The following is a 57671-nucleotide window of genomic DNA, read 5'->3' as shown; positions in this document are numbered from 1 at the left end:
CTGACGTTACGAATACAGTCCCTACTGATAATAAACCGTAACTTTTACTTTCGTAAATCCATACGTACGGGATAAAATGAACACCTATTAACATCGCTACTACAAAAGGTAACCATTCTGGAAATTGAAAATAGGCAAGTAATACAAGTGGAATATTCAATACATTTATCCCACCAATTAATCCTGCCAAAACCCCTAACGGATTTCCTTTCGCAAACATATCAATTTTCAATATAGCAGCTATCATTAATCCAAAAGGAAACACACATCCCATACCGATTAAATATACCCACACCACTTGTTTTTCAAAAAGAACAAAGCCCGCTATACTCATAACTATCCAAAATAAAACACCAGCTAATATAATTGGCAAGCCTCTCTTCGTTTTTATTGCTAAATCCTTTTTCGCTTCTGAAACATTCATTTCACAATCTCCCCCAAAATATTTGTACTATAAAGTCACCTCAACCTCGCCCATCCAATAACGCCAAGCTACTAAATAATCTTCTAAATCTTTCGGGTGATGTCTTAAACACGTATCTATACGCAAATATAAGCCTATGACTATTTCTTCATATAAATTACGGTCTTTTTTATGAAACACACACTGTTTCATCGCATAATCAATCGTTTCTTTCGTTAAATCTTCCGGGGTTGAACAGAACGCATAAATTAAATCGTATATAGGATCTCCTAACACTGGTAAAGGATCAATTACACCATGTAGCATATTTCCTTGAAATATAAAATTATGAAACCCAAGATCACCATGCAGTAAAAATGGATGATTTATTCCAGTCCCTCTATTTGCTAACTTAAGAACTGTTCTATACTCTTCCTCACTTATGTAACGTCTTACATTTTCATAAGCTTCCATCACATTTTTCGTTAAAAATGCACTCCAAGATTGAACCGGACTTTCTTTCCATCCCCAGCCATCTATACGTGAAACTATTTCATACTTATTAATAACTTCTTTTACAAGAGTACTAAGCGTAATTCGTTTATGTCCTCGTCCGCACGAAGTACTACCTTCAAGGAAAGAATACACAATATATGTATGTAAAGGCTCTTTATACAAAAGCTTTGCAAACAAAGTATTTGCTTCATAAAAAGAAAGAAAATAAGCTTCTTCACGTATTACTTCCGCTTCATTCAGCTTTACAACGTATTTTTCGTCCAACAAATACACAGTACTTGTCGTTCCTCCGTTTAATACTTTTATGCTATTTGGATAATATGAAATAACTTTCTCCTTAACTAGTTGTGCAGCGATTACTGAAATGTCCATTCCCTCACCCTTTAATCCCGAAGATTCCCTCAATTCAAAAGACAACTTTACTATTATTTGACAAACAAATAGGAAACCCCTTCAAAAATCATAATATAACAAAAATTCATTCACTTTTACATTTCAAAAATAAGGAAATACTAACAACAACGTTACATACATATAGGAGGACAATATGAAACCTGAATTTTTAAAAGCTGTACATGATGCAATCGGAAATGTCGAACACATTCATATAGAAGAAAGCGGTGCCGACAGCTTACTTATCCATCATGATGATGCACAGCAGTTACAACAAGTCGCTAAAACGCTAGAAAATAAAAATTTCCGCTCTGCTTTAAGAACAACTGGAGATGCTTCGTATATTGAAGTATTGAACAGATAGTGAAAGTCCGGATGTATGCCGGGCTTTCTTTTTTATCCCGCATTAACGGGCAGTAAGACCCTCACCTCAAAATTCAACGGAAGCAAAGAAGTTAGGTGGGGGATCAACTGCCCGTAAAAGCCCGATTGGTTCAACTAATAATCAGTGGGGATGCCCCACCCACTGATTAAAGTTTCACTTTATATTGAAACTTCAAATTCTTTCACATACACCGCTGTTCCAGCAATATCAATTTGTAAATTCGCATTCCCTTCAACTTTCGTTACATACACCGTTACACGACCATCTTTATGTATTTCCTGTCCTTGTTCAACAATTAACTCCATTTCATGGTCAAAATCTTTTTCCAAATACATCGCATAATACGCCCCCATTACACCTGAAGCTGTTCCTGTCACTGGATCTTCTATCGTTCCAGCATAAGCTGATGAGAAATGACGTCCATGCATTTGTGCTAGTTCATCATAAGTTTCTAGGCAAACTGGGTGAATAGAAGCGTTAGGTATTTCTTTTAATACCGATGGAAACATCTCATTGTTAGGCTTCATTCTCTCACACGCATCTAGATTTTTAATCGGTACAATTACAGTCCAGTTCCCCGTACTTCCATATACAATTGGTAAACTTACATCTAAATCATTTACTTCTAAACCAATACTACGAGCTAATTCTTCTTTTGAACCTGCAAAATCTTTAAAATGAGGCGCTGCCTGCCTCATTTTAATAAAAGTTTCTCCATTTTCATTTACACCTATTTGTATCGGTAAAATCCCAGCCTTCGTTTCAATCGTAAGGTTACTTTTCTCTCCTAATAAACCTCTTTCACGCAAGGCAAATATTGTCCCAACTGTCCCATGACCACATAAATCCATTTCAAAACCAGGTGTAAAGTAGCGCATTCTTATATCTCCTACTTCTGAGGAAAGAACAAAAGTTGTTTCGTTATATCCAACTTTTTCAGCAATAATTTGCATTTCCTCTTCTGTTAATCCATCTGCATCTAATACAATACCCGCTGGATTCCCCATATTCGGTTTATTCGTAAATGCGTCATAATGAAATACATTTATAGTCTTCATTTTCTTTTCCCCTAACCCTCATTAAAAATTTTATAATAAAGCTCTATCTCCGTTTTCAGCGAACAATTATTTCTCCAAAATATCCTCTGCATCTTTTCATTTGATGTATGTGTGCTCCCAATATAATACGTAGCCCCCATTTCTTTTAACATATGTAAACATTGATGATGTAGTTGGGAAGCTACTCCTTTCCCGCGATAATAAGGCATTACTCCAAAATAAAATAACCGTCCTTCACTTACTGTTCCAGGTTCTATATGCGGTATGGACATACCAATTGGCTCATTTTTATCATAAAAAACAATGCATGACTTCTCCCAACCCTTACCTAACTCTGTTTGCACTGAATAAAAATGCTCATCAATCGTTAAAATTGAAGTTTGATTCCCTGAACCCGACATACATTGTTCCCAAATATATTTAAAATCTTTTTCCGATAACTTTCCTTCTGCTATTGATCGATATGTATATTGTCTTTCAAGTTCTCCTACATTGTTCAATTCTCTACATACTTCTATCTTTGCTGCGTGCAAAGAAAAACCTGCATCAAGTAACACTCTCACACTTGAGTTATAACTACTAAACCTTTTGTTTAATACAATACTCGCTCTTTTTAACTCCCAGTTAAAACAAATTTCTTCAAAGCTACTTATCTTTTCTTTATATGTTTGTACGTTATACAAAACGTCTTCTTCTATTTCTTCAATTGTCACTGCATTTGGTAAGCCATTTATTACTTTTTTAGAAGGGCCAAACAAATTCTGAATGATTGCAAGATCGTATATCACCACTTTAATTCACCTACACCTGGCTCAATAAACTTCCCTGAAACATCCTCATTTGAATCGATTACCCAATCATATATATTTTGTGCTCCTTCAGCCGGAGTCATATTCGCGTCAAAGGCACCAATATCAGTCTTTAATTTTCCAGGATGAATTGCCGTTACACCAATTCCTTTATCCTCAAACTCTTGTTGTAAGCAGAGCGTTAGCATATTTTGTGCAGCTTTAGCAATTCGATATGAATATGAGAAATGGCCTTGCGGAAACTCTTTGTTCGCCATTTTATGCAATGAACCTAACCGAGAGGACACATTTATTATTCTCGGATGATCCGATTTAGCTAAAGCCACATATGTACCTTTTACAGCTCGAATTACACCTAAGCAATGAATATTAAATAAGTCCGTTAACTCTTCTGAATTCGTATGTAAAACCTCAGTCTCCTTTCCAGTAATTCCTGCGTTATTTATAACTAGATCAATATACTCTGTATATTCCTCAAGCTGTTTCTTAATTTGTTCTGTACTCTCATCAGCCGATAAGTCTGCTAATATAGGAAAACATCTACAACTAAACATTTGCTTCAATTGCGTTACCGCAACCTCAGTTTTAACTAATGGATAAACAATATGTCCATTTTCATGAAACACTTTTACTAACTGTAACCCTAATCCACGATTTCCACCTGTAATTAGAACTCTCATATATTCATCTCCTTATTTTTAAAATAAATAAGAAAATCCATCCACTTACCATTCTCTAATGAAAACGCCTCTCTCTTGCATTCAAATGAAAAGCCTGTTCTTTCCGCAAGACGTACTGATGGCTCATTATCAACACGTATATGTAATTCGATTCTATGAAAATGAAGATGATTAAAAAATAACGATACTGCAGCTTTCACACTTTCCATGCCATATCCATTTTTCCAGTATTGATTATGTATGGAATATCCCATCATCGCCCATTGATAGTCCATACGTAAAATTTTAATCAGCTCTAGCTTACCAATATTAGCTCCGTCTTCTTTACGAAAAATACCTAATACGTACATCTCATCTCGATGTGCTGCTTCATCAAAGCCTCTTATCCATTCCGTGAACCATTCTTTTGTTGAGGATGCCATAACTTGATAGCCATCGTCATATTTATACTGCGATAGTAACCTCTTATTAAATCCATCTAACCAACTTTCATAATCATCATTTTGGAACGGACGGATCATCAGTCTCTCTGTCTCTACCTGTAATAGCGGTAGCTTCATTTACATCTCTTCCCTTAATTAATATTTAAATATTCTTTATTATCTTACACAAAATACAAAATCTAGTAAATTATTATGTTTTGATAGACAAAAACCCAGTCATGCTTTATACATAACTGGGTTCTCCATCGTTTCATAATTTTCTATTTCACAAGAACTGCATCTCGTAATTCCCTCTTCAACACTTTCCCTAAAGCGTTTTTCGGTAATTCTTCTACGAATACCACTTCTGGAATTTTGTAACTTGCTAATTTCTCCTTACAATACTGAAGAATACTTTCTTCTGTTACTGTTGTTTCGCCATCCTTCACAATGTAAGCTCTTGGAACCTCTCCCCAAAATTCATCTGGAACTCCAACTACTGCAACTTCTAAAACACCATGTATTTCATGAATAACATCTTCTACTTGGTCTGGATATACATTGTCACCACCGCGTATAATAACGTCTTTATATCTTCCCATAATATGCAGGAATCCGTCGTCATCGATCATGCCAGCATCGCCCATGTTAAACCAGTTATCTTTTACTACCTTCTTTGTCGCCTTTTCATTATTCCAATATCCTTTAAACATGTATGGACTTCTTACATGAATCTCTCCAACTTCATTTGTTGTTAGTTCATGTCCTGTTTCGGGATGAACAATTTTCACCTCTACATTTTTCAAGGTCTTTCCTACAGAAGACATCTTTTCTTTTCCCATCATTGGATGCCATGATGTTACAACCCAACCTTCTGTACTACCATATCCTTGCACCATATAGATTCCTTTTTCCATATATTTTTGGATGAGTGTTTCTGGCACTTTTGTACCACCGCTTTGTGCTACTTTAAAGGTTGAAATGTTACGTTCTTTTTTATTTAGTTCATCAAGCATGTAACTATAAACGGCTGGGAAAGCAAGCATCGTAGTAATTTTCTCTTCTTCAATCTTATCCCAAATAAGAGCAGGATTCGAATTAGCTAAGAAGATCATCGTAACGCCATGATAAATACAATTTAAAATAGAAAGCACGCCACTCATATGAAACAATGGATGCACAGATAAAAAGCGTTCACCTGCTAGGATTTCTCTTTGTCCCGCAATTTCAGCAAAATAATGATGTAAGTTTTTATGTCCAATTACACATGCTTTTGCCTGTCCAGTCGTTCCTGATGTAAACAAGTAAATGGCATCGTCTTCTTCATGAACTTCTACGTTCGGTTCTGTCGTTGGCTGTTTTTGCAACTCTAATTCAAATGAACCAAAGTCTTCTTTTGTCGTTTGAATTACATAAGGAATTTCTTTCACAGCATCAACCTTTAATAACACTTCATTAAATTCTTCATCAATAACTAACACTTTTAATTTCGCTTCTTTTACAATCGTTTCTAATTCATAAACAGTCAGCTGATGATTTAGCGGAATACATACCGCTCCAATTTTTAAACTTGCCATCATAACGCTTGGAAATGGGTGATTATTTTTGCATAGTATTCCTATACGATCTCCTCTTTGCACACCATTATGTAACAAATAATGTGCAAGCTGATTTACTCGTTCATTATACTGCTGAAACGAATATCTTTTCCCTCCGCCTACAAGCGCTTCCAAATTTGGTGATTGCATTGCTCTTTTTTGTAATAATTTTTGCATCGTTCTCAAGTAAAACTCCCCTTTATATATGTTAAGTTTTTATTTTACCAGATTAACTATTAATTTACTAAAGATTACACTTAGTGAATATAATAAGAATATAAAATAGCCATTTACTTCATAAGTAAATGGCTATTTTTCATTATATATTAGAATACTTCTTGTTCATCACATATTGCACATACTCAGGTGCACTTTTATTAATCTCTTCATCACTTAGTTTATATTCGGCACCATATAAATAAAATGAAGGTATAAATTCCATACCTGTATATAGACATGTAGCTTGGAATGGTTTCGTCAACTCATCCATCGTAATTCCGCTATTTTCATAATCTTTTTCTAATCCACCTATAGAAATAGCTACACCAAACTCTTTTCCCTTCACTTTATCCCCTTTTGATCCGTACGCAAATCCATATGTCAATACATCATCAAACCATTTTTTTAATAATGGCGGTGAACTGTACCAGTAAAGCGGAAATTGAAATATATATCTATCATGTTCTACTAATAACTTTTGCTCTTCTTCAATATTAAACTCCCAATTCGGTGCCACTTTATACAATTCATGCACCGTAATTTCATCCGAATATTTCTCAAGTTCTTCAATCCATCTTTTATTAATTTTTGATTTTTCAATATCAGGATGTGCTACAATTACAAGTGTTTTCATCTTTTTTCATCCCCTTTATAAATTATTCAACCCTTTACGTATTAGTATGAATGAGTCACATATAATTGAAAAGTACGTACTTTAAAGTGCTATAGGAACCTTAAAGTACCTGTGGAGGTGTTATATGAATCAAAATGATAATTGCCCAATTGCAACAACACTCGATGTAATCGGCGGAAAATGGAAAGTTTATATTTTATGTGTTTTGATGGATGGAAAAATGCGAACAAATGAAATTAAACGAGAAATTCCAAACCTTACACAAAAAGTTCTGACTCAACAACTTCGGCAACTTGAAGCTGATGGGATTATCCATCGTACCGTATATCAAGAAGTACCACCAAAGGTTGAGTACACAATAAGCGAGTACGGGGAATCTTTAATGCAAATAATGAATGAACTATTTGAGTGGGGAAAAGATCATCAGCTCAAAAGATTACATGACTAAAAGTACATTTTGAACTTTTTTAAATCTTCCATATCAAGAATTCTTCTAAAACCTTATAATAGTGTATCGTCACATTTCATTAATTTAAGGTTGTAAAGTCCCCCAAAATGATATTTTTATATTCTAGAGGTAATACCATATCACTATCAAACTAATAAAAAAGATACTCTTTAAAAGTTAAAAACGCTATTCTCTCTATAAAAACATAGGAAAGAATAGCGTTTCTTATTTTGAAATAGAAGTCAGCATTTAAACTAAACATGCTAATATTGATTTTGTGCGATTGTCAGTTACCTCATAATAAATTTCTAATCCTTTTCGAGTACCTGTAACCATTTTAGCAGCTTTTAATTTAGATAAATGTTGACTAATTGTACTTTGAGGCATTTGTAAATCCCCGTACATTGTTGTTACATTAGTTGGACCTTTTGCAAGCATTATTTTTACTAAGGATAAACGAACAGGATGCGCCAATACCTTTAGTACTTCAGAGATTTCTTCAAACATTTCTTTTTGTTCTTTCATCTTATTGCTCCCCTTTTATTTATATATTTATGTTATCCATATATATAATTCGAAGGTATATACGATTTTATGTCCGTCATTTTAAAAAAATATAAAAAAACTTTTTCTCGAAACTAAAGGAGCATCTTTACATAATGTCTCACTATCAGAACTCTTATAGATACAGACGTATCTACTCTACACTCCGCTCACTAAAATCAATGAAAAAGAGAGCAGATAACCTGCTCTCTTAAGATGCCTCCTTATGTTCCGTAGAATGTTCTACACTTCCCACTCTCTTTAGCTTATTCCAACCTACCGCTATTCCTCGAATCGATGAGAATATAGATTTAACGACAACATAAGTCATAAATTGACGATAAATAAAGCGTTGTAAAATTAACCATACTAATGGTTTCGGATTCTCTTCCTCTAATTTAAATGCAAATAGAGATGCGAGAAGATCCATTAAAAAGAATACAAAATAAAATCCTAAAACTTTTAGCGGATCACTACTAAATAACCCCATAATCATTAATATATCTGCAAAAGGAGCAATGAATTGCAGAACATATTGGAATAACCACATGTTAGGCAATGCAATAAACCCTAACGTTTTATGCTTTGAATTACATAAAGCTTTTCGATGTTTCCAAAGACATTGAAGTGTACCATATGACCAACGATATCGCTGTTTAATGAGACTTTTCACATCTTCAGGTGACTCCGTAAAAGCATACGCTTTTTCTTCATATACAATTCTATGTCCTTGACGCAAAAATGTAATAGTAAGATCTGTATCTTCTGCTAATGTATCTTCGCTTAAATATCCAGATTCAACTACATTCTTCTTACGCCACGCCCCAATAGCCCCTGGAACTACTGTAATACAATTTAATTCATCAAAAGCTCTACGTTCTAAATTAAATCCTGTTATATATTCAACATGTTGCCAAGTAGTTAACAAGTTTCGTCTATTCCCCACTTTAACATTACCTGAAACTGCTGCTACATTTTGATCTTCAAAGTGTCTAACCATGAGAGAAATGGCGTCTTGCGCAATAATAGTATCCGCATCTAAAGTGACAATGATCTCTCCTCGCGATTGTTGAAACCCTAAGTTCATTGCCGATGATTTCCCGCCGTTTTCTTTCTGAATGAAACGAACTTTAGGGTGTTTATAAAATGTTTCTTGCATTACTTTTGACGTACCATCTGTCGATCCGTCATCCACAACAATAACTTCAAATTCTCCATACTTACTATCCAAAATTGAGCGAATTGTCTTAGCTATCACCTTTTCTTCATTATATGCTGCTATGACAACACTAACAAAAGGTTGATAGGACGAATGAATAGAGCAAGATAGCGTTTTTCTTTTCTGCTTCCATGCAAAATAAATTAAGAATACGAATCGAAAAATCCCTAATCCAATAGCGATATAAAAAATAGTTGTTAATATATGTTTAAAGTATCCAGCCCCTGAAAAAACAGCTTTATTGTAAAGTAAATATTGCTCACCCTCAGAAGAAACTGGGGGCATAATTTCATCTCGTTCTTTATTCATTAAATCTGAAATTGTTACAAAACTATATCCATGCTTTTTAAGCTCTTTAATAATGATCGGCAGCGCCTCTACCGTATGGGTACGATTCCCTCCCGCATCGTGGAGAAGAATAATATTTCCCTCTCCCTTATAAACGGGATTAAGAGCACGCTTTACTAATTCATTTGTTGATGGTGTTGCCCAGTCCTCAGGATCCACTTTTTCTGCTACCATTGTATAGTTCATATTTTGTGCCCGTAAAATAGGCAATATTTCATTTGAGGAATCCGGGTTAGCATCCGCTTCGTATGGTGGCCTAAACAAAACTGTAGAATGCCCAGTTATTTCCTGGATCAGACGTTGCGTCGTATTAAGTTCTACTTTTGTTCGTAGTAAAGACGTATCAGCTACGTTAGGATGCTTGAAAGTATGATTGCCAATTTCATGCCCTTCATCGTATATTCTTTTCACAATACTAGTATTTAGTTGTGCGTTTTCACCAAGTACAAAAAAAGCAGCTTTGATCTTATTCTCTTTTAATATATCTAAGATTTCCGGCGTATATTTCGGGTCTGGTCCATCATCAAATGTTAGTACTACTTGTTTCCCTTTCGGTTTTCCATATCGTTGCACTTCGTATGCAGATGGTAAGGATTGATATACTTCATCTGTAAGATAACCATCTTTACCTACTTTAAAATCTCTCAATCCATTTTGCTTTTCATTCTCAATCTGTAAAATTTCACCTTGTCCAGAATAATTCACTTCATCTAAACTAGTGATTTTATGTAATACATCAGGATTTTTTTGTGCCTCAATCGGATTTTTTAAAACTTTCCATATTGTAGGATCTTCTGCACCTAATCTCCATAACGCAAACCCCTTTGCATTGTTTTCCATTGCGATTTTCACTTGATTATAGAGAGTAACGCCGTCTAAGAACCAAGCAGTATGTTCTTTATCTCCTGTTTTATATCTAAAATAAGGATTTCCACTCATCTTATCCCATTGAATATTTATATCTGAATTATGAGCCATTGCCATAACTTCTGAAAAAGTTAAAGATTTCGCCGGTTCCTTACTATTTACTTTCCAATCATATCCATAGTTACCGAAAGCAACTACGAGCTTATTAGACGGAATATTCAGTTCTTTTAATGTGTGTTGAAACCATTTATTTGAAGCAATTGGTCCTGGCTCTCCTGCTCCATAGTGCTCATCGTACATCATTACAATCATTCGATCTATTATTTTTGCTAACGCACTATAATCAAAAGCCTTATCATTAGCTGGAACATCTTGTGTAACGAGCAAATCATGTTTATGAAAGACCGTAGTAAGTTCTTTCATAAAATTTGTTAAGTTTTCTCTATCACTTTCAGGTACGGCCTCAAAGTCAATATTAATACCCGCAAATCGATTCTTTTCAACTTGCTTTACTAAATCATTTATAAACTTTGTCTTTACATCATTTGAGGAATTCAGCAACTTATGAATTAGCCCACTATCCGGACCAGAAGCTTCCTCAGTATAGTTAGTTAGTAAAGGCATAATTTTCACTTCATTTTTTTCTGCTAACTTTACTATCTCAGGTTTTATCTCACTTCTAATCGTTAAATCTACTTTTAAATGATACCATTCTGGTACTAGTGTGGTTAATGAATCGATATTTTCTTTTAAAGAAGCGTTACTATTTTCATCCCAGTTTACATAAAAACCATACACTTCTTTACGTTGTTTACTATCCTTCGGCGAATTCACCAAATTTTTATTATCCTTCGTTTCGGTATTTGGTTTAAACTCTTCCTTCTTTAACTGCTGATCACTAAGTTTTTGATTAATTGGTACAAGTTTATTATCTTGTTGTACAGCGGTATTCATATTTGGAATTTCTGGTGTTGAAAAAATACTTTGAAAGAAAAAATAAAATACAATACTTACGCTAACTATTGAAATACATAGAAACGAAATAAAAGCTATATTTCTTCTTCCTTTCGGATCATAAAAAACAGGTTTTACTTTATCTTTCTCTTGTTGAATGTTTTTCTCCATTATATTTTTCACATACTCCTTCTTAATAGAACTATAGAATAATAAAGTGCAACTTTAAGCAGCCCAACTCCCACCTAACTTCTTTGCCCTAGCCAAATTTTGAGATGGGAGTTTTACTGCCCACAATAGTGAGATAACTCCTTTTCACTTTAAAATGAATCTCCCACTCCTATATTTCTATTGATTCTTCTTTTCATTCCCTTGCTGGTGGCCTCTATTCTCTTGTTGAGATCCCCTACCATTGTTTCCTTGCTCGTTTCCAACATTTTCTTTTTGGGATCCTCTTCCATTGTCACCTTGCTGATTCCCATTATTTCCTTGTTGAGATTCCCTACCATTGTCACCTTGTTGATTCCCATTATTTCCTTGGGGTACTCTTCCGTTGTTTCCTTGCTGATTTCCATTATTCCCTTGTTGGGATTCTCGACCGTTGTTTCCTTGTTGATTCCCATTATTTCCTTGGGACCCTCTTCCGTTATTTCCTTGCTGGTGCCCATTATTCCCTTGCGATCCTCTTCCATTGTTCTCTTGCTGGTGCCCATTATTCCCTTGCGATCCTCTTCCATTGTTCTCTTGCTGGTGCCCATTATTCCCTTGCGATCCTCTTCCGTTGTTTCCTTGCTGATTTCCATTATTTCCTTGATGGGATCCCCTACCGTTATTCTCCTGCTGATTCCCTCTATTTTGTTGCTGAGATCCTCTACCATTGTTTTCTTTTATGTGCTTCGTTGGCTGTTCCTCTATTTTCTTTTGTTCTTTATGCTCTGGCTTCTCATGTTTTTTGTCTTTTACAGAAGACAAATCTGGCGCTACATCAGGAGATGAATCCGGCTGCGATTGCACCTCTTCTTCGTTTTCTACCGGATTAGACGGCGTGGCGGGCGGCGTAACCGATTTGTTCTTCTCATTCTCTTGCTTTATATAGACACCTGTGCCCATTCCAGCTTTTCTAGCATTCTCTCGTACTTGCATCGTGCTATTTTGATATTCGACTGTAATATGTTTTAGCTCATATTCTTTCTTTAATTCTTTCATTGCCTTTTCCAACTGTGGTTCTAACGACTTGTCCTTTGCAACAGCTGTTAGCATAACTTGCTTATCATTCGTTAAATACTTATCCTCTTGACTCTGCTTTATAATTGTACGTATTACTTCTTGCAATTGTTCATTTTCCCATTGCTTCAATTCTTTTAAAATACGTCTTCCATCATCATTACAAGCTTGTAAATCTATAACGCGAAGATCCTTCGTTACGCTCACCTCTAAACTTGGATTTATATCAACTGAGACGTAAGCAAATACTTTTTCTTCCGGTTGGTTGTAGAAAAATAACAGCGCACATAGAAAACAAGCAACAAGTAATGATGCCGGCTTTAAGAAATAAGGGATTGAAAAACGCGATGCTTTTTGTTCTTGCTCATCAAATGAAATTTCCTCTCCAATCATGCAAGAATCCCCTTTTCTTTTACACGTAATAAACTCTCCATTTGGCGTTAAAACAACTACGCTATGTTTTTTTATATCCATCACAATTCCTTTATTCATCATGCTTCCCTCCCCTTATATAATCAAGAATGTATGTATAGTTGTTTGCGAAGATAATACACATTGCAATGATATATTTTCTATGCCGCTCCAACGTTTTACGACTTACCCTAACACGCGGTTCAATATGTTTAAGCGGTAACTTTTTCTTCCGGAACAGCTCCTCCATCATTTCCTCTTCTTTTATAATCATCTTTACAATTTCTATTAAGTGTTCACGCGTATCACGATGCTTAGGAGATTCTTTAGCAAGCTCTGAAAATGTGATTTTAAACTCAGCTAACACACTTTGAAAATGGAGAATTTCTTCCTTACGGTTACCATTTTCTATTTCCTTCATATACTCCGTAAGCGATACTTGCATTTCTAACATTTCCTCTTGCTCATCTTCTTTTAAAAAGACAAGGTTATGCTTAGACTCCTTGCGTATATAGTCAATTACATCTCTTTTTATAAGAAGATCAGCAAACGCTAGAAAAGATTTCCCTTTTTTATATGAATACTGTTCAATTGCTTCGTTAAACGCAAACAATCCAATACTATATTCATCATCCTGTTCTGTAATATATCGGCGGCAGACAGACGAGATCGATTTTCTAATAAACGGCTGATACTGTACGATAAAAGCTTCTTTATCTTCTTCATTATTTTGTATGCTACATACGATATCTTCTATTTTCGGTTTTCTTAAGATCTTCATTACTAAACTCAACACGGGTAATCTCTCTCCCTCCTTCTGCTTGAAATAGAAAAATGGTCACTAAACAAGTGACCATTCAACCACATTTTCTTTAGGCTTGTCTTCTTGTTGTTCATATTTTTCAAAGCCAACTTTTCTATCGTTCTTACAGTTAGGCTTACATTCTACTCTACTTTCTTATTTTCTTCCGCTTGTTTTGCTTGCTCTGTTTCTATTTTATCTGCAATCCTTGAATAACTCTTCTCTATATCATTGGTAATTTCACCCTTTTATTTCGGATGCCCCACTTAATCTAGTAATTTTATTAACACGTCAGTATTCTTTCATAATCAGTTTTCTTCTATTTATTTTCTTCACTATACATATTCGGAGGAATATAAAGTTTTATGGGGGTCAAAAAATATTTTTATAAAAAAATAGATATTTATTTCAAAAATAAAAACCATTGATTTGAAAAAGGACTAATCAAATTGATGGTTTTCTTATCATATCTATTAAATTAAGTTAGGCTCTCATTATGTATAAGAAAATCTGCTGTTCTCACTATTTCCTGCCGCTTTTCTCCATCGTTATCTTTCTTGATTATCATAATATGTCTTATCTGCATACTTTTGATCATTTCCTTTTAGATAAGCTAATATTACTTTTGGATTTTTAAGTAAGGCCCAGTCTCCATATGTATCAAATCTTCTGCATGAAGTTATCATTCCATTTTTAATGGTACCGAATTTCTTATTATTTCGTTTTCCCCATTCTTTTAACCGTTTCGCGAAATCTGCATCTTCTGCCATAAGCATGTTTTCATTAAATCCGTTAATTGCCATAAAATCTTTTCTATAACACCAAAAAATCCCCACAGATATAGCTCCGTACTTAAAAAGTAAGGGAATTATAATTAGAATTGCAGAAAAGAATATTCCAAAAGACATTCTTTCGAACTTCCCATTCACCCCACCACCAATATATTTACCTGAAGATAAATATTTATCTACATTAGATAACAAAGACTCTGTCATTATCGTATCAGCATCTATAGTAACGATTATTTCTCCACTAGCTATTTCTGCCCCTGCATTTCGGATTTTAGATAAGTTTTTATCTTCATTTTTTAATGTAATACAATTATAAGATTTTGCTATTTCCTCTGTTTGATCTGTGCAACGATTTAAAACAACTATAACTTCCGTTTGTTCTTTATATGCCTCTGATGCTTTTGCAATTGAATCCAAACATTTTCTAATGTACTTTTCTTCATTATGTGCAGGGATTATAATAGAAAACTTCACATCTTTTTGTAAATCGCTTCCTGAAGATTCGTTTATTTCAGTCATGATATTCCCCCTTATTTTAGATAAATATCTGTTATACATAACATATATTAAAATTGATTAAGTTTTATTATAAAAAGAGTACTTAAAACAATATAGACATATTATTTTAAGTATAATAGGGCTACTATTAAGCTAACAAAACAAAAATTGACGTTGTATGAGCTTAACTTGTTTGCGAAGTGTTAGTCCCCTATATAAAAAAACCACAGTTTACACCCAAACTGTGGTTTTTTGAAGTACAAGGAATTACATGAATCATAAGTCACCGTCTAAATTGTACTCCTCATTTATCAATCTCTGTATCTAGTTTTTTAACTCTGTAACAGATGCAAGGCTAACTTCTTACAATATGAAACCAAGGCAATTGTTTAACATATGTATCGCTATGACATATGCAAGGGATCTTTTAGAAATTAGATAAGCAATAGTAAGTATCACCGCGCCTGGTAAATAAAATGCATAATCAGAAAGCTGGTTCGTATGAAGGAATGTAAAGATTAGAATCGAAATGATAGATGCAATAGCAGTACCAATATAATGTGAAAAGCGATTTATTAAAATATGACGAAATATAATTTCTTCAAGTATTGGACCTAGAATACCAAATACAAGCAATGTAAATATAAGAGGTACCTCCGCACCTGCTTCAAGGAGCTGTTCTTGGTTCTCTGGCTGACCAGTTGCTAGAAAATGCATAATAGAACTCTCAATAATCACCATAAGTAAAACCACCATAGGAATACTTACTATTTTCAAAATTGTTTTCTCTTTAAAATAAGTAAAACTTTGAATGATTTCTTTCCTAAAGAAAATTATTCCTACAATAGCAGGTACAGTAAAACCGATGGCACTAAGAAGAAATTCTGATTCAACTAAATTGACATTAGTTAAAAGTGATATGCCAAATAATATGAACAAGCTAATTTGAAATGGTACAAACAGTGTAAAGATTACTAACATAATAAGTTCTTTTTTATTCATTTTTATAAAGTTCATTTTATTATCCTCCTAATTAAATTACCTACAATCTTTGATTTTTCTTTCTTCATAAAGTTCTCCTTCCAAATATATTCATATAAGTTAACAGACCGAACGGTCCGGTCTGGAATATAATGATACTATAAGTTTCTAGTTTTTTAAACCCTTTTTACAAATGATTAATAAAATAGAAAAAAGAAAATATATTTATAACTCGCTTTCTTATTTACAATCAAATTCCAGTACTCATTAATTATTTCTTTTATAGAATGCAGTGATCAGGCCTTTACCTACAAGAACTGCGAGGGATATTATTGTATAAGAAGTGAAAGTGGGAGTAGTTCAAACACCTTAGCTAAACATATTGATAAAGATTATATATAATACTCATATGTCTATGCACTAAAATTAACTATATATTTTTACATCCTCTACGATTTTAGGTAAAATTAGTTGTCTAACATGACTAAATTAAACAATTGATCATGTTATTTTTGACAGAAAGTTCATTTAAAAAATATAAATAATACAATTTGCTTAACCTCTGTCCAAACTGTATTGTTTGCGGTTTCCATAATATAGGGATTGATAATATATTTTGCTTCACACTTATTTATACTTACAAAAAATAGAGGGTAAACATTACCTGGGATATTAAGCTCGTTTTTATTAGGAGGACTACAAAGCATGACTAAAGTTGATACAGTAAAAGAAAAGATTATTGAAACATCTTTATATTTATTTAACACTAATGGGATAACTCGCACATCCATTCAGGATATAATGACAGCCACTGAACTACCGAAAGGATCTATTTATCGTAGATTCAAAAATAAAGAAGAAATTGTTCTTGCTGCCTACGACAAAAGTGGTGAGATTATGTGGAGCCATTTTCATAAAGCAATGGAAAATAAAAAGACAGCAATCGATAAAATCCTTGCAATTTTCCTTGTATATCAAGATGCAGCTCATAACCCCCCTATTGCTGGAGGCTGTCCATTGCTTAATAGCGCAATTGAAAGTACTGGCGTATTTCCAGAATTACAAAAAGCAGCAGCAAAAGGCTATGATGATACAGTAATGTTAATGGCTTCTCTCATAAAAGAAGGAATAGAGAAACAAGAACTTAAAGAAGAGATAGACATTATATCGCTCGCTTCTTTCCTTGCCTCTTCAATGGAGGGCGCTATTATGGCAAGTCGTGTATCTAACGATAATATACACCATCATTATTTTATTGAACAAATAAAACATCATCTTCTCTCTTATTCTAAATAAGTAAGAACTTGCATTGTTTTTATAGACTTAAATTAGATACCGCTCTCATAAACAGTATGTACTGTTTATGAGAGCGGTATTAGTTTTTAGCAAATATAGCTTTTTAACACTGTATATTGCCCATCTATTTTTCACTTTAAAAAATATCCACTTTGATGTCTTCATTTAAAGAATTATCTATCTCCTTTTTCCTACAGATGGATAAAATATTGGGCACTAAATGAACTTTCCCAGAAGTAAAGTTCTAAAAGTAACCTATCCATAGGGCTACTAAAACTACTACTAACAAAGCAAAACAAAATGTGATATTTCGAATCCACTTTTGTATATCATGAAAATACTTTTCTATAAATGCGGTATAAGTAGAAAGCATAAGAAGTAGCACAATGAAAGTAAAGGACCCCAATTTATCGTTAAATTTTTCATTAGTAAATGTGCTTACATGGAGGAAAAGAAAAACAAATGTTACTATGAATAGCTCAAATAATCTTTTTTTATTCACTCCGCCACCACCTTACAATAATTACCTTTCATTCCAGTTTATCAGAACATAATGTGTAGTAGTATATGAATAATATATTCATGTCAAAAAAGGCTAACAATTCAAGATTGTTAGCCTTTACATTCCTTAATGCGGCCTTTTAAAATTTAACAAGCGAATAGATTCTTACTCCCAGACCATATACTCCTTTTCAAATAACAAAAAGACCAATAAATAAGTGACCATTCCTAAATTGATTTTCATGTCTGGATACCTAACCATTTTCGTCATTACTTTTCCTCTTCAATTTAAGATGATTTTTTCCACTCTATTAAAAATTTCCCACCATGTTCTTCTGTTTTAATTTTCACTTTATATCTATCGTCCTTAGGCACTTTAAGGCTTTTATCCTCTTTACCATTATTAAATTCTAATATCGTATTATCATTTGAATCCACAATATAAGCAACTACAGTTCCTTTCTTTGTTGTTTCATCAAAAGAAAACAACCAATTCTCTCCTTTTTTGACTTCCATATCACGACTTGCGGAACCAGTAAACTCTCTATAATCTCCTAATATTCTATTTGAAGAACTTTTTACTTTTCCACCAACAACTTTTCCTTCTCTAGAAGAACATCCACTGACAATTAATAAACAACAAGCTAATAACATTATACCTTTTAATATTTTCAATATTAACTCTTCCTTTACTAAAAAAATAAATCATACTAAAATGGCTATACTTGACTGGAAATATATCGAAATCAATAAACAATTATAGTTATAATTTATCTTTTTAAATCTTCACTCAATTTGATTTCCTCATCATTAATATATCCAGTAAAAACAATTTCCGATACATGTTCATGATTAAAAAATAAATTATATTCAGTTGAAATATTACCAATTGGATAATAACAAGCTACATAATCCCACTCTTCTTTAGTTTTAGAATCCATTTGCTTTCTACCATATATCATTACAAGTTGTTCCCAACTTTTAAATCTTACAACTGAGCCAATAGGTAACAATGTTTCCTTCTCTACCTCTGTTTTCACCATATCTCAACACCTCATTATTTAATAAAAAATTTACCGATTTTATATAAAATAAAAAAACTAATAGGAATTGTAATTAAGTATATTAAAGAAAAAATAATTTTTTCTTTAATATTATAAGTAGCATCAAAAAATGTTAATATTATAGTTCCAAAAAAACAAATAATAAAAAGAACTGTTAAAATTTTCTTTAAACCTTCTACTGTCATTCAATACTCCCCTTTATTTTACTTCTACCTCAAGAGCTGTGCCAACAAGACTTGCTCCTGGCCCCCAAGGAAGACTAATCTTAAATCCACTTGATCCAGCTTTCACTGAACCACCAACTTGTCCAAGTGTAGCTGCCCCTCCAATATGTAAATCATGATCTGTAAACGGAATAGGAAAATCTATACCAGTTTCATATTTTGCTAAAGACGCTTCTGCACCAAATTCGATATTAGTTTTATCTAATTTAGCTGATAACTCTACATTCGCCATACTTAAATTTGATTCACTTTTTATTTTTTTACCATCACCAAGGTCTTTTGAAACTTCAAAACCTACTTTAACTGTGTTATATGTCGCACTCGCTCCGGCTATTGTCCCTGCCTTTAATTCTCCACCTAAAGCCTTAGCTGAAAAGGGGCCGCTTTCTTCCTCATACATATACTTCGAATTTTCCTTAGTACTTAATACATCAGTTATTTTTTGTAATATCCCATTATCACTTGCACCATTACCAGCCGACATATTCTTTGCATTCCCTAAATTAACACCTTGATTATCAACTGTTTCAAATTTAGTTGCTATACGAATTAATTCTTCTTCAATTTTCTTTAAATGAGTAATATAAGATTCACAAGCCTTATTTAAAGTTGGTAATTCATTAAAAAAACTCAAACTTGATGCCCCTATCCACCTAGTTTGCAAATTAAAAAGTTCATTAAGTATTTTATTATGCCTATCTTTAGCTTCCCCTTGAGCATAACTAAAAGTTTTCGCTCTATTTTTTAGCTCTTCTGGAGTAATTTTTATTTCTCCCATTTATATTCCTCCCCCAATATACTACTTTTATATAATTGGGGATTTTTCAAAAAAAATCAAGATGTAAATAGCAATATGTTAATCTATTTTTTATTTTCAATATAATCACACTATAAAACTGCACACATAAATCCTATTTTATTCTTTAACATTATAATACAATCTTTATATAGTAATTCCAAGAAAGAAATACACGCTCAATTCTTTTTCCAGAATTATGTCGATCGTTTCATAGCATAAAGGTATTATACCGACAATCGTTACATTAAGAGGACAATAAATAATTAAAACACGGAAAATCTTCCCGTTCTTTTCTAAATATATATTATTTCAAAAGATTTATTTGCCACTGAATACCAATCTAATGGTACATTTACCCTAACTGACGTTTAAATGCCCTACTAGCAAAGAAGTAACCGACGCACCAAGCAAGCTTGATCCAAATATCATTTCCAACAAACCTTTCATATAAGAGAGCACGAATCGCCTTCACGATTGAAGTTACAAGCTGGTTCTCGGCGAACGCACAAACAATTATTGGCATAGTTTCGGTAGGAACAAAGACTGAACTGATACAGACTAGAAAAGTTAGCGCGTACGAGTAGACTGTCGCTCCTCCCATAGAATTCGCTGTCAGTCCTGGAACGATAGTCCACCATGTTAGCGCTGGAACGGAAGCCCATTAAAAGTGCAACGGGGATAACCACCACGATAGTACGTACATTATCAACAAGTGAGGTTAATACGTTTGCTCATAATACTGCTGATATAAAACATAAGAAATAGCACAAAGAAAGTAAAGGATCCCAATTTATCGTTAAATTTTTCATTAGTAAATGTGCTTACATGGAGGAAAAGAAAAACAAATGTTACTATGAATAGCTCAAATAATCTTTTTTTATTCACTCCGCCACCACCTTACAATAATTACCTTTCATTCCAGTTTATCAGAACATAATGTGTAGTAGTATATGAATATTATACTCACGTCAAAAAGGCCAACAATTCAAGATTGTTAGCCTCTACATTCCATAATCATATCTTTTATCACTTTACTTCCTAACAACCGGAATCCACATTTCACCAAACACTAAACCGTTTCTTTTCCCCATCTCAACCGTCGTATTTGGTCCACCAACATAAGCAAACTCATTTGCATCTGGTAAAGCCTGACCGAAGGCGATGCCAGTAAGCTTATTACTTAGCTCTTCAGCTGTTTTGTCTTCCCCTTTTACTACTAAGTATTCTCCCTTCGGAAATTGGATTACTCTAGATTCTTCTTCTATTTGTGCTTCTGTCATGACACCCGCATAATACATCATCTTGTTATTCACCGCTTCGCTCACAGAAAAAATGTAATCATTTGTAGCTAGAGCTTTTAAAGTGTCCAACCTTCCATCTTCTTTAACAGCCGACCAAAAGTCTTCCTTTTCTTTTTTTATTCCAACAAAATCTGTATATTCACTCTTAATTTCAGTTCCAATACCTAACACAATAAAGCTATCTTTTTCTTCAATCGTATAATTTTTCATATTCAAAACCTTCCTTCTTTTAAAATAAATTAAATGATTTATCTTTTCATCTGATGAGTTTATAATAACTTTAAATCATGTCAAAAAATGATACTGTTTAGGAGAACCAAATGAAAAAAGTTGAACGGATTAATACAATTATGCGGTATATCAACAACCGCTCCCACTTTACAATTTCAGAAATCATACGAGAATTTAACATATCACGATCAACAGCTATTAGGGACATTAGAGAAATAGAAGCTATGGGCATGCCACTTGTTGCTGAAGTTGGGAGGACTGGGGGATATTTTGTTATGCATAACTCTATCCTGCCCGTTGTTCGCTTTACTGATAACGAAGTGAAAGCTCTTTTTATTGCCTTTATGGCTACAAGAAATCAACAACTTCCCTATTTAAAAAGTCGTCAATCTTTAGCCGAAAAACTGTTAGGACTCATCTCAGAAACCCAGCAAGATGATATCGTTCTTTTAAATCAACTCTTGCTTTTTGAAGGGACCAACCCTCATAATCCTGATTTACTTGAGCTTTCTGATCTCCCCCATCCGATGTTAGAAAAACTCATCCAAATCCTTCTTTTGGATAGACATTTATTGATTACTGTCAAAGAAGAAGAGGAAATCCAGTCTTATCCAATTTATCTATTACATATTTATAAAGAAAAAAGCCATTGGATCATTGAAGGGTTTGATTTAAAAGAAGAAAAGAAGCTGCTGTTTCCTGTCGATGACCTTATCAATATCGAACCGTACACGACGAAAAAGAGGTTAAATAAGAAAAAGATTTTAGAAAAACTAAGTAAGAAAGACAAAATTATCAATCTTGTACTTGAACTTGGCCCGAAAGCAATTGCCCAGTTCAAAAAATACCACCCTTTCAAAGTTTCAATATCTTACACAAACCCTTACCAATCCACAGCCATTTTAAAAACATTTATCAATGTTAACAATTCCGATGAAGTGACAGAGATAACAAATTGGCTGCTTTTCCTAGGACAAGATATTACAATAAAGGAAATGCCTAAAGAAGTATTAAACGACTTACAAAAGCGGTTATGTTTATACTCTCCATAAGCAGTAATCGGTTAAACCTCAAAATATTGAGTTTCATTCGTTACCAGGTGACCATATTTTTAAATACCTAAGGAAAACAGTGTATTTGCTATCAATGCTGAACGAACCTTCTAGGAATAATACAACAAAAAAGGTGTGAACTAATTTTTAGTCCACACCTTTTTATATTAGAGTTTACTATACATACATTAAATTGCTTGTTTAAGATTTGAATGTGGATTTGGTCCATACTTATTCTCACCTTCATCACTTTCAATGATACAAAACACAAGTAGAACCGCTCCTCCAAATGGCACCAAATTTAATAGCTGCCACCATCCTGTTTTTCCACTATCATGTAATCGGCGAGCCTCCACCGCCAAAGTAGGAACGATGAAAATTGCTATATATAACAAGGTAATGTTGGCTCTTAAGTAAAAAGCAGACGAAGAATAAGAGGCCAAATATATTAATGACCAAAACGTAATCTTATTAAATAAAGTAAAAATCCAGTATTCTTTTCTCGTAGCTCTCCCACTAAATTTCGCATAGTTTTTGAGAGTATATAAATACCATCTCATTTGAACCTCTCCCTTTTCCCTCCCCTAAACAATGAGGTTATACATTATATACCTTATAAGTATAAATATAACATATTTAACCTCTATTTTTGTATAGAATATTCTGTTTCTTTTTAAGTTATTTTTGTGAAGCGTTACATACCATACTTCAAAGCATGTGTATTCGATTTATTATTCTCCTATTTACTTTAAAACTACTACAATTAAGCGAAGTATAAATGTATGATTAAAGCATGGAAAATCTTCCCGTGCTTTTTCAAAAATATATATGATTTCGGACGATTTATTTCACTTACCCTAACTGACGTTTAAATGCTTTACTAGCGAAAAAGTAAGAAATGATCATGATACCTACGCACCAAGCGAGCGCAATCCAAATATCGTTACCAACAGTTCCTTCATATAATAAAGCACGAATCGCATTCACGATTGAGGTTACAGGCTGATTCTCAGCAAATGCACGAACAATTTTTGGCATCGTTTCAGTAGGTACGAAGGCTGAACTAATAAATGGAAGAAAAACGAGTGGGTACGAGTATGCTGTCGCTCCTTCCATAGACTTCGCTTTCAGCCCTGGAATGATAGCCAACCATGTTAGCGCCAATGTAAACACCCCTAGTATCCCAGCTACTGCAAACCAATCTAGCATATTCGCACTGGAACGAAAGCCCATTAAGAGTGCAACAAGAATAACCACCACGATAGTAAGTACATTAGCAACAAGAGAGGTTAATACGTGAGCCCACAATATCGATGAGCGCTTAATAGGCATCGTAATGAAACGTGCCATCAGCCCACTCTTTACATCCGTAAATAGTCGAACGGAAGTGTAAGCTACACCGGATGCGATAGCCATTAGCAAAATTCCCGGCAATAAATAATTTACGTAGTTTTCCGTTCCTGTTTGTATTGCGCCGCCAAACACGTAGACAAATAATAGCATCATCATAATCGGTGTAATCGCTACCGTAATAATTGTATCCGGACTACGCATAATGTTACGCATTAAACGACCTAGTAATACCCCTGTTTTGCTTTTCATTTACATCTCCTCCTTTTTACCGATAATAGCAAGAAAAATCTCTTCCAATGTCGGCTGCTTCTCGATATACTCCACTTTAGCTGGTGGGAACATCTCTTTCAGTTCAGTAAGAGTACCTGTCGTAATAATTTTTCCGCCATGTAAAATAGCGATACGGTCCGCCAGTTGTTCTGCTTCCTCCAAGTACTGAGTCGTAAGCAAAATCGTTGTGCCGCTACCAGCAAGTTCCTTCACCGTATCCCAAACTTCAATCCGCGCTTCAGGATCAAGCCCTGTCGTTGGTTCGTCAAGAAAGATAACTGCTGGCGCCCCAATTAAACTCATCGCGATATCAAGTCGGCGCTTCATCCCGCCCGAATACTGATCTGCTCTCTGATTAGCCGCATCAGTCAGGCTAAATCTTTCAAGTAAATTGTTAGCGACTTGAGCGGGATTGGAAACACCACGTAACTTGGCGATCATTATCAAGTTTTCTTTCCCCGTCAACATGCCATCTAAAGCTGCAAACTGTCCTGTCAAACTGATACTTTGACGAACATGATCTGGTTGGCGATTGACATCAAATCCGCAAATACTTACTTCACCGCTCTCTTGCTTCATTAGCGTCGAAAGGATATTGACCATCGTCGTCTTTCCCGCTCCATTTGAGCCAAGCAGCGCGAAAATTTCGCCACGCTGCACTTTAAAATCCACTCCCTTTAAGACTTCTTTATCTTTAAAAGATTTTTTTAATCCTTTTACAGAAACCACTGCATTACTCATACTTTTTCCCCCTTATAAAATTAAATTACCTGCACCCTCTATTTAGTACCACCGATAATCTGTAGTACTTAGTAGTGATTTAAAAATATAACTGAATAGCGATGGCGGCAATTCACATTTGTAACCAGCTAATCAGTCGGTATTACGTATTGCATTTATTTTTTTCTCAATTTCTTCATAATACTTTCATTCAAATCTTCACGATACTTAGAAACATACGTTTTAGCGTTTGCCACTAGTTCGTCAGCAAAAGATGCCACATCTTCCCCAGTAATATCTAGCACTTGTCTGCCTTCCGCTGCACCAGCTTCAAACAAATCAATTAATTCGTACTGAATGTGCAGCATATCCATCCCGTTTCCGGTCGAAAAATTCCACATGTAATTTTGAATTTTCTTAAACACAAACTGATAGTCTTCTGGCAGTGCTGCAACACGTGCCATCATCATTCTGTACTCTTTTTTATCACCGATTAATTTTTTGAATATTTCTAACATATTATTTTCCTCCTTTTTTATAAAGCAGAACAAGAAACTCTCCAAATATGAGCCGAAACATTTTATATTATGAGGCTAGTTTGACTTCAAGACGTTAATTTTTGAAGATACAAAATCCCATTTTCTCCAAAATAATTCAAGCTCCTGACGACCAGCTTCATTTAATGAATAAAACTTACGAGGAGGTCCCATATCTGATGGTTTCTTTTCAATATTCACAAGCTTTTTCTTCTCTAGTCGTACGAGGATGGTATAAACCGTTCCTTCCACGACTTCGGTAAACCCAAGATCATTCAGGTGGCGAGTAATCTCATAACCATACGTTTCACGGCGGCTAATGATTTCCAGCACACACCCTTCCAGTGAACCTTTCAACATTTCAGTTAAATTTTCCATGTTCTTATCCTCCTTTACCCCCCTATTCTGTCTGACTTATATTCAGTATTACAGAGTACTAAGGCAAATTTTCACTGAATAGTTTTTGAATAAATTCCCACTATTCAGTATTACTCATTACCACTACATTGTATGACTGATTAGTGGTGAATGTCAACTGATTTTCAACTTTCTTCTAAAATCCGCTATTACCTATTATTTAGTGAAAAGTTTTTTAAGAAAAAACACTACTCAGTATCACCTATTACAACTACATTATATGACTAAGTAGTTGTAAATGTCAACTCGATTTTTATATTTTTCTAAAATCAACTATTACCCACCCCGCTAAGAAAAGAAAATACCCCAAAACAATAATTCTATATTTTTGTTTTGGGGCGCTATAAGCTAGCTCTTCTTCTGAATAAGACCAATCATCCTCTTGTTACGATAACATCATATCCATATCTTCTGCTGCAGTTGTAATTAATTTTAAACCGAATGTTTCTTGTAATACATCGAGCACGCCAGGTGAAATAAATTCAGGCGCCTTTGGACCGATGCGAATATCTTGAATACCAAGACTAAATAGTCCAAGTAAAATGGCAACCGCTTTTTGTTCAAACCATGATAGGACAATACTAACTGGCAGTTCGTTCACTTCACATTGGAAAGCATCTGCTAAAGCAGCCGCTATTTTCACTGTAGAAATTGAATTATTGCATTGCCCTAAATCAATGTAACGCGGAATCTCTGTACCAGGTACAACACCATAACTCACATCATTAAAACGGAATTTCCCGCAAGAAGTTGTTAAAATAACCGTTTCTGGCGGAAGTGACGTTGCTAATTCACGATAATATTCTCCGCCTTTTCCTGGTGCATCACAACCTGCGATGACAAAGAAACGCTTAATCTTCCCTTCTTTTACTGCCTCAATAATTTCAGGAGCTAATGATAATACTGTATGATGATGAAACCCTGTTACTAACTGTTCATCCGAATCCATATGTACTTCTGGAAGTTCAAGTGCTTTTTGAATCAATGGTGTAAAATCATCATTTTCAATTTTTTGTACGCCCTCTAGTCCTGCAATATCATATGAAAAAAATCGATCAGAATACGATCCTTTAATTGGCATGACACAGTTCGTTGTCGCTAATATGGTACCTGTAAATTTTTCAAAAAGACGTCTTTGATCATACCATGCCTTACCGATGTTTCCTTTTAAATGTTTATATTTTTTCAGCTGCGGATACCCGTGTGCTGGTAACATTTCCGAATGCGTATAAATATTAATTTCTTTTCCTTCTGTTTGTTTTAATAATTCTTCTAACGCAAATAAATTATGGCCTGTAACTACAATAGCTTTACCTTCTACACGGTTTTGTGTAATTTGAACAGGCTCTGGAACACCAAAGTGATTCGTATGCGCCTCATCTAACAACTCCATTACTCGTAAAGCTGATTTCCCAACTTTCATAGCCATATCAACATGTTCTTGTTCATTAAAATTAGAATTGGTTAATGTCATATACAGTGCTTCTTGCGTCGTAGCATCTACAAAAGCATCCGTATACCCTAGCTGAGCAGCATGCGTACGATAAGCAGCAATTCCTTTTAATCCAAACACAATCGTATCTTGTAAACTTGCTATTGTTTCATTCTTACCGCAAACACCAATTACTTTACATCCGCCTGTTGGCGTTTGTTCACATTGATAACAAAACATGATCATCCCACCCTCTCCCAATCATTCCTTACAATCTAAGCATAATACCCATTGAGGAAAAGGGATGTGATATCAATCACAATAATATATAAAAATTTGTGACAGTTCACATTGTTGACATAATATTTTTACTGTATCCTGATATTTATACTTGCACTTGATTTATTCGCATCATATATCGGCACACTTTTGAAAATTTTTCCTTACTGATGGTACAATTAAAGTTATGGAGGGAGAATATGATATATATGATGTTTTATTACGGAACACTATTTCTTATACTCGGTATTGCAGTATTTCTGTTTATTATGGCTGGATCACGAAAAATTAGGAATAAAAATCTTTCATTCGTATTGATCGGATTAGGGATAAATATACTTGCAAGTCCAGTAGCATTTTTTATAGGGGTGATGGCGACAGATTCTCCGTATAGTACGAGACTAGATTTCTGGAAAGGATTTCTCTTTATTCAAGGAATACCTCTTTTCTTACTACTTATAGCTTTCATTTGGTGGCTTATTCGCCCGCCAAAAGTAACAGTTCAAACGAGTATTGAAAAAGAACTTGAACAAAATAGTAAAAGTACTAAGAAAAAAACGACAAGAGGACGTCTCATTACTGCCTTACGTATTGTAATTCCAATTATTTTAGTAGTAGGCTGTTTGTCTTACATTTTGTATTTACAGGACATTACACTTGAAAAGAGTCATTCTCCAAATAATAAAAATACGATTAAAGTAGTGAAACTAGATTCAGACTCTTCTCTTGGTCCCGCTCCCGTCAGAATTAAATACGGTTTATGGGAACATTTTGACACAAGTATTGCAAATGACGGGGAACGTCTCGACTCCTCAGATGTTTCCGTATATTGGAAAAACGATTATGAAGCAACGATAACACTACGAGGAAAAGAATCCGTACCTGAAGTTGTGGAATTTAACATATCAAATAAATCCAATGGTCCTGTTTTTAAAAAGGTACAAAAAGTGGTCAGTTCCTTTACCTTTCAAAAAAGTGAATCTCCAAATTTAATAAATATTATCGAGCTTAGAGAAACAATAAAATCAAAAGGACCAAGTACCACTTCAACTGTAAGAATCTATTATGGGAAAAGAGGTAGCATTTTAGAAAAATATAAAGAGGTCACCCTTAAGGAAATGTATACGACAGACAACTTCAAGATCAATTGGATAAACGATGAACAAGTACAGGTAGAAGTAATAGAGGAAAATGTAGTAACAACTAGCCTCGTGATTGATGTGTCAAAGTAAGTTTTTTTCACATGTTATAACTGTTTGCTACCTAGCACTTGAGAGATACATAGTATTTACAAACAATAAGATTTATTGACATGATGAGCCCCTTCTTTATTTACAATACATTTACATTATCTTAACATCGTTTTACATTATTTATATGATATATTTATATAGAATCTACTTAATAAATTTCATGTACATTGTTATCTTTATAATCTCTGATTTAATTAATAAGAGATTATGTTATATTTTCATATCAGGGGTGAATGAGGATGACTGAAACTTTAAAAACACTTATAATGCTTGATGCTACTTACGTTGTTATAGCAATTATGACAGTACTGGTATTTGTATACTTGGAATTAAAATCTCAATAACGTATGCAGGCTTCGCATTTAAATATAGTTAGAAGAAAGCGAGGAGAAAATTGTTTCTCCTCGCTTTTTTTATTTCAACAAATCCAATGTATGTAAAAGTAATCCTCTATCCCCTACTTCTCCATGACCAGGCACTACTAAATTTATATTTCCATATCGCTTCAGCACATTTTCAATCGATGTGGACCATTCATTTACATAAGCATCAGCAACGTTTCCTAAATCTTTCGAGGACGCAGATTTAACTAAACAGCCTCCAGCTAAAATTTGATATTGTGGCAACCAAACAACAATATTATCTTCTGTATGTCCCTTCTCTGGATAAAATGTTTCTACTTTCATATTTCCAAACTTCAACTTTGTAACGGTTTGTAAATCTCCAAGTGGTTCTTCATATCCATTTTTCTTTGCTAGTTCTGCAGTCAATGTCGTACTATGCGCTTTAATGCCTCTTTCTTTCAACGTTTTTATTCCGCCAATTCGATCAGCGTGCGCATGTGTAATAATGACATCTGTTACGCTCTTCTTAAATTTCTTTTCTACCATCTCTATTAATTCCTTCGTTAACTTATCATCCCAAGAAGAATCGACAAGTACTAACCCTTTAGAAGTGGTAAGAACTAGACCGTTCGAAGGAACTGCTTCTCCGTTAAAATAACCTAATTCCGTATGAATCCATACATTTTTGTTTAACTGAGAAATCGAAATAGTTCCTGTCTCATTTTTTATTACTTTTTGCTCTACCGTTCGTTCTGCTTGTACAGAAGAAATTGTACTAACAAATTGCGTTGTTCCTAGTAAACTAACACATACCCCTAATTTTAATAATGTATTTTTCATTTTCTCCACCCTTTCTTTCAAACGAAATATTTATTACCTATATTAGACAATTCAGCTCAAATGTTTGTTCCATCTTTACTTGCATATTTTTTATGTATTTAACAAAAAAAATGTACAACATGTTGTACACTTTAAAACTTAATCTTTCATTCCATAATTCTCAAACTCTTCCTCATTCCCATAAAATACATTTAAATCAATATACTTTTCTTTTCCATTATAACCATTTAATCTCCCGCGGTTCGTGTATTGCCAAAACGTCCATTTCCTCTCATCAGATAAACTCGGTTTTGTAAAGACACTGCGAATCCATATATCACATTGAAGATACGCATTCTTTATATACAAATCATATGCCTCTTGAGTTGCATACAATATTACTTTCTTACCGTAATGTTTTTCTAGCATTTCAATCATGACCGACAACTCTTTCGTAACATCTTCACGCTTAGGCGGATTATCTTTTTTGTTAGCGTAAAACTCAACATCAATTACGGGTGGCAGTGCTTGTTTATATTTTGGAACATTTCGTATAAATTGCTCTGCTTGTGTTTCACCCTTACTATCAAAACTAAAAAAATGATACGCTCCGACGCGCATACTTGTTTTATTCGCATTCGTCCAATTTTTAGAAAAGTACTTATCCACAAACGCGCTTCCTTCAGTAGCCTTTATAAACGCAAACTTCATATTTTGCTTTTCCAACTCTCTCCAATCTATATCCCCTTGATATGACGCAACATCTACACCTTTTATTTCATACTTATCCGCACTTATTTGATTCGGAATGAATATACCCTGAAAAACTAAGTAAGCGACAACACTCATTACACTAACTAAGATAAAGATTCCTCTTATAAAAAGCTTCTTTTTCACTAGTATCCCCCATCTTTACACATTAATACTCCACTTACCATTCACGTTTTTTATTTATCCTCATTTTTTCTTCAAATGCTTTCTCCAAATCAATTTCTAACTTATTTGCTAAATCACATACATTCCAAATGACATCAAACATTTCTAAACCAATCTCTCTTTTCGAATCTTGTATTTTATCACGCTTTAATATAACTTCCGCTAATTCACCTAATTCCGCCATTATATACATTGCACGTTCTTCAATTGTAGTATCTTGAAATCCTTTTTCTTTACTGAAATTTAATACATATCTCTGGAATTCCACAATATTCATACTTAATCTCCCTTCATGATACATACTCCGTTTTTCTATTACACTTAAAATGTATTTTGTTAAATTATAACATTCATACTATAATTTATTTATAACCCTTTAATGGAGGTGTTTTCAATGACTCTCTTCGCTTCCCCATCATTATTCATACTAGCAATTATTTCATTTGCACTAGCTTATTTCATCGGAGTAAAACAATACACTTGGCTCTTATCAGGATTCAATGAACGCCGCGTGCCAGATAAAGTGAAGTTATCAAAAATAGTTGGCCTTTATAATTTAACTGCCGGTGTTATCGCCACAATTGGTAGTGTCTTTTCTACTCCTAATGTCAAAATCTTAGTTCCTATCATTATAATTGGACACGTTATAATCGCTGCTTATGTAAACACACGTATGGTGCATTGAAAAAAGATCACCCAAATGGATGATCTTTTCTTATAATTTATCAACATATTGCTTTGCTTCTAGTAAAGAAAAGCCAAAAGCCTCTCTTACTCTCTTAACTGCTGTAACCGTTTTTCCTTCTTCCATAAGCTGGCGCAGCTCTTTATTAATCTCAGGTTCTCTATCTACAATTCCCATTTCTTTCGTAATTAGCTGTAATCTATCTTCCATCCTCTTTAAACGTGCATCCGTCTTCTTTTCAATTTTATTTAACTTTTCAACGATATAAATAAACCCAAAGATCGCTATCGGTATGATCATCCAAAATTCCATGACTATTCCTCCTCACTAGCTTTCATTTGTTTTATTTCACTAACTTATGTAAATTTTACCACGAAACACATTTAATGTATAATAGTAATATGCAACACTTTTGATAAACCTTTTATTTCAGGGGGACACTTAATGAAAAGATTTTTAAATACGCTACTACAATTTGTAGTTCTTTCAATTGCACTACATGTATTATTTGATATCGTTGGCTGGCTTGTTTTCAATGCGCCAATTCAAAACAAAGTAAGCATTATTTCCTTTATTACAGCCTCATGGCTTATGTACATGTACCGCGATAAATTTTTTAAAGCATTCACTTCGAATTAACTAAAAAACTTCATCTTTGATCGATGAAGTTTTTTCTTTTTCTCTCATTCTCTCTATTTACTACCGTATAATAGAACTAACATTCTGTCTTTTTTGAAGAAAGGAGTCACTATGAAATTAAAAAGTAACAATATATACGAAAAAATGCACCAATATTCCGTTGCAGGTTTAAGTCTTGCTATTATACGCGACGGCAAACTAGATGAAACAGCTGCTTTCGGAACGCTTGAATCCGGAACTAATAGAACTGTCACTATAAATTCCATATTCAATTCTTGTTCTATTAGTAAATTTATCACCACAATTCTCGTACTAACATTATCCGATCTCAAAATCGTACATTTAGACGAAGACGTTAATGATAGACTCACATCTTGGAACATCCCTACTAATCTATTTACTTCACAGAAAAAAGTCACATTGCGAAACTTGTTAAGTCACCAATCTGGAATCATTGATCCTCCTAATAGCTTTGAACATTATCTACTTGCACAAGGGCAACCAAACATGTCTGAACTCCTTGCCGGTAAAACATTATATTGCTCCGTACCTATTGAAGTAACTTATAAACCAGAAAGCGAATTTCACTACTCGGATGCAAACTTTTGTATAATCGAAATACTACTTGAAGATATAACTGGAAAGCCATTCAACCTATTACTAGAAGAATATATATTTCAACCACTGCAAATGAAGAATAGTACAATCTTCTCTCCTGAAGACATAGATAAAATCGATGCTTTTGCTTGCGGACATAATAAAGATGGCACCGTTACAAATGAGAAGTATCCATTTTATCCATTCGCAGCTGCTTCAGGCATTTGGACAACACCAACTGACTTATCAACTTTATTAATTGAAATTATTCATTCCTTACAAGGAAAGGGTAAACTAAAACTTTCTCAAAAAACAGTTCAAGATATGACTTCTCCTCAAGGTTGCTCAAAATGGACTGGACTAGGTGTTTTTCTAGATGATTCAAATGAAGACTTACAAATATATTCACTTGGATGGGGCGTTGGATTTCAATGTATGATGGTTTGTTATCCATACCGGGATAATGGTGCTGTTATAATGACGAACACTGATTTAGGTGTTCATCAAATGGAAGGGATTATTGGTGAAGTTTTAAAAACGTTGTCCTTATAATGAAAAGAAAGAAGCTGTTCCTTTCAGCTTCTTTCTTATATAACATTTTTCGCAACAATTTTTATATGTTCTGGTGCGATAATCTCCGTTATACTTTCTTGGAAATCTTCCTGCAACATTTCTTCAATATGTTCCAGCTGCACTTCAACATGTGTGCATTCTAAATTATGTATATTTAATAGTGCATAATGATCTTTTTTCTTGATTACTAAATATTGATTTTCCTCTGTTACTAGTACAGAACCTAATCGTACTCCTAGTAGGCGTTGATCATCAAACTTCACAACCATTCCCCCTTACTTTATATGTAATAAAATAACATTTTATGTAATCTACTCTTTATAAACTATATCATAATTTATTAAAATATAAATATCATATTTCTTTTTCCTAAAAACCCCTATTCTTTTATATATTTCGATACAAAAAACTTTCTCAACATAAAATTAGAATTTTCAGTTTTTATTCTTTTGAAAATCAATTATAATAAAGTTAATAAATGTTTGACCTCTCCTAATTCATGTACATATGGATGATCAGTAGTCGCTGCTACTGATCTATTTTTTTGATTTCAGAAAGTACATACGCCGCATCCTTTCCTACACCACAAATAAGTGCAGAACCTCTTTGAGACTGCCATGGCAAGCCGATATAATACAATCCTCCTACTGGACTTATCCCCTTTACATGATTGGGAAGTCCATTCTCATTCACTGCCTTTTCAATTTCAATCCATTTATAATTCTGAATAAAACCTGTTGACCATATAATACTTTCTGCACTATATGTTTCACCGTTCTGAAACATAATGTTATTTTCTGATGCACTTACTACTTTTTCCTGTAGTTGTATTGCTCCATTACGAATGAGTTCCTTACCTTCAAATCCAAAAATAGGATCTTTTCTTTTCTGAAACCATTTCCCCCTCTTGGTACTAACTTCAGCATACAATAAACCTAATTTTTCTAACCAATTGAAAATGCTTCTTCTAAAAAGATGTAACGGTAAAAACGTTAAAGGATGACTAATAGACATTGTAACTTCATGAGTTTTTGCAAGTTCTACTGCAATTTGCATTCCTGAATTCCCACCACCTACTACTAGTACTTTCCCCTTAGGAATTTGTGATGGTGATTTATATTGTGATGAATGTATTTGAAAAACATGCGATGAAAGATGTTGTGAAAATGAGGGGATGTACGGTCGCTGAAAGCCACCTGTTGCGATAATAACTTTTTTCGTTTGTAAAATTTCTGTAGGAGTATGTAATTCGAATATATCTCTTTCTTTTTTTATTTTAAAAACTTCAGTTTGCAATTGGATTGGTAATTTAAAACGCCTTGCATATTCTTCTAAATACGTTGCCATTTCATCTTTACATGGAAATCCCTTTCCTTCTCCTTTTACTACCATACCTGGTAAACTACTATATTCTCTCGGTGTGAAGAGCTGTAAAGAATCATATCTGTTTCTCCATGAATCACCCACTCTGTTCCCTGCCTCAAGTATTAAAAAATTATATCCTTCTTGCTTCAAGTAATATCCCATTGTTAATCCAGCTTGACCCGCTCCAACTATTAATACATCTAACAATGCTTCATTCTCCTTTCTAAAACAAACATATGAATATACACTCATGCATTTTTCTTCATCATACAATTTATTTTTCTGTAAATCTACTACTATACTTCTTGTTTATAACAAAAAACACGCCAGAATTTAATTACTAGCGTGTTTCTAAACTTTATATTATTCTACAGTCTTAGGTTTACGGAAAATCCCCATTAGACCAGCGATTAATAATAAAATACCTGGTAGTAAATATACAACCGAAATACAAATAAATCCACCGATTGCTGCGATTGTCATCATGATTCCCGCTGCTTTCGCTTTACTCTTTACCATAGCAGCTCCAACAATTCCTAGGATAGAAAGAAATACCGCTCCCCATCCTAGTCCAATAATTTCATTTGCTCCTTCTGCTTCAAGTGCAGCACCCATGCCACCAATTAATAGTGGAATAAATGAACAGAGCACTCCAAAAATACCACCAATAAGACCTAATACAAATTCAGTCGTTCTTTTCATCTTTCAAACTTCCTTATATACCAATTATTATTTTACTTGAAAATCAATTTTTACAGACTTTTCATCTAATGTGAAACTTGGCTTATATGTTCCAGTATATTTGTCTGCTTCTGCAACATCATAATACATTTTCCCAGTAATTTGGTTTCCTGCTGCAATATTTTCATTCATAAAGCTATTATCCATACCGAAGTATTCTTTAAACTGATTTCCCGCTCCATCAGCAAGCTTTAATTCTTCAGCTCCAAAGTACATTTCTTTTTTTCCGTTGTTTTTCGCTGAGAATTGAATCTCTAACACTTTTCCTTTTTCAGGAGCAGTATATTCATTTGGTTCAACAAAGTTGGCAGAAGTAAATGTAAGTTGTAGTCCATTTACTTCAAATGTATCCCCAATTGCAAATACTTTATTACTTTCTTCCTTCTTTTGCTCCTGTTTTGCAGAGCTATCCTTTTTAACTTCTTTTACTTCTGTATCTCCACATGCTGTTAATCCAGCTGTTAAAAGAATACCAGTAACAATTGCAACGAACTTTTTCATGCTTATTCCTCCTAAATATATGTAAAAGTAATCCATTCTAAAAAGATATTTTTAAGTTCTTATGACCTTATTAGAAGAACCTTAAACAATATTAAGGGAACTGGCAATCCATTTCAACGACAAATTTTTTCCAATTTCATTTCGTTTTTCCAAAACAAAAAGAGCTTATAAATTAGGAGGGCACTGAAAAACTCCACTTCATAAGAAAAAGGATCCCATCACCTACTATATAAAAGTGACGGGATCCTTTTTGATTTCAACATATTGATAAAACGCGTGTTGCTTTTTCAAAGTAATCACTTTTTCAGTGGCCTCTAAATTAGGAAGCTCTTTTTCAATACATCTCATTTATTTATAAACATCTGCCGCCAATTCCCTCAAAACATCCAAGTTTACAACTTCAAAGCATCCATTGTTTTTCTTTATAATCTCTTTATCACAAAAAATATTTAATGTACGTAATAGATGCCGATAACTCGTTCCTAACAATTCAGCTGTTTCCGTTAAATTCCCACTAAACACGATTCGATTTCCGTGCTGCACCGCTCGTTCCCCTGCTGCTAATATGTAACTCGCAAGTCTGTTTTCAAGTGGATATAGTAAATTAATGGTACTATTTTTTGAAAGTCGGTTTAATTTATGTGCTAACGATCCGCAAATACATCGTAAAAATTTCGCATCATGAAATAGTTGATTTCTCACTTTTCCTAAAGGTAAACCAACACAATATGAATCTGCCATTACTTGTACGTTTGAAGCAGTCTTTTGAGAATGAATTAACTCCACATCTCCTAACAGCTGCAAACTATCATAAAAGCATAATAATACAGATTTACCGTTACTTAATGTATTAAATGCCTTCGCTTTTCCTTCAACGAAAAAATATAAATAATCTATCTCTTCATTTTCTCTGCAAATAAACTCATTCTTTTTAAAAAATATAAGTTCCATATACGGATTCATATCATTACTAAAAAAGGAGTCAATATTATTTTGTTTCATATACTCTGTTAATTTAATAGAATTACATATTTTCTTCATAGTTCCCCCGCCTTTACAACTCATCCCCATTGTAATCAAAATTTTCTTCTTTCACTATGACATATGTCATAGTAATACACAATTTCAGCATGATACAGTCATTACAAATATGAAAATTAAAGGGGATATTACATTGTATAACTTTCTTTCTGTCTTTATTGGTGTGCTCATCGCCGTTATGCTTCCATTGAATGGGATTTTATCTGAATTAATTGGCAAGTACACAGCAAGCGTTGTCATTCACCTTGTCGGTTTAATTGCAGTTATTTTCGTTTTAATCATAAACAAAAATAAAATCCGTTTTGATAAGGGTATTCCACTTTTTCTATATAGTGCTGGAGCGATTGGAGTATTCACTGTTCTTTTTAATAATATAAGTTTCTCTGTCCTTGGTGCCTCTATTACGATCGCATTAAGTTTACTCGGTCAATCTATTGCTTCCATCGTTATTGATCATTTCGGCTTATTAGGAATGAAAGTTGCAAAGTTTGAAAAGAAAAAACTAATTGGATTATGTTTCATCTCTTCTGGAATTATAATCATGACAATTTATTAATGGAGGCAAAAAAATGTTATATATTACAATCGCTATTTTAGCTGGTGTTTCTATCGTTGTTGCTAGAATTATTAACGCAAATTTAGCAGCGAAAATCGGCAATTGGGAAGGTACGTTTTTTAATTATATTACTGGATTATTTTTCTCTATATTATTTTTAATTTTCAGTTCAGATTCAATGTACATTCCTAGTCATACGTTGCAATCTATACCTATCGCTGTGTATTTAGGCGGATTAGTAGGCGTTATTGTCATTTCATTATCCAACTATATTACCCCTAAAATATCAGCATTTTATTTAACGTTACTTATCTTTATCGGACAATTATTTGCAGGAACTATCATTGATTTCTTCCTAACAAATGAACTCTCAACTGGAAAGATTATCGGAGGTGTTTTCGTATTAATTGGGCTTACTTACAATTTACTCGTTGATCGTCCAATAAAAACAGTGAAACATAACCACGTTCAACTATAATACTTTATGCTTACCTATCATATATTAATAGAAAAGCTCTTCATACGAAGTAATAGAGAGGAGAATATTCTATTAAGAAAATTATTTTACTGCTTTGTAGCACATTGATTATTTGTGGGATCATATGGTTTGTAAACTCTGGAAAATCTATTCAAGATTTGTATACAGCAAATAAGCCAAAGAAAAAAGCTACTATTATTTCCACTCAAAGAGATCCAAATGAGCCCCCTGTCTTTTTAGGAAAACAGGAAATAAAAGATATACATGTCGAATCCATTAAAACAAAAAAGGATATCTTCCTCACAAAAACAGATGAATTAAAAACATTCATTAACAGTATGGATACCGCAAAAAAAGGAAAATTAACATTAGATGAAGAAGGGTCAGATTTAATAGATTGTGACATGTGGATTACATTTGAGGATGGAACTTATAAAAAATATTTCATATGGGTAGTTGACCATCACAGTAACGAAGTGATGATTGCTCAGCAAGATACTCCTGATGATGTAAACCTTACGTACTATCAATTAAATGAAGATAGTTCTAAAAAAGTATATAACTTATTTAAAGAAATTATTTAAACGAAAAAGTCATGAGTGAATAAGCTCATGACTTTTTGCACTATATATATTCAGGGAACACTTTACATCCCTTTTCCTGTTCTATATCATGTCCAAAGAAAACAATCGGTTTCTCTTTCATCACAACTTCTTTTAAACGTTTAATTGAAGATAAGGCTAATTCCGAATCAAATCCCGCAAACGGTACTTCATCTTCAAAATTCTCTTTCGTATAAGATGCATCAATCGTTAATAATACAGGACCGGATTTTTCCGTCTCAATTAATAATGACTGATGCCCTGGAGAATGTCCTGGTGTATACAATAACCGAACACCAGGTACCACTTCATAATCACCTTCAATAATTTTGTAGTTTAAATCTGGTAGTATGCACTCTTTCAAATATTCCTCTCTATGCTGCGCTGCCTCATATTCAGCACGTTGTATAATGATTGGCGTATTCAAAAAAGCACCATTTCCTCCTGCATGATCAAAATGCAAGTGCGAACTAATAATATATAGGAGATCATCTGGCTCATACCCTGCACGTTTTAAAATAGTTACAATTCTATCTTCTTCAGTCATTTTCGGTAAAATCTGTCCTTCTGCAAATGTACCGTTAAAAAGCCCTTCATTATTAACTGCACTTTCTGGCATACCTGTGTCTACTAAAATAGGACCTTCTTCCGTCTCCAAAAGATAACACCAAACCGGCAAGTTTAATAGTTTTCCCGGTGTTAACGCACTGTTAACAGACGAATGATCCAACATACAACGACCTGCTGGGATGAAATAAAGTTTCTTTACTGTCATTATGTATCCACCTTTACATTTAGTTTTGGATAAAGTTCACAGTAAAAAATTCCTCCTGTTAGAAATAAACTCCTTCTCTTCCTTCACTGTTTCAATTATTATTTTTGAGTCATTCACAAATTCTCCTTACACTTTTAATTACTATTCATTATTTCTCTAAGAATCCAGAGTAATAAATCAACTGTTTGTATTTTGTAATACGAAAAAGATACACACTTAAACGAATGTTACAAATAAAAGAACCGACTACCTATACGTCGAGAAAAGGAGTCGGTTCTTTTATTTATTATTGCTCTTTATGTGTGGGGAGCTGAGATGATAAAAGATAATATACTATTGTTTTTCCACTGTAATATTTCCGTTATGTGTATTTAATTTAATTACATTTTCTCCTTTTCCAATAACCGTATTTCCATTATATTTATCAAGTATATTCGCTCTGCCATTGTCAACAGAAACATTAAATTGAACATTAGTTGGTTCTTTTTCAGTTTCAATATTAATTTTTCCATTGTGAGTCGTAAAATTGAGATTTCGATCCAGTTCATTCGTTTTCAGAGTAAGACTTCCATTTTTAGTTTGCCCCTCTATTTCACCTTCAACATGGTCTAGCATTATTCGTCCGTTGTTCGATTTCACATGAATATTTTGTGCCAATACATCTTTGAAATCCATAATTCCATTGTTTGTTTCCGCGATAATTTTTGGCGAATTGATTTCTCTTAATTCAACACGTCCATTGCTTGTATTGATATTAAAATTTGTTGCGTTTAGTTTTTTAGCAGAAACATAGCCATTATTATTGGAAACTTTTAATGATTCATATTGTTTTTCAGGTAGATACACATTTAATGTTAATGGCGCCCACACTTCAGAAATATTAAAGTTGAACCAACTCTGTTGTTTTTCTTTATAAGAAATAAGAAGCGTTGAATCTTTCTCATCCGTAGCTAATTCCCTTTTTACATTAGGATTAACTTCGCCATCTAATTTTACTTTCACGTTACTACCTGTTGTAGGATTGATGTTAACACGAACGTTATTCGTGTCGATAATGACGCTTGACACATTATTATTGTTAATGACCTTTTCTTCTGAAATTGGTACTGCAGCAATTGAACGATAAGTAAATAAACTTCCGATAATACCAATAAGGAAAACAATACCTGCAATGATTGAGAAACTCTTCTTATTTATCATGCTTCAAACCACCTTTTACTAGTGCTATATTGAACTTTAAATAACGAACAAATCCTTTCGTTGCTAGCTTCGTTAAAAATAACATAGCAATAACAATGAAATATCCAATTCCACAAAGTGCTAAAGAAACAAAAAGATTAAATAGCAAGAATGAATTTGGATGTATAATAGCATCAACTAAAACAAGTAATGGTGCCCCTAAAAATGAGATACCGAGAACCCATCCTGAAAAAATCAATGCCGCTAATGTGATTGCAGGTGCAAGTACGATTAACAAATTGAAAAAACCTAATCCAATTACTGCCCAAATTGCACGGAAAACATTTCCTGTTGTTGCACTTGTTGTTACTTTCTCAATATGATAATCTGCTAATAGCTCTTTGGCGATTTGAGCTGGAGAACCTAATGAAGTTGCAATTTCTTCTTCGCTCTTCCCTTCCTCTAAGCCGAAAGTAAAATGTTCTTCATAATCTTTTAAAATATCTGCACGCTCTTTATCAGATAATCTTTTTAGAGATACATTTAATTGTTGCAAAAATTTATCTTTCGTCATTACGTACACCTTCTTTAATTAATTGATTGACACCTTGTGAGAACTCATTCCATTCCTCCAAGAGTTGATACAAATACGTTCTACCTTTATCCGTTAGTGTATAATACTTTCTTGAAGGACCCTCTGAAGACTCCTGTAAGTACGTGGTAAAATATTCTTCCTTAGTTAACCTTCGAAGAAGAGGATAAACAGACCCTTCTGATATTTCAATTCGATTAGAAATATTTCGAACTAATTCATATCCATAACGGTCTTGCTTATCCAGTAAGACAAGAACACAAAGTTCCAAAACTCCTTTTTTAAATTGTACATTCAATATTCATTCACCCTATTCTAATTAATATCCACTACTATTTATTATTTAGTACTGTTTTATAATAAGTAATCACAAGTATAACATACCACTTAGTATTATTCATTGCAAGGTACAGTAGAAAAATATATACCTTTCATCCAAATAAAATCAAAACGATGGCTGGCCCTCTGCAGTTACAAAGTTCTAAATGAGGCTAAAACAAGCCTTTTACAAAATGGAAAGGACTCAACTTTTTTACATAATGACACTCCACCTACTATAATAAAAGAGTAAATGACTCTTACTTTAATGGAGGGAATACAAATGAAAGCAATTGGTTTACATGAATACTTACCTATTGAAGAAGAAAACAGTTTAATTGATCTAGAAGTTGAAAAACCTGTTGCCACAGGAAGAGATATACTCGTTAAAATTAACGCTATTTCCGTTAATCCAGTTGATACAAAAGTTCGCTCTCCGAAAGATAAAAAAGAAGATGTAGCGAAAATACTTGGCTGGGATGCTAGTGGTGTTGTCGTGCAAACTGGCGAAAGCTGTACGTTATTTAAAGAAGGCGACGAAGTGTTTTACGCTGGAAGCATTACGAGACAAGGTACATATAGTGAATATCACCTCGTTGATGAAAGAATTGTTGGTAAAAAACCTAAAACGTTAAGTGATGCGGAATCTGCAGCACTTCCGTTAACAGCTATTACAGCTTGGGAAGGTTTATTTGAACGTTTAGGTATTGATTATAATAAGAAAGATACGAATTCCTTTAAAAACATTTTAATTATAGGCGGTGCTGGTGGTGTAGGTTCAATTGCCATTCAACTTGCAAAATGGGCCGGACTAAATGTTATCACAACTGCATCCCGCACTGAAACGATACACTGGGTTGAAAAATTCGGTGCCGATTATATCATTAACCATCACCAACCTTTACAAGAACAAATATTAGAGTTTGGGCTAAAAGATGTAGATTATATTTTCTGCCTAAACAATACAGATCAACATTGGCAAGCAATATGTGAACTTATTAAACCACAAGGAAAAATTTGCTCTATCGTAGAAAATGAACACCCTCTTAAGATGGGCATTTTAAAAAGTAAAAGTGCTACACTCGTTTGGGAGTTTATGTTTACAAAAGCGATGTATGAAACTGGAGACATGATCACGCAGCACGAACTATTAAATAAAGTAAGCGAACTACTAGATGAAGGCATTTTAAAGACTACTTTAAATGAAACATTCACACCAATTAACGCTGAAAACGTAAAGAAAGCACATGCCCTGCTTGAAAGCGGCAGTACAATTGGAAAAATCGTTTTAGAAAAATTTTAATAACAAAAAGTCCGATTTCCAAATGAGAAATCGGACTTTTTTACTATCTTTATTTACTTGAAATCTCTTGATCATTTGGAACATCTAACGGAGGTCGTTTTCCTATTCCAAAAGCATAGAAACTAATTGTTACGATAGCTAAGAAAACAATGCCTACAACTAGTGAAATACGCGTATCATCGTTAAACCACATTCCGATTAATACCATAATTAAAAAGGCAATCGTTAAATAATTTGTAACAGGAGCAAATGGCATTTTGAACGGATGATTTTTCATCTCTGCTCCCTTTTCTTTTCTGAAATTAATTTGACTAATTAAAATGACGAACCATGGTACCATACCAGGAAGTACACTCGCACTATATACATATACGAATAAGTTTTTCGGTGCAATATAACTTAATACAACACCAACCGCTAAACCGATAATTACGCCAACTGTACCGAATAAAGGCACACCATTTCCAGAAAGTTTTGTGAAATATTTCGGCGCTTGTCCATTTACACCTAACGTATAAAGCATACGTCCTGCACTATAAATACCACTATTACAACCAGACATCGCCGCTGTAATAACAACGAAGTTAATCAGTCCAGCTGCTGCCGTAATACCAACCTTCGCAAAAGTTGCTACGAACGGGCTACCAATTGTACTTAATTGATCCCACGGATACACAGTTACAATAACGAAAATAGCACCAATATAGAAGATTAAAATACGCCAAATTGTACTTTGAATCGCTCTTGTAAGTGTCTTCTTCGGATCCTTCGCTTCACCAGCAGTAATACCAATTAATTCCACACCTTGGTATGCACCCACTACAAGTGATAATGCAAAGAAGAAGCCTGAAAAACCACCTGTAAAGAAACCGCCATTTGACCAAAGATTTGATATACCAATCGCTTCTCCGCCGTTACCAATTCCGAAGAAAACAAGTCCAAATCCTGCAATAATCATTAATAGAATCGTAACGATCTTAATCATCGCAAACCAAAATTCAAATTCACCAAATGACTTAACAGAAATTAAGTTAGCTGCGCCAAGAATAACCATTGCGATTACACCTGGTATCCAAGCTGGTAAGTCCGGAAACCAATATTGCATATATGCTCCTACCGCAATAATTTCTGACATCCCAACGATAACCCACTGGAACCAGTTACTCCACGCTGTCATATAACCAGCTAGCGGATGAATATACTTATGACCGAACGTCGCAAATGAACCTGTACTCGGCTCCATATACAACATTTCTCCCATGGCACGCATGATGAAGAAAATAAAAATACCTGCAATTGCATACGCAAGCATGACTGACGGACCTGTCCATTTAATCGTGCTGGCTGATCCCATAAACAAACCAACACCAATTGTTCCGCCTAAAGCAATCATTTGAATATGACGTGCTTCTAAACCTCTTTTCAATTCTTTGTTTGCCACTTCACTTCCCCCTCTTAGATGATTCATAGCCGCATTTTAAAACAAGATGCTTTTCCCTAATTCCTTTCGGCCTTGAAAATGATGAAGCAAACGTCATTTTACACTAGCTTTAAAGCTATCCTAAAATCGTTTTTTTGCTTCTTATAAAATTCCCAAAACCTTTCATCTTCCAATATTCTATAAATCTTAAAATTACTTACCTTATATTAATTCATTAATCTGAAAAATTCAATTATTTTTTCAATAAATTAATATGCATGATTTTGTTTAATTTTTAACTGAATTAACAATAAAATACATCTATTCAATTTGATTCCGGTATAAATATTATTACAATATAAATAACCGAGGAGAGTATTTCTTCCTCGGCTTCACATCTCATGTACTTCAATCTTTATAGTTGATAACGCAATTTCCCACACGTCCGATTTATATACCAACCAGAAATTTAATATATTAATAAACTACTAACTTCTTTAATCCAGCCCAATTTTGAGGCAGGAATCTTGCTGCCTCAAAACAGCGGGATAAAATATAAAAGAGTCTCATTAAAAAATGAGACCCTTTTACCATTTCATATTTAACTCATTTTTGAAGTTTGTTTACCTAAAATAAACACTTTAGTAAACACCATCTTGATAACTACTATAGCTAGAAAATAAAGTGGCATCACCAGTAACGAGCCCGTATGAAGTTGACTCATTCCCCAAATTGTTATCGTTACAATTACATAGTACCCTAGGCTAAACAATGCACCCGCTGTACCAATGACATCTTGAAAATCTACTAACGCTAAACTTAAACAGTTAGGTAATGCTACTCCAATTCCTAATAGCAATATAAACATCGCTACTAAAAATCCACCCATATATATTATGTTTGGATTTGATCCAACTGAAGTAATAATAGATAAAGCGACTGCTCCAACTACCATTACAAGACAACCGATATATATAATTCTCGCTGGTTTATTAGTAGCAAGCAATCGTTTTGAAACTTTCGCTCCAATAATAGAAGCAGAAGCAACAACAATTCCTAAAAATCCATACATACTAGGCGATAATTGAAAGTATTCCATAAAGATAAACGGTGCTTCTGCATAATAGCTAAACAAAACACCATTTGCTCCTCCAATTAATAGCCCATATGTTACTACTTTCGGATTTGTAATTAATCTCTTCAATACTGAAAAGACATTTATTTTATTTGTTACTGAGTTCGTTTTTGTTTCTGGAAGAGAAACAAACGTATACAGAAAAATTCCGACACTCATAACTACTAAACTTAAAAATACGATTTTAAATCCAAACATTTGATCAAGAAAGCCACCAATTAACGGTCCTATCGCTGGTGTAAAAGCAATGACTGCCGATATTTGAGCAAACATAACATGCCTCTTATGCCCTTCTACACTTTCACGAAGAATCGTTTGCGTCACAACTGATCCTGCACTTGCTCCAAACGCTTGAATAAAACGACTTACTAATAAAACTTCAATGGAATTTGTAATAAAGCATAAGAAACTCCCAACGCCATATACGACAATTCCAAGTAACATTGCCGGGCGACGGCCAATTATATCTGATAACCATCCAATAAAAAATACACCTAAAGCAAATCCAGCAAAATACACACTAAGCGTTAACTGTACCTCATTATTACTTACATGTAACGCCTTTGAAATGTCCGGTAAAGACGGTGTGTAAATCGTTTCACTAATTTGCGGAAATGCGACAAGAATAATCATTAACAACAGTGATGGTACTGAGACTTTTTTCATTTTTCATACCCTCCTATAACTTTGAAAATCTCAGAAATAAAAAGACTTTCTTTAGCTACGGAACAGGAGGGGCCATTATAGAAATTCGATCATAAAACAACAAAGAAAACACCTCAATTACGTATGTTAATACTTATAGGAGGGTAATATTAACATCGATTTTTAAATATACTTTTTCAATTATATTACATATTGTGTTTCTTTTTCTAGTGCTCAGCCTTGAAGGATTGTTAAAAAGATAACTTGATGTAGTCACCTTTTTATGGAATAATTAGAAATAATTTGAATTGACAGATTGAATTATTAAACGATAGACTAGCATATTTTAATGTCACAAGCTTACAAACAGGAGGCCTTTCGTAATGATTGAAATTTTAAGGACAATATTAAACTTCCTAATCTCTCTATTCTCAGGAGAATTACCAATTGTATATTATGTATGGATTATCGCTTTATTTGTCATTCAAATGATCCAGGCTACTCTCAGCTATAAGTTCTTTAAAAAGAAAGATAATTTCAGCACATATATATCAACAGAATTACTCGCTTTCACCATTCTATTGTTTGGTGGTATGTTAATATCTAAGTTACTTGCCTACATAATAGACGATCCTACTATTAGTATGACAAATGTAACACATTATTTTATTTCCCTTATCATATTAACTATATTCGTCTCTATTGGCTTTATTAAAGACTTTTTACAATCATCTATTAGTAATAAAAATGTAGCTCTTTTTGCCATTTCAGTAGTGTCCTTACTATCTAGTATACTGTCATTCAAGTTTTTATCACCTTTCATTGCAGGTTCTTTTACTCTTTCTAAATCTTTTATAACCACTTTAATTATTGTAGTACTCGGGTTAATTGCTCTACTAATTTCTTTAGAGGAAAAATATGCAGATGAAAAAGAAACGGAAAATGTATAGCTTCTCATTTACATAAAAGAAAGAGGGAGCTCTCCTCTTTCTTTTATATCATCCCTTTTAATATCAATCCTAAAACTGACATTATTATCGTACTAATAATAATACGCAAAATCCAAGTTGTGTTTGTACTTATTTTTTCTAATTGCTTATTAATTGTTGCTATGTCTTTCTCATTAATAGTGGTACGCGTTTCTAAAGCACGAATGTCTCTCATAATTTCTTTTTGGTCGGCCTTGAGACTGTCAATTTTAGCATAAACATCTTCCATATATTCACACCCTCTGTTCATCTTAATAGAAAAATCTATATATATTATGAGACAACCCTCTTACCGGTGAATACATTCCGTATATGTGCGCACCAAATTATTTGTACAATCTAATTGAATTACTCACATGTTTCCACTCTTCTATTTATAAATTAGCGTTAAGATACATTAAAATTAGAAAAGGTACCCCTTGTTTATTTAACAACAAACAATGTGCAATCCAACATTCGGAAGCACCTACGATAATTTCTATTATTTTCATATTTACAACTCAATATAATCCGTATGATTTTCTGAAGAATCCACTTTTTGAACTGCTTAAAGTATACTAATATGAATACGAAATAGCTGTATTGATAAACTCTCTAGAACAATAAATATACTGGCGGAAACGGACCTATACCCGATATTTTTTCCAGTAACATGAATGGTTATTTCTAATAAATGCGTTTGTATACCATTGTTTTCAAAAATTTCATCCTCAACCTTTACAATATCTGCTTCACAATCTACTTCTTTAAAAGTTTTCAATAATTTTGTTTCCAATAAACTACAATTAAAGTTCTCATCTTTTATTACGGCAAATTTAACCTTCATATCGATTTCCCCATTTTTAACAAACTAAAATCATTAAATCGATATAAATATATATTATTTTATTAATTAATTCAAAATATATGTTTCTTGCAGATTATTACTAAATATCAATTTTAGGGACTGTAAGGCCTTTTAAATATTTTTATTAAAAATAGAACTTAATCCACCATTAATCACGTGTTTCAAATACGATATCTTTATCTGTTGAACAACCTTATCTCTCCTTAAAAACTCTTGTTTTCACCCTATTTCTTAAAAAGAGTTCTAACCTTAAGTTGTCTTTTCTTTATAAAAAATAGCCTACCTATTTCTGTAGGCGGGCTATATCTTTATTACACCATACAAAAAGTATACTCTCTTCTCCACTCTAACTTTATGTAATGATATAGATTACAAATACACTATTATCTTTTCTATATTCTTATTTTCGGTTATCTTTTCACTTTCACTAAAAACTTGATCTAAACCCATTCGAAATATTTGTTTTGGATTCTCTTTTGAATTCCCTTCAATATGAATTGTACAATCGAACATCTCAGCCGTGAAGCTGCTAGATGTAGTTATCATTTTCACTCCATTATTTTCACCTACATAGCGTTCAACTACTTTTTCAGCTTCTTTAAGTTGCTGAGATGTAGGATACGGGATCGATTCCGCTAAAGTGACTACACCTACTAAATAAGTAATATACAAACCACCTGCAATTAAGATAACTTTCTTTACTGTTTTATGAATCATGCTCTAACTCCCTTTTCTTATTTCATTATTAAAATATATAATTTCCCTAATTTCTATCAATTTCTTTTTAATACATAACATTCGTTTTACATTTCATAAAAAGCATCTCTCTTACTAATTTTCAATTTGAGAATACCATGACTTTTATCGTTTTTCAATAAATGATTATTATATAACATTATTAATTTGCTGTTTTTGTTCAAAACAATGATAAAACCAAATAACTTTCTTATAAAATTCTTATTCTAGTAAGAAAGTAGCTAAAGCTCTCCTATCTTTTACAAAGGATGACGCTAATGTTGTTAATGGCACAAAAAAGCACCGTCACAAGTGACGGCGCTTTTTCTATGTAAGAGCTACTAGAAGGTTCCCTTCTAGTCTACTCCCATTTATAAGTCCAAAATTGTTCCAGTTGCAGCCATTTTAATGTTGCTGCATCTTTGTTTTTGATTTTTACATGCGTTTCTTCAAGCATCGCTTCTGTTTGCGAACGGTGCGCACCTAGTGCAGCTAATTTATGCTCGAATACTTCACTAATATTATTTACAACATCCGGCTCACCTAGTACAGCTTCGCGATTTTTCGTAATCGCAACCGCATGAATAACTGGACGTTCTTCTTTTGACATACGTGATACAGCGCGAACAACAGCGCGGCCAAATGCATCATGATCTGGATGTACGCCGTGCTCTGGATAAAATGTAATAATTCGAGATGGATTTACTTCTTGAATGATCGCTTCAATTTTATCTGCAACGAAATCAACATCTTCAAATTCTAACGTTTTATCATGGAAACCAAGCATTCTTAAGTCTTGAATCCCCATCGCTTCACATGCATCTTTCAATTCTTTTTTACGGATATTTGGAATCGTTTCACGGTTAGCGAACACGTTTTTCCCCATGTTACGTCCCATTTGTCCTAAAGTACCACACGCATACGTTACAGGTATTCCTTGATCTGTTAATAAGCGAATTGTTCCTCCCGCAGCAAATGCTTCATCATCTGGATGCGGAAATACAACAAGTACATGTCTCTCCATAAGTTTCCCTCCTTCTTACTTAAATGGCGTTAAGCTTAACTCAAGCGCTACTGCTAAACGACCTTGATTATCATGCCCTGCTAGTAATAAACGATCTTTATCGTCTACTTCCCAGTGCGTAATACCTTCAGCATATACCCAGCCGTGATCCATCTTTAAACCAACTCGGTATGGGTTTGTTCCAGTTATTTTCCCGCGCTCAAAGCGAATAATTGCATTTCGAATGAATGCTCCAACTGTCATCATCTTTTCATTAAAGTGTGACGCGTACGCTCCGTTCGTCGTTTCTAAATGAATATATACATCTTTATTTACAAAACGTTCAATTTCATTTTGAATAAGAGAACTATCTTTTACTATTTCCATCGGAATTCACCTCTTTAAACCATTTTACGCAAAAATAATGTAAATTGCTATCTCTATATTAGAGGACAACGCCCACTTTTCCTAATAATTTGCACTGTGTTTCTTTATTTTTTTATATCATATGTAAAAAACACATTTTTTCCTTCACTTTGTTAAATAGTTTTCTTTCTTTTTTGAATTTGCTACAATATAAATTATGCAGAGGGATGCATGTTTACAATTGAATACATACTTTAAAGAAGGTGACATGATTGGAACAATCAGCACATGAAGTAGCAAATTGGCAATATTATTTTGCAATTGCCGTATTTTTAGTCACGTACGGATTTATTATTTCTGAGAAATTGAATCGTGCTGTAATTGCACTATTCGGTGCTGCTATTATGATTATTTTTGGAATTGTAGATTTACACGCTGCTTTCACATCACATATTCAATGGGAAACAATCACCCTTTTAATTGGGATGATGATTCTCGTACATATTACGAGTCAATCAGGCGTCTTTGAATTTGTGGCCATTAAAGCAGCGAAGGCAGCTGGCGGAAAACCAATCCGCATTTTATTATTGCTATCCCTATTAACTGCTGTCGGATCTGCATTTTTGGACAATGTAACGACCGTCTTATTAATCGTACCTGTTACACTATCTATTACACGTATTTTAAAAGTAAATCCTGTTCCTTATTTAATTGCAGAAGTACTATTTTCAAATATAGGCGGAACAGCAACATTAATCGGTGACCCACCGAACATTATGATTGGATCTGCAAATAAGCATTTAGACTTCAATGCCTTTTTACTGAACTTAGCTCCTATCGTAATTATTATTTCTATCGTGACACTTGGCATTATTTACTTCATGTATCGCAACAAACTAAAAACAACAACTGAGCAAATTAAAATATTAATGGCATTGAACGAAAAAGATTATATTAAAGATCAAAGCCTCCTTTTAAAATCCATTTCGATTTTAGGACTAACTATTTTAGGCTTTGTACTTCATTCGATTATTCATGTAGATGCTGCCGTTATCGCGATGACAGGTGCTACACTTCTTATGTTAATCGGTGTGAAAGAACATGATATTGAAGATGTATTTGCCCACGTTGAATGGGTAACCATTTTCTTCTTCGCCGGACTATTCGTTCTCGTTGGTGGTTTAATTGATATCGGACTTATTTCTTCACTCGCAAAAGAAGTAATTGACGTCACAAATGGTGATATCGGTTTCGCCGCTGTACTTATTTTATGGGTATCAGGCATCGCATCTGCGACAATTGATAATATCCCCTTTGTCGCAACGATGATTCCGCTTATTCAAGATTTAGCTACAGGACTCGGACTATCTGTAGACTCTCCACAAATCGAAGTACTATGGTGGGCGTTATCACTTGGAGCTTGCTTAGGAGGAAACGGAACATTAATCGGAGCATCCGCAAACGTAGTCGTTGCTGGTATTGCAAAACGTGAAGGACATGCTTTCTCGTATATGGACTTCTTAAAAATTGGTTTGCCGTTAACAATCATTGCATTACTATTATCACATGCTTACATTTATTTACGTTATTTAATGTAAAAGTTGTATTGCATGAAATTATATCGTCAAATACAAAAGGTATGCAGCATAATGCTGCATACCTTTTTTCATCACCAAAATATACCGATAATTGCTAACCCACCTAAAATCATACCACCAATTTGTCCAACGATTGTTGGCGATAATTGAACACCTTTTCTCACTTCAACAACCGGTCTTTCGTGCCTTAGTTGCTGCACTTCGCTTTGAAGTTGATGTACACTTCCGTGTAATTCTTTAATTAGTTCCTTTAATTCAGCGACTTCTTCATTTACTGGTTTTGCTTTTTCTAAATTCATCTCACATAGCTCCTTATAAATGCAATCAGTACACTGTAAAAATTCGCCAATTATTATTATATCTCCTGCATACTACATATATAATTTCGAATGTACTTTCTAACCTTGCAGCTCTATCCATTCATCGCGCAATATCCCCATAATCATGCGATCAAAACACTTCCCATCTCTTTGCACTGCTTCTCTTATAAACATTTCTATCAGAAAGCCCCACTCTAACGTTAGAGTGGGGCTTTCTCGAATCCTTCTTATTTCGTAAACATTTTCTCCGCTTCATCCATTGCCATTTTGTTACCTAAAGCAGAATAGTCAAGCCATGGTTGGTCATTAATAATGTATACGTGCTTGCCTTTAACTGCTTTTAAGTCTTTCCAGATTGGTGTTTCTTGAAGTTGTTTAAATGCAGCTTTTGCTTTATCGTCTCTGTTTACAACAACGAAAATAGCATCTGCATCAAAGTCAGGTAATACTTCTTGTGAAATGACTTCGAAAGGACGGTTTCCATCGATTTTCTCTACACCATTTGCAGGTTGTAATCCTAAGTCTTGGAATAAAATTGGTCCCATCGGTCTTTTCGTGCTAAATACTCGTAATTCTTTTGCAGTAACGCGAATTGCCATTACTTTTTCGTTATTACCTAACTCTTTATCTATTAAACTTTTTACCCGTTTTGCTTGCTCTTCGTAATCTTGAATATATGTATCCGCTTCTTTTTCACGGTTTACAAGTTTACCAACTTGTTTTAAATGGTCTCTCCACGTACCTTCATCTAAATTGAAAGAATGTGTTTTTGCAATTTTTTCGTATTTCGCTACATCTTTTCCAGCGTATTTTTCATCCACATAAATTTCAGATGGCTTTAACTGAAGTAACGCTTCCATATTCGGATCTGTTACAACACCAAGTTTTTTCGTATCTTTCAGTTGTTCTTTTGCATGCGGTAAGAAATCTTTTAAATCTCCACCAATTACAGAACCTACTGGTGTAATTCCTAATGCAAGTAAATCATTTGTTAAATGAATAGACATTGAAGCAATTTTTGGGTCATTACTTTTTTCCGTTTTTTTCGTTGCCTCTTCATTAGATTTCGTTTGACCACATGCTGCTAATACTAAAATACACATGATGCTAAATAAAATAGTAAGTTTCTTTTTCATATGTTCTCCTCTTTGAAGTATTTATTTTGTTTTTGTAAGTAAATAAAGAAAATACGGTGCTCCTAATGCGGCCACTACTACACCAGCCGGAATAGAGTTTGGCTCAAATATAGAACGACCTATCGTATCTGCTAGCACTAAAATAATCATTCCGATAATGCCAGCTAGTGGAAGGAAATGTTGATACGTAGTACCTACTAACTTTCTTGCAATATGCGGAGCAACTAAACCGATAAAACCAATCCCTCCTGCCATCGATACACTCGCGCAAGATAATCCAACCGCTGTAGCTAAAAGTAGTAACCGTTCTTTTTGAACAGAAACACCAAGTCCTGCTGCCACACTATCACCTAGTGACAATGCATTTAACGTTTTAGATTTTAGCCATGCATACGGGGTTAGTATGAAAATCCAAGGTAATAATGCAAGGACATGAATCCAATCCCTTCCCCACACGTTACCAACTAACCATCTAGAAGCGAATGTATACGTCTCATCATTTAACTTGAGAGAGAAAAATAACGAAATCGCACTAAATCCAGCTGAAACAGCAATACCAACGAGAATAAGTCTAATAGGAAGTAAACCTTTTGATCGATCACTCGCAAGTATAATAATTAAAAATGCAGCTAGCACTCCTCCGCCAAATGTAAATAACGGTATTAAAATCGATGCATTCTCATTAATTGAATGAAAGAAAGTAACGAAAATAATTAGTCCGAAAGATGCACCTGAATGCAATCCTAAAATACCAGGATCTGCAAGGGCATTACGTGATAACCCTTGTAAAATCGCACCAGAAATCCCAAGGCCAATGCCAGCTAACATTGTGATTATAATTCTTGGCATACGATAATCGTATAGCACGGTTGCACTTTCAAAATCACCATGACCGAAAAGCGTTTGAATTACTTTGAGCGGTGCAATGCTAAGTGTCCCCGTATTTAAGCTAAGCAAAATGACAGCGATACTAATACAACCAAAAATTGTAGTTACAGTAATGGCTCTTTTTTTATCTGTGTTAATAAGACCCTTCACTTATAGCTCCCTCCCAACTTTACGTGCTATATAGAGGAAGAACGGAACTCCAACAAGAGCCACCATAATTCCTATCGCAAGTTCTTTAGGAGGATTTACTGTTCTTGCCCCTAAGTCAGCTAAAACTAATAACATAGCTCCTAAAAATGCTGACATAGGAATAATGAGTCGATAATTCACACCAACTAATTTCCTAGCAATATGCGGGATAACGAGTCCTACAAATCCAATAGAGCCAACAGCTGAAACAGATACACCTGCAAGAATGACTACTATAATCATCCCTAGTATTCTCGTTCGGTTCGTTTTTACTCCTAAATTCGTAGCGACATCATCCCCCATTGATATGAGTGAAATAGACCGCCCTAATACTGTCGCAAAAACAATTGTTATGAGAATAATAGGAACTAAAAATTTCAAGTGTTCCCACTTAACCCCTGCAACACCACCAGCGTACCAAAACGCTAAATCTTGACTTAAGTCATAATAAATCGCGATACCTGAACTCAACGAATGCAATAGCGCGGCCATAACTGCTCCAGCAATCGTTAATCTCATCGGTGTTAATCCGCCTGATGTGGCCGATCCGATAATAAAAATGAGTACTGTACTTAAAACCGCTCCAATAAAAGAGACAATCATTAAATAGGAATATGGCATATGCGGAAAAAAGGCAAAACTAAGTGCTACTACAAACATCGCACCTGCATTTATGCCAAGCACACCTGCATCAGCTAAAGGATTTCGTGTTACTCCTTGCATAACAGCCCCAGCGACCGCAAAAGCTGCTCCTACAACTGCTGCGCCAATTACCCTTGGGAGCCTTAATTCGTAAATGATTTGATGCTGCGTTAATTTCGGATTGTAATCAAAAACCGCTGTCCACACCGTTTGCAAATGAATATCCTTTGCACCAAATGCGACGGCCAAAAATATAGATCCAATTAAACATATAATTGTTAAGCTCATAAAACATATGAACTTAATATGTATCCAGCGGTTATTGCCAGCACGTATAGTAGACTTATGTAACATGTTTCATTTCATCCTTTATATTCAGTTGTTTTTTATAATTATTTTTTATTTATAATCAATATTGATAACAATTATCATTTTCATTTAGATATTATATCCCCACTTCTTTTAAATAGCAAACTATTTTTTACTTTGTTACATATTAAAATACTTATTACAATTCCCTTCTAAAACTTACAAATACATGCAAAATAGACTACTGGTTTATTTTTTAAATTATAGTATACTTAGTCATTATTTTGATTTTTCTAACAAAAAGGAGATACAATGTTCTATATAAAACAACTATTACATTTCACTTACGAGCAAGCATTATCCTGTTTATTCCCAGTCGTTATTTTCTTAACACTAGCCCTATCAAAAATCATTTCTATCCCAGGGTTATACCGCTATGATTTCATACTCATCGTATGTCTTCTTATGCAGTGGTTTATGTACAAGACTGGCCTTGAGACGAAAGACGAATTAAAAGTAATTACTGTCTTCCACCTCATCGGCCTTTTACTAGAAATATATAAAGTTCATTTCGGTTCATGGAGTTATCCGGAAGAGGCGTATTCAAAGGTTTTTGGAGTTCCACTTTACAGCGGCTTTATGTATGCAAGTGTTGCAAGTTACATATGCCAAGCGTGGAGAAGACTACATTTACAAATGTATCATTGGCCGAAAGCTATTTTTGTAATACCTCTAGGAGCAATGATTTACTTCAATTTTTTCACACATCATTTTCTATACGATTTTAGATGGTTCTTAACCTTACTTCTATTCATCGTTTTCTTTCGAACATTTGTGGAATTTTCATTACGAGGCTTTACATATAAAATGCCGCTCGTTCTCTCCTTTTTTCTTATCGGATTCTTTATTTGGATTGCAGAAAACATCGCAACATTTTTCGGTGCATGGCAATATCCAAACCAACGGGAAGCTTGGAATCTCGTTCACTTAAGTAAAATCAGCTCATGGTTTTTACTCGTTGTTATTAGCATTATGATTGTTACACAACTCAAACATTTGAAGCAGTTGAAAAGATAATACTGATTATATAAAAATAGTTAGCCCATCACTCATTAGAGGGTGATGGGCTTTTTTTAGTAATATTTTTTAAACCATCCTTATCAAAGGCGTTATAATTTACAATAGCATAAGCAGTTGCACATTATGAACTACTACTAGCAGAAGATGTTGCTACAGATGAAGCAGCAATCGTTGCCATCATAGCTGCCTGTTGTGCTTGGATGAGGACTTCTATCATTGTTTGTAAACCTGTGTTGGTAGCTTTACTTTCCTCACCTTTCTGACTTACGAACAGTTGAATAGCAATAAGAATATTCGCATCTGTATGCCAACGGAATAATTTCTCCCCCTGCAGTTTTTCAATCAACGCTTTAATAGCATAAATCTCTTTTTCTCCATCTTCAAGTAACGCTAGTAGACCTATGGCTGGGTAATGCATCTGTTTCACTTTTACCTTTTCTTTTTTTAACGAATTCCATATGTTTGTACATGTTGCAACTAACATTTCTTCACGAACATCCTTCTTTAGTGAGAGGATATGACTTAAAAACTGAAGATCATTCCCTTTACGCAAACCAGCTTTCGCTAGTTTCTGATACAGACGTTCCACTCGGTCCATGAGTGTTTCTACATTCTCTGATTGTCCTGCTAGTAAAACTGCAAGTGGGTAATCATTTGTACTTGTAAGAAAAAGGTGATCCTCTTTCATACGTTTATATACTTGCATCGAACGCTGAATGTGCGTGCCATGCTGTTCATTTTCTTCTGTTAAAAGTACAGCTGCTGCGAGATAAGTAAATATACTTCGGCTAAAACCACCAGCGACCAATTGTTCATATAAATCTAAAAACCTCTGAAAAGCTTTCTTATAATCTGTAAAGTGAATATCTAAAGTTGCGGCCACCACAAAGCGATGATAAGACTTCAAGTATGAAAACATCCCTACTTGATTCTTAATAAAACTACTAATCTCTAAAAAACGGCCAAGATCAAACAATTTATCACTACTTGTATACATAGCAGCAATCATCATTCCTGTTCGAGAATCACTCGTTTTCCATTTTAATTCTCCCTTTAACTGTCCATATGTATGTGTGTATTGCTCCAACTTTTGTTCTAATGTAATCATAATATTCACCCCTATTTCTAGTTCTTCTCTACTATTATACTTATATTTCATATAGATTTCGCAACCTTATTTCTGTATTATCTTCAATATTTTTCTATTATGTAAAACAAAAAGTAATAACTATTCCTACTTTATCTCAAGATTGCAAGCGCTTATCCCTCTTTAAGCTCAACACAAAAAGAGGTTGTCCCAAAAGGTCGTTAAAAACGAACTTTTGGAGACAACTTCTTTTATTTTTCCTGTATATGGATAAAAACCCCAATCATAAGTAGAAAAACAATGGGTT

Annotated in this window: 67 protein-coding genes and 2 pseudogenes (1 of these 69 running past the window's edge); 15 read left to right on the top strand and 54 right to left on the bottom strand. The window is 33.9% G+C overall.

Annotated features, from left to right (window positions below):
• Positions 1-424: the 5' portion of a DUF7010 family protein gene (locus ACTFSI_RS17765; RefSeq protein WP_440045524.1), read on the bottom strand. Its footprint begins 134 nt before the window's first position; 424 of the gene's 558 nt are visible here — the first part of the coding sequence; its start codon is at positions 422-424; the stop codon falls past the left edge of the window.
• A 27-nt stretch (positions 425-451) separates the two neighbouring features.
• On the bottom strand, positions 452-1291 hold the full coding sequence (locus ACTFSI_RS17760; protein ID WP_440045523.1) for an aminoglycoside phosphotransferase family protein: 840 nt from the start codon (positions 1289-1291) through the stop codon (positions 452-454).
• A gap of 175 nt (positions 1292-1466) precedes the next feature.
• On the opposite strand from ACTFSI_RS17760, the gene ACTFSI_RS17755 reads away from it, so the two are divergent.
• A complete protein-coding gene (locus tag ACTFSI_RS17755; protein ID WP_440045522.1) occupies positions 1467-1676 on the top strand; it encodes a hypothetical protein in 210 nt (69 codons plus the stop codon).
• 179 nt (positions 1677-1855) lie between these two features.
• On the opposite strand, the gene ACTFSI_RS17750 is transcribed toward ACTFSI_RS17755, so the two are convergent.
• The 6 genes from ACTFSI_RS17750 to ACTFSI_RS17725 all read right to left on the bottom strand — a co-directional run bounded on the left by ACTFSI_RS17750 (position 1856) and on the right by ACTFSI_RS17725 (position 7117).
• A complete protein-coding gene (locus ACTFSI_RS17750) occupies positions 1856-2755 on the bottom strand; it encodes a PhzF family phenazine biosynthesis isomerase (RefSeq protein ID WP_044793228.1) in 900 nt (299 codons plus the stop codon).
• An 11-nt stretch (positions 2756-2766) separates the two neighbouring features.
• Positions 2767-3543: a GNAT family N-acetyltransferase gene (locus ACTFSI_RS17745; protein WP_044793229.1), complete on the bottom strand. Its 777-nt coding sequence runs from the start codon at positions 3541-3543 to the stop codon at positions 2767-2769.
• Positions 3540-4244, bottom strand: a complete 705-nt coding sequence (locus tag ACTFSI_RS17740; protein ID WP_044793230.1) for an SDR family NAD(P)-dependent oxidoreductase — start codon at positions 4242-4244, stop codon at positions 3540-3542. The genes ACTFSI_RS17745 and ACTFSI_RS17740 overlap by 4 nt, the downstream gene beginning before the upstream one ends.
• Complete coding sequence (locus ACTFSI_RS17735) at positions 4241-4804, bottom strand: GNAT family N-acetyltransferase (protein WP_044793231.1); 564 nt, start codon at positions 4802-4804, stop codon at positions 4241-4243. Before ACTFSI_RS17735 ends, ACTFSI_RS17740 begins: the two co-directional genes overlap by 4 nt.
• 143 nt (positions 4805-4947) lie before the next feature.
• Complete coding sequence (locus ACTFSI_RS17730; RefSeq protein ID WP_080776547.1) at positions 4948-6441, bottom strand: class I adenylate-forming enzyme family protein; 1494 nt, start codon at positions 6439-6441, stop codon at positions 4948-4950.
• Between the two features lie 142 nt (positions 6442-6583).
• On the bottom strand, positions 6584-7117 hold the full coding sequence (locus ACTFSI_RS17725) for an NAD(P)H-dependent oxidoreductase (RefSeq protein ID WP_044793235.1): 534 nt from the start codon (positions 7115-7117) through the stop codon (positions 6584-6586).
• Between the two features lie 124 nt (positions 7118-7241).
• Here ACTFSI_RS17725 and ACTFSI_RS17720 point away from each other — a divergent pair, with 124 nt between their 5' ends.
• Positions 7242-7565 carry a winged helix-turn-helix transcriptional regulator gene (locus tag ACTFSI_RS17720; protein ID WP_138321495.1) on the top strand — a complete coding sequence of 108 codons (324 nt, stop codon included), beginning with the start codon at positions 7242-7244 and terminating at the stop codon, positions 7563-7565.
• Positions 7566-7814: 249 nt separating this feature from the next.
• Here ACTFSI_RS17720 and ACTFSI_RS17715 read toward each other — a convergent pair whose 3' ends face one another.
• The 6 genes from ACTFSI_RS17715 to ACTFSI_RS17690 form a co-directional block, all read right to left on the bottom strand.
• Positions 7815-8090 (bottom strand): ArsR/SmtB family transcription factor, encoded by a 276-nt coding sequence (locus ACTFSI_RS17715; protein ID WP_000662958.1) that lies wholly within the window; start codon positions 8088-8090, stop codon positions 7815-7817.
• A 229-nt stretch (positions 8091-8319) separates the two neighbouring features.
• A complete protein-coding gene (locus ACTFSI_RS17710; RefSeq protein ID WP_440045551.1) occupies positions 8320-11667 on the bottom strand; it encodes a glycosyltransferase in 3348 nt (1115 codons plus the stop codon).
• Between the two features lie 177 nt (positions 11668-11844).
• Positions 11845-13215, bottom strand: a complete 1371-nt coding sequence (locus ACTFSI_RS17705) for an anti-sigma-I factor RsgI family protein (protein ID WP_440045521.1) — start codon at positions 13213-13215, stop codon at positions 11845-11847.
• Positions 13205-13927, bottom strand: a complete 723-nt coding sequence (gene sigI / locus ACTFSI_RS17700) for an RNA polymerase sigma factor SigI (protein ID WP_014481722.1) — start codon at positions 13925-13927, stop codon at positions 13205-13207. The genes ACTFSI_RS17705 and sigI overlap by 11 nt, the downstream gene beginning before the upstream one ends.
• A 554-nt stretch (positions 13928-14481) precedes the next feature.
• Positions 14482-15243: a glycosyltransferase gene (locus tag ACTFSI_RS17695; protein WP_000136097.1), complete on the bottom strand. Its 762-nt coding sequence runs from the start codon at positions 15241-15243 to the stop codon at positions 14482-14484.
• Between the two features lie 342 nt (positions 15244-15585).
• Positions 15586-16239 (bottom strand): CPBP family intramembrane glutamic endopeptidase, encoded by a 654-nt coding sequence (locus tag ACTFSI_RS17690; protein ID WP_098298618.1) that lies wholly within the window; start codon positions 16237-16239, stop codon positions 15586-15588.
• A gap of 669 nt (positions 16240-16908) precedes the next feature.
• Between ACTFSI_RS17690 and ACTFSI_RS17685 the strand changes: the two genes are divergently transcribed.
• On the top strand, positions 16909-17499 hold the full coding sequence (locus ACTFSI_RS17685; RefSeq protein ID WP_000169671.1) for a TetR/AcrR family transcriptional regulator: 591 nt from the start codon (positions 16909-16911) through the stop codon (positions 17497-17499).
• 244 nt (positions 17500-17743) lie between these two features.
• Here the strand turns inward: ACTFSI_RS17685 and ACTFSI_RS17680 are convergent, their stop codons facing one another.
• The 8 genes and pseudogenes from ACTFSI_RS17680 to ACTFSI_RS17645 all read right to left on the bottom strand — a co-directional run bounded on the left by ACTFSI_RS17680 (position 17744) and on the right by ACTFSI_RS17645 (position 21598).
• Entirely contained in the window at positions 17744-18001 is a 258-nt protein-coding gene (locus ACTFSI_RS17680) for a DUF3963 domain-containing protein (protein ID WP_001036211.1), read from the bottom strand.
• A 287-nt stretch (positions 18002-18288) separates the two neighbouring features.
• The gene (locus tag ACTFSI_RS17675; protein WP_044793255.1) at positions 18289-18678 is read right to left on the bottom strand and encodes a hypothetical protein; all 390 of its coding nucleotides are present in this window, start codon (positions 18676-18678) and stop codon (positions 18289-18291) included.
• Between the two features lie 92 nt (positions 18679-18770).
• Complete coding sequence (locus ACTFSI_RS17670; protein WP_044793257.1) at positions 18771-19043, bottom strand: DUF4176 domain-containing protein; 273 nt, start codon at positions 19041-19043, stop codon at positions 18771-18773.
• Between the two features lie 14 nt (positions 19044-19057).
• Entirely contained in the window at positions 19058-19249 is a 192-nt protein-coding gene (locus ACTFSI_RS17665) for a hypothetical protein (protein ID WP_000215399.1), read from the bottom strand.
• Between the two features lie 13 nt (positions 19250-19262).
• Positions 19263-20066, bottom strand: a complete 804-nt coding sequence (locus tag ACTFSI_RS17660) for a WXG100 family type VII secretion target (RefSeq protein WP_074603433.1) — start codon at positions 20064-20066, stop codon at positions 19263-19265.
• 373 nt (positions 20067-20439) lie between these two features.
• A pseudogene (locus ACTFSI_RS17655) lies at positions 20440-20818 on the bottom strand (ABC transporter permease); the annotation flags it as partial.
• Positions 20793-20972, bottom strand: coding sequence for a hypothetical protein (locus tag ACTFSI_RS17650; RefSeq protein ID WP_074603431.1), 180 nt, complete (start codon positions 20970-20972; stop codon positions 20793-20795). The pseudogene ACTFSI_RS17655 and the gene ACTFSI_RS17650, both read right to left, overlap by 26 nt.
• A 146-nt stretch (positions 20973-21118) precedes the next feature.
• Positions 21119-21598 (bottom strand): GyrI-like domain-containing protein, encoded by a 480-nt coding sequence (locus ACTFSI_RS17645; protein ID WP_000801044.1) that lies wholly within the window; start codon positions 21596-21598, stop codon positions 21119-21121.
• Between the two features lie 110 nt (positions 21599-21708).
• Between ACTFSI_RS17645 and ACTFSI_RS17640 the strand changes: the two genes are divergently transcribed.
• Complete coding sequence (locus ACTFSI_RS17640) at positions 21709-22671, top strand: helix-turn-helix transcriptional regulator (RefSeq protein ID WP_044793259.1); 963 nt, start codon at positions 21709-21711, stop codon at positions 22669-22671.
• Between the two features lie 188 nt (positions 22672-22859).
• On the opposite strand, the gene ACTFSI_RS17635 is transcribed toward ACTFSI_RS17640, so the two are convergent.
• From ACTFSI_RS17635 to hcp, 6 genes are all read right to left on the bottom strand, one after another.
• Positions 22860-23231 carry a DUF805 domain-containing protein gene (locus ACTFSI_RS17635; protein ID WP_001267895.1) on the bottom strand — a complete coding sequence of 124 codons (372 nt, stop codon included), beginning with the start codon at positions 23229-23231 and terminating at the stop codon, positions 22860-22862.
• 292 nt (positions 23232-23523) lie between these two features.
• Entirely contained in the window at positions 23524-24273 is a 750-nt protein-coding gene (locus ACTFSI_RS17630; protein ID WP_044793261.1) for an ABC transporter permease, read from the bottom strand.
• The gene (locus ACTFSI_RS17625; protein WP_139895150.1) at positions 24274-25035 is read right to left on the bottom strand and encodes an ABC transporter ATP-binding protein; all 762 of its coding nucleotides are present in this window, start codon (positions 25033-25035) and stop codon (positions 24274-24276) included. It lies immediately after the preceding gene.
• 155 nt (positions 25036-25190) lie between these two features.
• On the bottom strand, positions 25191-25532 hold the full coding sequence (locus ACTFSI_RS17620; protein ID WP_000889650.1) for a DUF1048 domain-containing protein: 342 nt from the start codon (positions 25530-25532) through the stop codon (positions 25191-25193).
• Between the two features lie 75 nt (positions 25533-25607).
• Positions 25608-25928, bottom strand: a complete 321-nt coding sequence (locus ACTFSI_RS17615) for a PadR family transcriptional regulator (protein WP_000429484.1) — start codon at positions 25926-25928, stop codon at positions 25608-25610.
• Positions 25929-26352: 424 nt separating this feature from the next.
• Positions 26353-27639: a hydroxylamine reductase gene (gene hcp / locus ACTFSI_RS17610; RefSeq protein ID WP_440045520.1), complete on the bottom strand. Its 1287-nt coding sequence runs from the start codon at positions 27637-27639 to the stop codon at positions 26353-26355.
• A gap of 239 nt (positions 27640-27878) precedes the next feature.
• On the opposite strand from hcp, the gene ACTFSI_RS17605 reads away from it, so the two are divergent.
• Complete coding sequence (locus ACTFSI_RS17605; protein ID WP_440045519.1) at positions 27879-28910, top strand: hypothetical protein; 1032 nt, start codon at positions 27879-27881, stop codon at positions 28908-28910.
• A gap of 434 nt (positions 28911-29344) precedes the next feature.
• Here the strand turns inward: ACTFSI_RS17605 and bla2 are convergent, their stop codons facing one another.
• The 3 genes from bla2 to ACTFSI_RS17590 form a co-directional block, all read right to left on the bottom strand.
• Positions 29345-30115 (bottom strand): BcII family subclass B1 metallo-beta-lactamase, encoded by a 771-nt coding sequence (gene bla2 / locus ACTFSI_RS17600; RefSeq protein WP_000799236.1) that lies wholly within the window; start codon positions 30113-30115, stop codon positions 29345-29347.
• A gap of 138 nt (positions 30116-30253) precedes the next feature.
• Positions 30254-30991, bottom strand: coding sequence for a glycoside hydrolase family 25 protein (locus ACTFSI_RS17595; RefSeq protein WP_138321478.1), 738 nt, complete (start codon positions 30989-30991; stop codon positions 30254-30256).
• A gap of 34 nt (positions 30992-31025) precedes the next feature.
• Positions 31026-31307: a MazG nucleotide pyrophosphohydrolase domain-containing protein gene (locus tag ACTFSI_RS17590; RefSeq protein ID WP_001028119.1), complete on the bottom strand. Its 282-nt coding sequence runs from the start codon at positions 31305-31307 to the stop codon at positions 31026-31028.
• Between the two features lie 117 nt (positions 31308-31424).
• On the opposite strand from ACTFSI_RS17590, the gene ACTFSI_RS17585 reads away from it, so the two are divergent.
• On the top strand, positions 31425-31715 hold the full coding sequence (locus ACTFSI_RS17585; protein ID WP_000171759.1) for a DUF3784 domain-containing protein: 291 nt from the start codon (positions 31425-31427) through the stop codon (positions 31713-31715).
• A gap of 30 nt (positions 31716-31745) precedes the next feature.
• On the opposite strand, the gene ACTFSI_RS17580 is transcribed toward ACTFSI_RS17585, so the two are convergent.
• Complete coding sequence (locus ACTFSI_RS17580; RefSeq protein WP_000397700.1) at positions 31746-32027, bottom strand: hypothetical protein; 282 nt, start codon at positions 32025-32027, stop codon at positions 31746-31748.
• A 132-nt stretch (positions 32028-32159) separates the two neighbouring features.
• On the opposite strand from ACTFSI_RS17580, the gene ACTFSI_RS17575 reads away from it, so the two are divergent.
• Together ACTFSI_RS17575 and ACTFSI_RS17570 are read left to right on the top strand one after the other, a co-directional pair.
• Positions 32160-32354 carry a hypothetical protein gene (locus ACTFSI_RS17575; RefSeq protein WP_000819652.1) on the top strand — a complete coding sequence of 65 codons (195 nt, stop codon included), beginning with the start codon at positions 32160-32162 and terminating at the stop codon, positions 32352-32354.
• A gap of 111 nt (positions 32355-32465) precedes the next feature.
• Positions 32466-33503, top strand: a complete 1038-nt coding sequence (locus ACTFSI_RS17570) for a serine hydrolase domain-containing protein (protein WP_440045518.1) — start codon at positions 32466-32468, stop codon at positions 33501-33503.
• Positions 33504-33538: 35 nt separating this feature from the next.
• Here ACTFSI_RS17570 and ACTFSI_RS17565 read toward each other — a convergent pair whose 3' ends face one another.
• The 5 genes from ACTFSI_RS17565 to yeiL form a co-directional block, all read right to left on the bottom strand.
• Positions 33539-33787: a hypothetical protein gene (locus tag ACTFSI_RS17565; RefSeq protein ID WP_000666946.1), complete on the bottom strand. Its 249-nt coding sequence runs from the start codon at positions 33785-33787 to the stop codon at positions 33539-33541.
• A gap of 265 nt (positions 33788-34052) precedes the next feature.
• Complete coding sequence (locus ACTFSI_RS17560) at positions 34053-35141, bottom strand: flavin-containing monooxygenase (RefSeq protein ID WP_419761940.1); 1089 nt, start codon at positions 35139-35141, stop codon at positions 34053-34055.
• Positions 35142-35252: 111 nt separating this feature from the next.
• Positions 35253-35591 carry a DUF4064 domain-containing protein gene (locus ACTFSI_RS17555; protein WP_042512333.1) on the bottom strand — a complete coding sequence of 113 codons (339 nt, stop codon included), beginning with the start codon at positions 35589-35591 and terminating at the stop codon, positions 35253-35255.
• 27 nt (positions 35592-35618) lie between these two features.
• Entirely contained in the window at positions 35619-36131 is a 513-nt protein-coding gene (locus tag ACTFSI_RS17550; RefSeq protein ID WP_044793273.1) for a DUF4352 domain-containing protein, read from the bottom strand.
• Positions 36132-36479: 348 nt separating this feature from the next.
• Complete coding sequence (gene yeiL / locus ACTFSI_RS17545) at positions 36480-37172, bottom strand: transcriptional regulator YeiL (RefSeq protein WP_044793275.1); 693 nt, start codon at positions 37170-37172, stop codon at positions 36480-36482.
• 109 nt (positions 37173-37281) lie between these two features.
• On the opposite strand from yeiL, the gene ACTFSI_RS17540 reads away from it, so the two are divergent.
• The 3 genes from ACTFSI_RS17540 to ACTFSI_RS17530 all read left to right on the top strand — a co-directional run bounded on the left by ACTFSI_RS17540 (position 37282) and on the right by ACTFSI_RS17530 (position 38790).
• Positions 37282-37728, top strand: coding sequence for a DMT family transporter (locus ACTFSI_RS17540; protein WP_044793277.1), 447 nt, complete (start codon positions 37282-37284; stop codon positions 37726-37728).
• Between the two features lie 13 nt (positions 37729-37741).
• Complete coding sequence (locus ACTFSI_RS17535) at positions 37742-38206, top strand: DMT family transporter (protein WP_044793279.1); 465 nt, start codon at positions 37742-37744, stop codon at positions 38204-38206.
• A gap of 89 nt (positions 38207-38295) precedes the next feature.
• On the top strand, positions 38296-38790 hold the full coding sequence (locus ACTFSI_RS17530) for a hypothetical protein (protein ID WP_052587775.1): 495 nt from the start codon (positions 38296-38298) through the stop codon (positions 38788-38790).
• A gap of 40 nt (positions 38791-38830) precedes the next feature.
• Here the strand turns inward: ACTFSI_RS17530 and aiiA are convergent, their stop codons facing one another.
• The 4 genes from aiiA to ACTFSI_RS17510 form a co-directional block, all read right to left on the bottom strand.
• A complete protein-coding gene (gene aiiA, locus ACTFSI_RS17525) occupies positions 38831-39583 on the bottom strand; it encodes a quorum-quenching N-acyl homoserine lactonase AiiA (RefSeq protein ID WP_138321466.1) in 753 nt (250 codons plus the stop codon).
• Positions 39584-39916: 333 nt separating this feature from the next.
• The gene (locus tag ACTFSI_RS17520) at positions 39917-40783 is read right to left on the bottom strand and encodes a DUF4097 family beta strand repeat-containing protein (RefSeq protein ID WP_044793283.1); all 867 of its coding nucleotides are present in this window, start codon (positions 40781-40783) and stop codon (positions 39917-39919) included.
• Entirely contained in the window at positions 40773-41336 is a 564-nt protein-coding gene (locus ACTFSI_RS17515) for an HAAS signaling domain-containing protein (RefSeq protein WP_139895145.1), read from the bottom strand. Before ACTFSI_RS17515 ends, ACTFSI_RS17520 begins: the two co-directional genes overlap by 11 nt.
• Positions 41323-41652, bottom strand: a complete 330-nt coding sequence (locus ACTFSI_RS17510) for a PadR family transcriptional regulator (RefSeq protein ID WP_001969260.1) — start codon at positions 41650-41652, stop codon at positions 41323-41325. The genes ACTFSI_RS17515 and ACTFSI_RS17510 overlap by 14 nt, the downstream gene beginning before the upstream one ends.
• Positions 41653-41955: 303 nt before the next feature.
• On the opposite strand from ACTFSI_RS17510, the gene ACTFSI_RS17505 reads away from it, so the two are divergent.
• The gene (locus ACTFSI_RS17505; protein ID WP_044793284.1) at positions 41956-42975 is read left to right on the top strand and encodes a zinc-binding alcohol dehydrogenase family protein; all 1020 of its coding nucleotides are present in this window, start codon (positions 41956-41958) and stop codon (positions 42973-42975) included.
• Between the two features lie 49 nt (positions 42976-43024).
• Here ACTFSI_RS17505 and ACTFSI_RS17500 read toward each other — a convergent pair whose 3' ends face one another.
• Both ACTFSI_RS17500 and ACTFSI_RS17495 read right to left on the bottom strand, forming a co-directional pair.
• Positions 43025-44416, bottom strand: a complete 1392-nt coding sequence (locus tag ACTFSI_RS17500; protein ID WP_001284433.1) for an amino acid permease — start codon at positions 44414-44416, stop codon at positions 43025-43027.
• A gap of 580 nt (positions 44417-44996) precedes the next feature.
• Entirely contained in the window at positions 44997-46196 is a 1200-nt protein-coding gene (locus ACTFSI_RS17495; RefSeq protein ID WP_044793285.1) for a multidrug effflux MFS transporter, read from the bottom strand.
• Between the two features lie 362 nt (positions 46197-46558).
• Between ACTFSI_RS17495 and ACTFSI_RS17490 the strand changes: the two genes are divergently transcribed.
• Positions 46559-47125: a DUF5823 family protein gene (locus tag ACTFSI_RS17490; RefSeq protein WP_044793286.1), complete on the top strand. Its 567-nt coding sequence runs from the start codon at positions 46559-46561 to the stop codon at positions 47123-47125.
• Positions 47126-47168: 43 nt separating this feature from the next.
• Here the strand turns inward: ACTFSI_RS17490 and ACTFSI_RS17485 are convergent, their stop codons facing one another.
• From ACTFSI_RS17485 to ACTFSI_RS17465, 5 genes are all read right to left on the bottom strand, one after another.
• Complete coding sequence (locus tag ACTFSI_RS17485) at positions 47169-47393, bottom strand: hemolysin XhlA family protein (protein WP_000390460.1); 225 nt, start codon at positions 47391-47393, stop codon at positions 47169-47171.
• Positions 47394-47711: 318 nt separating this feature from the next.
• Positions 47712-47990, bottom strand: coding sequence for a hypothetical protein (locus tag ACTFSI_RS17480; RefSeq protein ID WP_044793288.1), 279 nt, complete (start codon positions 47988-47990; stop codon positions 47712-47714).
• 390 nt (positions 47991-48380) lie between these two features.
• On the bottom strand, positions 48381-48728 hold the full coding sequence (locus ACTFSI_RS17475) for a hypothetical protein (protein ID WP_044793290.1): 348 nt from the start codon (positions 48726-48728) through the stop codon (positions 48381-48383).
• Between the two features lie 379 nt (positions 48729-49107).
• Positions 49108-49770, bottom strand: coding sequence for a bacillithiol biosynthesis deacetylase BshB2 (bshB2, locus tag ACTFSI_RS17470; protein WP_044793291.1), 663 nt, complete (start codon positions 49768-49770; stop codon positions 49108-49110).
• Between the two features lie 15 nt (positions 49771-49785).
• On the bottom strand, positions 49786-50136 hold the full coding sequence (locus tag ACTFSI_RS17465; protein WP_000407038.1) for a YojF family protein: 351 nt from the start codon (positions 50134-50136) through the stop codon (positions 49786-49788).
• 251 nt (positions 50137-50387) lie between these two features.
• Here ACTFSI_RS17465 and ACTFSI_RS17460 point away from each other — a divergent pair, with 251 nt between their 5' ends.
• Complete coding sequence (locus ACTFSI_RS17460) at positions 50388-51713, top strand: ArsB/NhaD family transporter (RefSeq protein WP_044793292.1); 1326 nt, start codon at positions 50388-50390, stop codon at positions 51711-51713.
• Between the two features lie 71 nt (positions 51714-51784).
• Here the strand turns inward: ACTFSI_RS17460 and ACTFSI_RS17455 are convergent, their stop codons facing one another.
• The 5 genes and pseudogenes from ACTFSI_RS17455 to ACTFSI_RS17435 all read right to left on the bottom strand — a co-directional run bounded on the left by ACTFSI_RS17455 (position 51785) and on the right by ACTFSI_RS17435 (position 55242).
• Complete coding sequence (locus ACTFSI_RS17455) at positions 51785-52012, bottom strand: hypothetical protein (RefSeq protein ID WP_001047304.1); 228 nt, start codon at positions 52010-52012, stop codon at positions 51785-51787.
• Between the two features lie 99 nt (positions 52013-52111).
• Positions 52112-52204, bottom strand: a pseudogene (locus ACTFSI_RS17450) (GNAT family acetyltransferase); the annotation flags it as partial.
• Positions 52205-52260: 56 nt separating this feature from the next.
• Positions 52261-53169, bottom strand: a complete 909-nt coding sequence (locus ACTFSI_RS17445; RefSeq protein WP_044793293.1) for an iron-hydroxamate ABC transporter substrate-binding protein — start codon at positions 53167-53169, stop codon at positions 52261-52263.
• Between the two features lie 21 nt (positions 53170-53190).
• Positions 53191-54207, bottom strand: coding sequence for a FecCD family ABC transporter permease (locus ACTFSI_RS17440; RefSeq protein WP_044793294.1), 1017 nt, complete (start codon positions 54205-54207; stop codon positions 53191-53193).
• Positions 54208-55242, bottom strand: a complete 1035-nt coding sequence (locus ACTFSI_RS17435; RefSeq protein WP_044793295.1) for a FecCD family ABC transporter permease — start codon at positions 55240-55242, stop codon at positions 54208-54210.
• Positions 55243-55509: 267 nt separating this feature from the next.
• Here ACTFSI_RS17435 and ACTFSI_RS17430 point away from each other — a divergent pair, with 267 nt between their 5' ends.
• The gene (locus ACTFSI_RS17430; RefSeq protein ID WP_044793296.1) at positions 55510-56274 is read left to right on the top strand and encodes a DUF817 domain-containing protein; all 765 of its coding nucleotides are present in this window, start codon (positions 55510-55512) and stop codon (positions 56272-56274) included.
• A 124-nt stretch (positions 56275-56398) separates the two neighbouring features.
• On the opposite strand, the gene ACTFSI_RS17425 is transcribed toward ACTFSI_RS17430, so the two are convergent.
• Positions 56399-57436 carry a DUF4003 domain-containing protein gene (locus tag ACTFSI_RS17425; protein ID WP_130983649.1) on the bottom strand — a complete coding sequence of 346 codons (1038 nt, stop codon included), beginning with the start codon at positions 57434-57436 and terminating at the stop codon, positions 56399-56401.
• Between the last annotated feature and the right edge of the window lie 235 nt (positions 57437-57671).

This window comes from Bacillus cereus group sp. MYBK101-2 (assembly GCF_051918845.1).
In the GTDB taxonomy this organism is placed as follows: Bacteria; Bacillota; Bacilli; order Bacillales; family Bacillaceae_G; genus Bacillus_A; species Bacillus_A paranthracis.
This window is presented reverse-complemented; position numbering and strand designations above follow the sequence as displayed.

Coding starts and splice junctions, on each gene's coding strand:
- ACTFSI_RS17760 (WP_440045523.1), bottom strand. CDS start 1,291: ATGGACATTTCAGTAATCGCTGCACAACTAGTTAAGGAGAAAGTTATT.
- ACTFSI_RS17755 (WP_440045522.1), top strand. CDS start 1,467: ATGAAACCTGAATTTTTAAAAGCTGTACATGATGCAATCGGAAATGTC.
- ACTFSI_RS17750 (WP_044793228.1), bottom strand. CDS start 2,755: ATGAAGACTATAAATGTATTTCATTATGACGCATTTACGAATAAACCG.
- ACTFSI_RS17740 (WP_044793230.1), bottom strand. CDS start 4,244: ATGAGAGTTCTAATTACAGGTGGAAATCGTGGATTAGGGTTACAGTTA.
- ACTFSI_RS17735 (WP_044793231.1), bottom strand. CDS start 4,804: ATGAAGCTACCGCTATTACAGGTAGAGACAGAGAGACTGATGATCCGT.
- ACTFSI_RS17730 (WP_080776547.1), bottom strand. CDS start 6,441: ATGCAAAAATTATTACAAAAAAGAGCAATGCAATCACCAAATTTGGAA.
- ACTFSI_RS17725 (WP_044793235.1), bottom strand. CDS start 7,117: ATGAAAACACTTGTAATTGTAGCACATCCTGATATTGAAAAATCAAAA.
- ACTFSI_RS17720 (WP_138321495.1), top strand. CDS start 7,242: ATGAATCAAAATGATAATTGCCCAATTGCAACAACACTCGATGTAATC.
- ACTFSI_RS17715 (WP_000662958.1), bottom strand. CDS start 8,090: ATGAAAGAACAAAAAGAAATGTTTGAAGAAATCTCTGAAGTACTAAAG.
- ACTFSI_RS17710 (WP_440045551.1), bottom strand. CDS start 11,667: ATGGAGAAAAACATTCAACAAGAGAAAGATAAAGTAAAACCTGTTTTT.
- ACTFSI_RS17705 (WP_440045521.1), bottom strand. CDS start 13,215: ATGATGAATAAAGGAATTGTGATGGATATAAAAAAACATAGCGTAGTT.
- ACTFSI_RS17695 (WP_000136097.1), bottom strand. CDS start 15,243: ATGACTGAAATAAACGAATCTTCAGGAAGCGATTTACAAAAAGATGTG.
- ACTFSI_RS17690 (WP_098298618.1), bottom strand. CDS start 16,239: ATGAACTTTATAAAAATGAATAAAAAAGAACTTATTATGTTAGTAATC.
- ACTFSI_RS17685 (WP_000169671.1), top strand. CDS start 16,909: ATGACTAAAGTTGATACAGTAAAAGAAAAGATTATTGAAACATCTTTA.
- ACTFSI_RS17670 (WP_044793257.1), bottom strand. CDS start 19,043: ATGGTGAAAACAGAGGTAGAGAAGGAAACATTGTTACCTATTGGCTCA.
- ACTFSI_RS17665 (WP_000215399.1), bottom strand. CDS start 19,249: ATGACAGTAGAAGGTTTAAAGAAAATTTTAACAGTTCTTTTTATTATT.
- ACTFSI_RS17660 (WP_074603433.1), bottom strand. CDS start 20,066: ATGGGAGAAATAAAAATTACTCCAGAAGAGCTAAAAAATAGAGCGAAA.
- ACTFSI_RS17645 (WP_000801044.1), bottom strand. CDS start 21,598: ATGAAAAATTATACGATTGAAGAAAAAGATAGCTTTATTGTGTTAGGT.
- ACTFSI_RS17640 (WP_044793259.1), top strand. CDS start 21,709: ATGAAAAAAGTTGAACGGATTAATACAATTATGCGGTATATCAACAAC.
- ACTFSI_RS17635 (WP_001267895.1), bottom strand. CDS start 23,231: ATGAGATGGTATTTATATACTCTCAAAAACTATGCGAAATTTAGTGGG.
- ACTFSI_RS17630 (WP_044793261.1), bottom strand. CDS start 24,273: ATGAAAAGCAAAACAGGGGTATTACTAGGTCGTTTAATGCGTAACATT.
- ACTFSI_RS17625 (WP_139895150.1), bottom strand. CDS start 25,035: ATGAGTAATGCAGTGGTTTCTGTAAAAGGATTAAAAAAATCTTTTAAA.
- ACTFSI_RS17620 (WP_000889650.1), bottom strand. CDS start 25,532: ATGTTAGAAATATTCAAAAAATTAATCGGTGATAAAAAAGAGTACAGA.
- ACTFSI_RS17615 (WP_000429484.1), bottom strand. CDS start 25,928: ATGGAAAATTTAACTGAAATGTTGAAAGGTTCACTGGAAGGGTGTGTG.
- hcp (WP_440045520.1), bottom strand. CDS start 27,639: ATGTTTTGTTATCAATGTGAACAAACGCCAACAGGCGGATGTAAAGTA.
- ACTFSI_RS17605 (WP_440045519.1), top strand. CDS start 27,879: ATGATATATATGATGTTTTATTACGGAACACTATTTCTTATACTCGGT.
- bla2 (WP_000799236.1), bottom strand. CDS start 30,115: ATGAAAAATACATTATTAAAATTAGGGGTATGTGTTAGTTTACTAGGA.
- ACTFSI_RS17590 (WP_001028119.1), bottom strand. CDS start 31,307: ATGAATATTGTGGAATTCCAGAGATATGTATTAAATTTCAGTAAAGAA.
- ACTFSI_RS17585 (WP_000171759.1), top strand. CDS start 31,425: ATGACTCTCTTCGCTTCCCCATCATTATTCATACTAGCAATTATTTCA.
- ACTFSI_RS17580 (WP_000397700.1), bottom strand. CDS start 32,027: ATGGAATTTTGGATGATCATACCGATAGCGATCTTTGGGTTTATTTAT.
- ACTFSI_RS17575 (WP_000819652.1), top strand. CDS start 32,160: ATGAAAAGATTTTTAAATACGCTACTACAATTTGTAGTTCTTTCAATT.
- ACTFSI_RS17570 (WP_440045518.1), top strand. CDS start 32,466: ATGAAATTAAAAAGTAACAATATATACGAAAAAATGCACCAATATTCC.
- ACTFSI_RS17560 (WP_419761940.1), bottom strand. CDS start 35,141: ATGAGTGTATATTCATATGTTTGTTTTAGAAAGGAGAATGAAGCATTG.
- ACTFSI_RS17555 (WP_042512333.1), bottom strand. CDS start 35,591: ATGAAAAGAACGACTGAATTTGTATTAGGTCTTATTGGTGGTATTTTT.
- ACTFSI_RS17550 (WP_044793273.1), bottom strand. CDS start 36,131: ATGAAAAAGTTCGTTGCAATTGTTACTGGTATTCTTTTAACAGCTGGA.
- yeiL (WP_044793275.1), bottom strand. CDS start 37,172: ATGAAGAAAATATGTAATTCTATTAAATTAACAGAGTATATGAAACAA.
- ACTFSI_RS17540 (WP_044793277.1), top strand. CDS start 37,282: ATGAAAATTAAAGGGGATATTACATTGTATAACTTTCTTTCTGTCTTT.
- ACTFSI_RS17535 (WP_044793279.1), top strand. CDS start 37,742: ATGTTATATATTACAATCGCTATTTTAGCTGGTGTTTCTATCGTTGTT.
- aiiA (WP_138321466.1), bottom strand. CDS start 39,583: ATGACAGTAAAGAAACTTTATTTCATCCCAGCAGGTCGTTGTATGTTG.
- ACTFSI_RS17520 (WP_044793283.1), bottom strand. CDS start 40,783: ATGATAAATAAGAAGAGTTTCTCAATCATTGCAGGTATTGTTTTCCTT.
- ACTFSI_RS17515 (WP_139895145.1), bottom strand. CDS start 41,336: ATGACGAAAGATAAATTTTTGCAACAATTAAATGTATCTCTAAAAAGA.
- ACTFSI_RS17505 (WP_044793284.1), top strand. CDS start 41,956: ATGAAAGCAATTGGTTTACATGAATACTTACCTATTGAAGAAGAAAAC.
- ACTFSI_RS17495 (WP_044793285.1), bottom strand. CDS start 46,196: ATGAAAAAAGTCTCAGTACCATCACTGTTGTTAATGATTATTCTTGTC.
- ACTFSI_RS17490 (WP_044793286.1), top strand. CDS start 46,559: ATGATTGAAATTTTAAGGACAATATTAAACTTCCTAATCTCTCTATTC.
- ACTFSI_RS17485 (WP_000390460.1), bottom strand. CDS start 47,393: ATGGAAGATGTTTATGCTAAAATTGACAGTCTCAAGGCCGACCAAAAA.
- ACTFSI_RS17480 (WP_044793288.1), bottom strand. CDS start 47,990: ATGAAGGTTAAATTTGCCGTAATAAAAGATGAGAACTTTAATTGTAGT.
- ACTFSI_RS17475 (WP_044793290.1), bottom strand. CDS start 48,728: ATGATTCATAAAACAGTAAAGAAAGTTATCTTAATTGCAGGTGGTTTG.
- bshB2 (WP_044793291.1), bottom strand. CDS start 49,770: ATGGAGAGACATGTACTTGTTGTATTTCCGCATCCAGATGATGAAGCA.
- ACTFSI_RS17465 (WP_000407038.1), bottom strand. CDS start 50,136: ATGGAAATAGTAAAAGATAGTTCTCTTATTCAAAATGAAATTGAACGT.
- ACTFSI_RS17455 (WP_001047304.1), bottom strand. CDS start 52,012: ATGAATTTAGAAAAAGCAAAACCAGTAAATGAAGAAGTCGCTGAATTA.
- ACTFSI_RS17445 (WP_044793293.1), bottom strand. CDS start 53,169: ATGAAAAAGAAACTTACTATTTTATTTAGCATCATGTGTATTTTAGTA.
- ACTFSI_RS17435 (WP_044793295.1), bottom strand. CDS start 55,242: ATGTTACATAAGTCTACTATACGTGCTGGCAATAACCGCTGGATACAT.
- ACTFSI_RS17430 (WP_044793296.1), top strand. CDS start 55,510: ATGTTCTATATAAAACAACTATTACATTTCACTTACGAGCAAGCATTA.
- ACTFSI_RS17425 (WP_130983649.1), bottom strand. CDS start 57,436: ATGAAATATAAGTATAATAGTAGAGAAGAACTAGAAATAGGGGTGAAT.